Here is a 56,301-nt window from a genome sequence, read left to right on the forward strand (position 1 = left end):
CGGTGTCGAGTCGCGAAGTACTCGTAGTAGTCCGCCCGCCCGATGACCTCCATCCCGTCGCCGAGCTCCGTCACGACGTCGGAGTGAAGGACGGGCACGCTCGGTTCGACGCCGTCGAACAGCGGCTCGTCGGCGTCGAGTTCGGCGTCGCGAAGCTGGAGGCGGGACGTCCCGCTGTCTACGACCTCGCCGCCGAGGGCGGCGTTCAGAATCTGATGGCCGAAACAGATGCCGAGCGTCGGGACGCCCTCCGCGACGAGCCGACGCGCGAACCGCTTCTGGGCCGCGATCCACGGCTGGTCGGGCTCGTCGTACACGCCGACCTCGCTGCCGCCGGTGACGACGCCGTCCACGTCGTCGAGGCTCGGGTCGCCGTCCTCGTGCGGGTAGCGGTACGCGCGGGCGTCGGGGAGGAAGTGGACGATCTCGTCGGCCATGTAGCCGCCGTCGACCGCGTTATCAAGTACCAATATCATCTGGGAGTTATTTAAGATGAACTGAACTCTTGGCAGGTACATGAGTTTCGATGCCGAAGCGGTACGTTCGGACTTCCCCGTGCTCGACCGACGCGTGAACGGGCACCCGCTCACCTACCTCGACAACGCCGCGACCACGCACACGCCCCGCCAAGTGTACGACGTCTTCGAGGAGTTCTACGCGGGGTACAACGCGAACGTTCACCGGGGGATCCACGAGCTCAGCCACGAGGCCTCGCTCGCCTACGAGGAGGCACACGACCGCGTCGCCGACTTCCTCGGCGCGGACGGCCGCGAGGAGGTCGTCTTCACCAAGAACACCACCGAGAGCATCAACCTCGTCGCGTACGGTCTCTCCCGGAACCTCGGCGAGGCCGACGAGATCGTCGCGACGGAGATGGACCACCACGCCTCGCTGGTCACCTGGCAGCAGATCGCCAAGCGCACGGGCGCGACCGTCCGGCACATCCCCGTCACGGCCGACGGCCACCTCGACATGGACGCCGCCTGCGACCTCGTCACCGACGACACCGCGGTCGTCTCTGTGCCCCACGTCTCGAACGTGCTCGGGACGGTCAACCCCGTCGCGGACCTCGCGGCCCTCGCGCACGACCACGACGCGTACGCAGTCGTCGACGGCGCCCAGTCCGCTCCGACGCGGCCCGTCGACGTGGGGGAGATTGACGCGGACTTCTTCGCGTTCAGCGGCCACAAGCTCGCCGGACCCACCGGGATCGGGGGGCTGTACGGGAAACGCGAGATCTTAGCGGAGCTCGACCCGTTCCTGTTCGGCGGAGAGATGATCCGGAACGTCACGCTCACCGATTCGACCTGGAACGAACTTCCCTGGAAGTTCGAGGCCGGCACGCCGCCGATCGCGGAGGGAATCGCGCTCGGCGCGGCCGTCGACTATCTCGAGGAACTGGGAATGGACGCCGTCCGCGACCACGAGAACGAGCTCGCGCAGTACCTCCTCCGAGAACTCGCCGACCGAGAGTTCGTCCGGACGTACGGTCCCGGCGTCGGCGAGGAGCGCACCGGCCTCGTCTCGTTCAACGTCGAGGGCGTCCACGGCCACGACCTCTCCAGCCTCCTCAACGATCGAGGCATCGCCATCCGGGCCGGCGACCACTGTACGCAGCCGCTCCACGATCGGCTCGACATCCCCGGCTCCGCGCGGGCGTCCTTTTACGTCTACAACACCCGCGCGGACGTCGACCGCCTCCTCGACGTCGTCGACTCCGCGCGCGACGATCTGGACGCGTACCTCGCCTCCGACCGCTACCACGATCTCGTCAGCGAGCACTACCACCACCCCCGTAACCCGGGTGCCCTCACCGATCCGACGTTCGTGAAGTCATCCGAGGAGACGACCTGCGGCGACGACGGCGAGTTCCACGTCGCGATCGCCGACGGCCGCATCGAGGAGATCGCCTTCGAGAGCCGGAGCTGTGCGGTCAGCCGCGCCGTCGCCAGCCTCCTTTCAGAGCATCTCGAAGGCATGTCGGTCGAGGCGGTCGCCGACCTCGACGGGTACGTCGCCCGCGAGCTCGACGGGCAGTACCCCGACCTCCGACGCGAGTGCGTCGAAGGCCCGGAGGACGTCATCCGAGAGGCGGCCCGGGAGTACGTCCAGAAAAACAGCGCGTAGGACCGCTACCGCATCGTCTTTCGCGGCTCGGTCACTTCTCGTCGGCGTGCCGCACCTCGACCGCGACCCCCCGCGTCGACTCCGCCATCTCCGGGCCGGACATCGCGGCGCGGCCGACCGCGAACGCCTTCGGCCCCTCGACCACGACCTCGTCGCCCACCCGAATCTCGTCGGCGGCGTCGACGACGCCGGGCGCCAGCACCGAGCCGTGCGGGACGAACGCGTCGATCTCGACCCGCTTCGTCGGCGCGTCGCTCTCGACCCAGCGGCGCGCGCCGGCGAGGGTGAAGGATAGGGTGCCGTACTGGGGAACCATCGTCGCTAACTGCTCTCCCGGTTCTCCCTCGCGGCCCGCGTCGGGGTCGTCGGCCCACACCTGGAGCTTGGGGTAGCGCCCGGTGGTACGGACGTCGGCCTCGCCACCGTATCGGTCCGCTTCGTCGCCGTCGCCGGCCTCCTCGCCGTCCGCGCCGCGCCCGCCGAAGAGGTCGTCGCCCGCGCCGTCGCCGAGGAGGTAGTCGGCGATGGCGCGGACGGTGTTGTGCTCGCGCTCGCGCTTGCTGTAGGCGGGCTCGCCCTGGAGTGCGGCGTTCAGCTCGCCGAGCGACTCGTCCGTCGTCGGGTGGTCGACGCAGGTGTACTCGAAGTCGACGTCGACCGCGGGGTCGCCCTCGACGCGCTCGCAGATCTCGCGGTAGCCGTCCTCGGGGACGTGCGCGATCACGCGCGAGTAGTCGTTACGGTCGAGGTAGCGCCGCAGCACCTCCGCGACGAACCCGATCTCGTCTTCGCTCCAGTCGCCGGTGACGACCGAGTCGTAGTGTTGCGCGGGGTAGGTCGTCTCCAGCTCCTGGGGCACCACGCCGATCGGCGAGGTCATCGAGACAGTGTGGCCGCGCCACTGGATCGCGTCGTGGAACTGGCGGTGGCTCTGGGAGTCGCTGTACGGCTTGGTGGCCGAACAGGGGACGAGGACGAGCGGCTGGTCGGTGAACCGGTTCCGGTACCGGCTCGTCACGCGGTCGGCGAACCGCCGGATCTCGACGCGGTCGAGCGTCTCGGCGCTCGCCGCCGTCACCTCGGCGTCGCGCATCAGGGGCGTCCGCTGTTCGAGGTACCCCCACTGATCGTCGAACTCGCGGAACGCGGCCGTGAGCCACCCCTCGTGGCGCGCCTGTCCCTCGATATAATCACGCAGGCGACCCGACCGAATGCGCTCGCGCACGCGGCGGAGTTCGGCGCGCAGCGCGTTCACGTTGTGGTCGGCGCAGTCGGCGCGCGTGAACTCGCTCCGGGGCTTCGCGCAGGCCGGACAGGCGCAGGGGAGCTCGTCGAGGTCCTCGAGGAAGTGTTCCGCGTCGGCGGTGAGGTACATCCCCTGTGTCCCCTTCGTCCGCGCGAGCGTCTCGTCGACGAGGTCGACGCCGGCGTACGCGAGGAGGGCGACGTTCCGCGGCGTGGCGACGCCGGAGAGACCGAGCGCGGCGTCCGGCGGCAGGGCCTCCTTCGCCCGAACGATCGCGTCCCGGAACCCCTCGCCGTGGCCGACGAACCCCTGCGCGTCCGAGAGGAGGTACGCGTCGGCGCCCACGTCGCGGGCGCTCCGGCTGTCGACGACCGCCGCGGAGGGGAACTCTGCGTCCGGATGCTCGACCGCGAACGACTCGCGCACCTCGTCGCGCGTGCCGGCCGGGAACGACCGGTGCGGGAGCACCGTCAGCGCGCTCTCGTCGCCGTTGGGCACCTCGCGGTGGCCGGCCCAGAGGCTCCCGGCGTCGTCGAGGAACGGGTCCGCGAGCGCCGGCGTCGTCACGGGGTCGGCGAGGCGGACCGCCCCGAGGCGGGCGGCGCCGTCGCGCTCGTGGACCTCGAAGTAGTCGGTCATACCACCACTCGCGCGGGGACGGTCAATTCTCTTGTGTTCCGCGGACGCGCCGCGGACCGGGAGACGGGAGACGCGCCTCGGCGCAACTGTTAGGCGGGACGCGGCCGATGGATCGGCATGGACCCGACCGGCCCGTGGGACCGCGACCGCGTCGACGAGTTCCTCGCCGACGCGTGCGTCCCGGTCCGCCTCGGCTGCCGCACGCCGAGCGACCGCCCGTGGATCGTCTCGCTGTGGTTCGCGTGGGACCCGGACGCGGGGACCGGGCCCGACGCCGAAACCGGTTCCGGCGACTCCGTCGGCGCGATCCGCTGCGCGACGAGCGCGAGCGCGGACCTCGTCGAGTTCGTCGAACACGACGACGAGGTCTCCTTCGACGTGTCGACGAACGACCCGCCGTACAAGGGGGTCCGCGGCCGTGGCCGCGCGACGGTCCGCCCGGACGACGACAAGCGCCTCCTCCGGTCGCTCCTGACCAAGTACCTCGGCGGGACCGACAACGCGACCGCGGACCGGCTCCTGCGGCCCGAACGCGACGAGGTGGAGATCCGGATCGATCCCGAGCGGCTCCACGCGTGGGACTACTCGGAGCGGATGGGGCCGGCAGAGGAGTGAGGCGAGCGCGGGCGGCCGGTCTCGGACCGGTTCGCGTCGCTCTCCGCGAGGCGATCGTTTAAGCTGTCGCCGAGCCACCCACGGGTATGAGCGCTCTCGAAAGCGACGAGTACCGCGCGTTCCGCCGCGACCTCCACCGCCACCCGGAGCCCGCGTGGCGCGAGTTCTACACCACCGCCCGCATCGTCGAGGAGCTACGCGAGCGGGACCTGACGGCGCTTCACCTCGGGCCCGACGCGCTGGCGACCGACGAGCGCCTGAACGTCCCCGACGACGAGGAGTTGGCGGAGTGGGAAGCGCAGGCCCGCGAGGCGGGCGCCGACCCCGAAATTCTCGACCAGCTCTCGGGCGGCTACACCGGCTGCGTCGCGGTCGTCGAGCGCGGCGACGGCCCCGTGGTCGGCCTGCGCGTCGACATCGACGGCCTCCCGATCACGGAGTCGGAGTCCGGCGACCACGTCCCGGTCGGGGAGGGGTTCCGCTCCGAACACGAGGGGTTCATGCACGCCTGCGGCCACGACGCCCACGCGACGATGGGGCTCGGCGCGCTCGACGCCGTCCTCGACTCCGACTTCTCCGGGACGCTGAAGGTGTTCTTCCAGCCGGGCGAAGAGCAGATCGTCGGCGGCAAGCCGATGGCCGAGTCGGGCCACCTCGACGACGTCGACTACCTCTACGCGGTCCACGTCGGCCTCGACCACCCCTCCGGCGAGGTCGTCTGCGGCATCGAGGGGTTCCTCGCGGTGCGGCACTTCCTCGCGGAGTTCTCCGGCGAGCCCGCGCACGCCGGCGCGCGCCCCGAGCAGGGCCGGAACACGGTCCAGGCGATGGCAGCCGCGATCCAGAACCTCTACGCGATCCCGAGACACGCCGACGGCCCCACGCGGGTGAACGCCGGGCTCGTCGGTGGCGGCACCGCGACGAACATCATCCCCGAGGAGTCGTACATCGAGGGCGAGGTGCGCGGGCAGACGACCGAGCTCGCGGAGTACATGTCCGACCACGCCGACCGGGTCCTCGACTCCGCAGCGGAGATGCACGACTGCGAGGTCGACGTGTCGACGCTCGGGGAGGCGCCCAGCGCGACGAGTGACGACGCGCTCGCCGAACTCGTCGGTGAGTCCGCGAGCGACGTGGCGGGCGTCACGAACATCGTCGACAGCGACGAGCTCGGCGGCTCCGAGGACGCCACCTACCTGATGAACTACGTCCAAGAGCAGGGCGGGCTCGCCTGCTACCTCGGCGTCGGCACCGACCACCCCGGCGGTCACCACACGACCAACTTCGACGTTGTGGAGGACGACATCGCGATCGGCATTGACGTGATCGCCGGCGCGATCCGGCGCGTCGCCGAGACGCGGCCGTAGGGATCTGCGCCTTTTCTAACCAATATTAAAACCGGCTGCGACAGGGTTTATAAATGACTGCGGTGGCGCGTGCCTGCGAGCGGCCGCCACCGGCGGCCGCGAGGAGCCCGCGCGAGGGAGTCAGTCGCCCGGAGCGAAGCGACGGGCGACTGATGAGGCTGGGGAGGTGTGAGGTGCGGTGTGGAGTGGGGCGGGACTCGAAGGGGCAGCCGCGAGGCGGGCGCAGGCGACGCAAGCACCGCAACGAGGGAGCGGTAGCGACCGAGTGAGGAGCGCAGCGAGCGTGCGCCCGCCTCGCGGCTGGGGCTTCGGTGGTGTCGGTGTCGATCAACGGCTTATAAACAAAAGCGTACGGCCGAGCGACTGGGGCTTCGGTGGTGTCGGTGTCGATCGGTCATTTATAAACGGCCGCGTACAGCCGAGCGGTTGAGACTTTGGCAGTGTCGGTCGGCTATTTATAAGTAAAACCGTACAGCCGAGCGGCTGGGGCTTTGATGAACGTCACCCCCACAGTCGCCTATTTAAAAAAAAGCCGACCACGAGTCCGCCTCTCGGACCCTCGCAGCTCAGAACGTCAGGTGCGAACTCGAAGCCGGCCCCTGGTCGTCGCCGTCGTCGTCCGGGAGCCCCTCGTAGAGGTACGTGAGGTCGTCATCGATCAGAAACACCGCGCCGTCGCGCACCTCGACGTCGATCGAGCGGAGCGTCGTGCCCGCGGCCTCGCCGTTGTCACAGGAGCCCTCGCACGTATCGAACGCCGAGCCGTGCTTCGGGCAGACGACGGAGCCGCCGCGCGTCACGGCGCCCACACCCTCGCGGTGGAGGCGCTGGTCCTCGTGGGTACACCGGTTGATCCACGCGCGGACCGGCTGGTCCTCGCCGGTCCCCGCACCCCCATCCGGCTCGTCGGCGCACGGCACGAGGAACACCTCACGGTCTTCGTCGCCCTCGCGGGCCGTGAACGCCCACGACCCCTCCTCGCGCACCGTCTCGACGGCCGTCAGTCGGTACCCGCTCACGCCTCAGTACTTCGCGTCGGCGCCGGTCGTCTCGTACACGCGGTCCATGATGTCGTCGCGCTCGCGGGTCCAGTTCGCCATCGCGGCGGGGCTCGTCGGGTACTCGTCGTAGTGGCCGATCAGCTCGTCCGCCAGCGACTTCGTCTGGTAGAAGTTCCGGATCGTCCCCCAGTAGCCGAACGACTTGACCGCGGCCTTCAGCTTCAGCCCGAATGACATCGAGGTCGACCCCTCGTACAGCGCCTCCGCGAGCTTCTCGCCCGGCAGCGACGCCAGCAGGCCCATCAGGTCGTCGACGTCGACCGCGGTCGAGAGGACGTTGTACACGTCGAGGCCGGCGTAGCGCCCGCCGAAGTGGTCCATCACGCGGGCGTTGTACCGCCAGAGGTTCTCCTCGCTGACGTCGCCGTCGGAGATCGCCTTCACCGCCTGCTCGCCGGCGTACTTGCCCGCGTACGCCGCGCCGGCGATGCCGCCGCCGGTGGTCGGGTTCACGTGGCCGGCGGCGTCGCCGACCGCCATGTATCCCGGCGCGACCGCGGAGTCGTACGGGCGGCGCGTCGGCAGCGCGGCGCCGAGCTTGTCGCGCACCTCCGCGCCCTCGAACTCGGGGCGGTCCCGGAGGTCCTGCTTCAGCGACTCGACGAGCTGCATCGGCTCCTCGGTCATCTGGAAGCCGAGCCCGGCATTGATCTCCGTCGCCGTCCGCGGGAAGTACCAGAGGTACCCCGCCGCGCGGTCGGTCGCCTTGAACACGAGGGCGTCGTCCCACTCGACCGGCTCCGGCACGTCGACGATCTCGCGGTACGCCGAGCAGAACTGCGAGTACCGGACGTTCGTGTCGAAGGTGGTCCCCTCGAAGTCGGCCTTGTCCTGGAGCAGCGAGAGCGACCCGGCGCCGTCGATCACGACGTCCGCCGCGTACGTCCGCGGCTCGCCCTTCCGCACCGCGTGGAGCCCCGTGACGCGGCCGGTCTCGTCCTGTAACACGTCGTTGATGACGGTGTCGTAGTGGAAGTCGACGCCAGCGTCCTCGGCGCCGGCGATAATCTGACGGCCGTACTCCCAGCGGTCGATGACGGCGAGCTCGCCGGGCACGGGGATCTCCAAGACCGTGTCCTCCTGCGGGATCTCGAAGCGGCCGTGGTCGACGCCGGTGTTCGTGAACGCCGGCTCCAGCCGGTCTTTGGGGATCGCCTCGGGGAAGGCGTCGGCCCCCTTCAGAGCGTCGCCGCAGGCGATGTGGCCGGCCTCCTCAGCGTCCTTCCGCTCGACGATGACGACGTCGAGCCCCTCGTTCGCGATCGTCGCGGCGGCGTAGCAGCCGGCGGTGCCGGCGCCCGCCACGACGACGTCGTACTCGTCGATATCCATTACCGGACCGTGTCGTGCGCCCGGCAAAACTCTTTGCTCCCGTTTCGGTCGGACGCGCGGGGACGGATTCCGTCGACGACCGGCTGCGCGGCCGGTCGGTGTTCGGTGCCTAACTGTTCAGGCTCACCGTTTAACGGGCCGGCGGCGAACGCATCGGACATGGGGCAACTCGATCAGATCGACGCGGACCGCCTCCGGGCGTGGCTCCCGGAGGTCCGCTCGTCCGAGGCGACCGCGGCGCTGATGGTCGCCGTCGCGTACGACCGTGGCATCGGGACCGGAGAGCTCGCCTCGTGGTACGACCGCTCCGAGGAGTGGGTCGAGGAGACGATCGCGGCGCTCGACTCGCCCGGATTCGTCTCGACCGTCGCCCGGTTCGAAGGAGTCGACATCGAGGCGGTCGCCGACGAGTCGAACCTCGCGCCGACGACGGTGCGCGACTGGTTCGACGACCTCGCCGACGAGCCGGTCTCCGAGGCCGCCGACGTGGTCCGGCGATACGCGGAGGGATCCGTCGAACCGGTCCGCACCGGTTCGCCGTCGACCGTCTACCACCTCGACCGGAGCGTCATCGCCGAGCGGGGCTGGTCGATCGACGACGAGGACCTCTTCGAGAAGGCGGCCGACGCCGACCTCGACCTCCCGGAGTACGGGCGCTTCCTCGTCGAGCCCGGCGAGTCGATCCTCGAAGCCGCGGAGCGCGGCGGTCGCTCGTGGCCGTACGCCTGCCGCGGCGGCGCCTGCTCGAACTGCGCGGTCGTCGTCGTCGAGGGCGACGTGGCGATGCCCGGGCAGTCGATCCTCTCCGACGAGCAGATCCGCGAGGCGAACGCCCGGCTCTCCTGCGTCGGCGTCCCGATAACCGACGAGGTCGAGATTGTCACCGGTGTCGGCGACGCCGACGACTTCGCCGACCTGCGGCTGCCGTCGCCGGCCGACGAGGCCGGCGCGTCGGACTGACCGCGAGGCGGTGCGGGCGGCGCGGGCGGCGGTGGCCCTCGCCGGGCTCACTCCTCGGTCTCGTAGTGCTCGCCCGCGGCCTCGGGGATCTGCGTCCGGCCGACTAAGGCGAGGACGACGATCACGACGACGTACGGGATGGTCTGGACCAGCGTGTCGGGGACCGCGTAGCCGAGCTGCTGGAGCCGGATCTGCATCGCGTCGAGGCCGGCGAACAGCACGCCCGCGCCGAGCGTCCCGAGCGGGTTGTAGTTGCCGAACAGGTACGCCACGATGGCGATGAACCCCTTCCCCTGGACCATCGTCTCGCCGGAGCCGACGAACTGGCCGATCGACAGCGCCAGCGCCGAGCCGCCGACGCCGGAGAGGACGCCCGAGAGCAGGACGCCGGCGTAGCGCACCTTCGAGACGGAGACGCCGACGGTGTCGAGCGCCTTCGGGTTCTCGCCGGCCGCCCGGAGGTGTTTGCCGAACGCGGTCCGGTTCAGCAGCCACCACGAGCCGAGGGTCGCGAGGACCACCATGGTCGCGGAGTACTTCCACCCGACGCTCACGCCGAGGTTCGGCGTGTTGACGCCGCCGAAGAACACGGTCGACATGAACGGCGCGAGCCCGAGGGCGATGAGCCAGACGGCCAGTCCGGCGATGATCTGGTCGGCCTTGAACTCGATACAGACGACCGCGAACACCGCCGCCAGGAACGTCGACGCCGCGATCCCGGCGAGGAACGCGATCCCGAGCGCCGGGACGCCGAGGACGGCGTTGCCGACGCCCACGACCGACGCGGCGTACACCGACACGAACGCCGAGATGATCAACAGTCCCTCCAGCCCGATGTTGATGACGCCCGACTTCTCCGCGAAGATGCCGCCGAGGCCGGCGAGCACGATGGGCGCCGCGAGCCGCGCCGTCGACTTCGCCGTGCTGGTCGAGAAGACGATGCCGGCGAGGTCGCCCGCGACCGAGGCGGGGAACGCGAGCCCAAGCACGCCGAGGACCGCGAGCACGCCGACGGTGCCGACGACCAGCGAACGCACGTAGCTCGACTCGCTCGCGTCCTCGAGGAGCGCGGCCGGCGAGAGGGGGTTACGCATCGGCCTCACCCCCGTCGCCGCCGGCGGACTCGTCGGGGTCCGCCGACCCCGAGCCGCCCGCGTCGCTCGCACCGCCCGCGCCGCCGACACCCGCGTACCGCCCGATCATCCGGAAGAACTCCGGCATCGCCACGAACAGGATTATGAGTCCGCGCAGCACGGCGACGAGCTCCGTGGGAACGTCGGTTCGGAACCCGATCTCCAAGGCGCCGCCCTTCAGGATCCCGAAGAGGAACGCCGCCGGCAGCACGCCGAGCGGGTTGTTCCCGGCGAGGATCGAGACGGTGATCCCGTCGAAGCCGAGGTCCGGGACCGAGGCCATCCACCGGCCCTCGGACATCAGCACCCACACCGAGCCGCCGATGCCGCCGAGCGCGCCGGAGAGCGTCATCGCCCGCACGGTGGTAAGCTTCGCGTTCACGCCGCCGTACTCGGCCGCGGCGGCCTGGACGCCGCTCGTCCTGAGGTCGTACCCGAGCGAGGTGTGTTCGACGAAGTAGTAGAGCGCACCGATGAAGGCGACCCCGACGAGCAGCGCGATCAGCGCAAAGTCGGTCGACGGCGGGAACAGCACCGACGGGAACTGCGCGTACTCCGGGACGTACCGGGTGGCGACCACGGAGGAGCCCTCGGCACGGAACACCTCCAACACGAGCACGTACGCGACGTTCGCGGCGACGAAGTTGAGCATGATCGTCGTGATCACCTCGTTGGCGTCGGCGTACGCCTTGAGGGCGCCGGGTATCGCGCCCCAGACGCCGCCGCCGACGGCGCCGGCCGCGGTCCCGACGACGATCAGCACGAGGCCGGCGACGGGGCCGGCCGGGAGGAGGGGCGCGAGCGCTAAGACGGTGAGCGCGGTCGCGAGCGCGCCGACGACGAGCTGGCCCTGCGTCCCGATGTTGAACAGGCCGGCGCGGAAGGCGACGGCGACGGAGAGCCCGGTGAAGATCAAAAGCGTCGTCTCCGAGAGCGTCAGGCCGAACGAGAGGTTGAACGGCGTCCATCCCGGGTTGAACAGGCCGGGATCGCCGACCGCGAACGGGTAGCCGAGCGCGCCGTTGAACAGCACCACGTACACCTCGAACGGATTATAACAGAACCCCAGCCCGGTGATCGGCATCGTCCAGGCCGCGGTCGAACACTCGGCTATCCGGCCGGAGACGAGCACGAGCGCGAAGCCGACGAGTATCGAGAGGAAGATGGCGGCGACGCTGATGACGAGCCGCTCCGCGACGCTCCGGTCGACGAACGGCGCGACCACGCGGGCGAAGACGGAGGGATCCCCGTCCGCGTCGGGGTCCGAGTCGCTCACGCGTCCACCCCCTCGTCGCCGCCGGTCGCTCCGTCGATCCCGTTACCCGACGCGTCGTCCGCGCCGTTGCTCCCGTCGCGCGACGTGTCGTCCGTCCCATCGCCCGCGGCATCGTGGATCGCGGCCCCCTCGACGGAGTCGTCGTCGAGCGACTCGCCGGCCATCAGCAGCCCGATCTCCTCTTCGGTCACGGTCGCGGGGTCGACGATCCCGGTGAACTCGCCCTCGTGCATCACCGCGAGTCGGTCGGAGAGTCCCTGTACCTCGTCGAGCTTCGAGGAGACGAGGAGGATCGCCTTCCCCTCGGCGCGCAGTTCGAGCAGCCGGTCGTGGAGGAACTCCGTCGACCCGATGTCGACGCCGCGGGTCGGGTGGGTGGCGACGACCAGCTCCGGGTCGCGCTCGAACTCGCGGCCGACGATGAACTTCTGCTGGTTGCCGCCCGACAGCGACTCGGCCTCCGCCTCGGCGTCCGGCGGGCGAACGTCGTACTGCTCGATGACCGACTCGGCGTGGTCGCGGGCGGCGGGCCAGTCGAGCCGGCCGCCGTTCGCGAACGGCGGGTCGTGCTGGCTCCCCAAGATCCCGTTCTCGACGAGGTCGTACGACATCACGAGGCCGCGCTCCTGTCGGTCCTCGGGGATGAACGCCATCCCGCGGTCGATCCGGTCGCGGCGCGTCTTCCCGACCATCGACTCGCCCCGGTAGCGGACGTCGCCGGACGCCGCCTCGCGCAGGCCCGTGATCGCCTCGACGAGCTGCGACTGGCCGTTGCCGTCGACGCCCGCGACCCCCAAGATCTCGCCGCCCCGGAGCTCGAAGGAGAGGTCCGAGACCGCCTCGACGCCCCGGTCGTCCTCGACGTCGAGGTCCGTCACCTCCAGCACGCGGTCGCCCGCCTCCTGCGGCGACGTCGCGGGCTCCATCAGCACCTCTCGGCCGACCATCATCTCCGCGAGCTCCTCGCGCGTCACGTCGGCCGCGGCGACGGTGCCGACGTTGACCCCGTCGCGGAGGACGGTGATGTCGTCGGCCGCCGACAGCGCCTCGCCCAGCTTGTGCGAAATGAAGATGATCGTCTTCCCCTGCTCGGTGAGCTCCTCGAAGACGCCGTACAGCTCGTCGACCTCCTGCGGCGTCAACACCGCGGTCGGCTCGTCCATGATGAGCACGTCGGCGCCGCGGTACAGCGCCTTCAGGATCTCGACGCGCTGCTGTTCGCCGACGGAGGTGTCCGCGATGGTCGCGTCCGGGTCCACGTCGAACCCGTAGCGCTCGCTCAGTTCGACGACGGCCTCGCGGGCCGCCTCCCTGTCGACGCGCAGTCCGCCCCATGTCTTCGGCTCGTTGCCCAAGACGACGTTCTCCCACACCGTCATCGGGTCGACCAGCATGAAGTGCTGGTGGATCATGCCGACGCCGGCGTCGATCGCGTCCCGCGGCGAGTCGAACGACTGCGGCTCGCCGTCGAGGCGGACGGTCCCCTCGGTCGGCTGGTAGAGGCCGTACAGCACGTTCATCAACGTGGTCTTGCCGGCCCCGTTCTCGCCGAGCAGGGCGTGGACGCTCCCGCGCTCGACCGCGAGATCAACGTCGTCGTTCGCGACGACCCCGGGGAATCGCTTCGTGATGCCGTCCAAGTGGACCGCCGGGTTCATTCACCCGTAACTCCGCGTCGGAGCCTAAAAACGCGCGGATTCCGAGCCGTTACGCGCGGTACTGTCTATCGGCCGACCGGATCCGCAGAAAAGCCGCGTTCCCGGTGTCGGTCCGGAGCGCCCGGCAGGCGTCGGGTTCGGGGCGCGCGTCCGGGCCTCGTAGCCGTCTTGCCTCAGTTGCTCGTCGTCTCCGGGACCTCGATGTTCCCGGCGATGATCTCGTCGCGCGCGTCCGCCACGGCCGTCGTGATATCGTCCGGGACCTCGTCGCCGATCTGGTCGCCGTAGACGCACTCGACGCCGTTGGATTCGAGCCCGAGCGCCGTCGTCGAGCCGCCCTGGTGCTCGTCGTCGATGACGTTCGAGATCGACTCGTACACCGCGGTGTCGACGCGTTTCACCATCGACGCCAGGATGACGTCGGCGAACGACTCGTTGGAGACCGACTGGTCCTGGTCGACGCCGAAGGCGAACCGGCCCTCCTCCTGTGCGGCCTGGAACACGCCGACGCCCGTCGCGCCCGAGGCGTGGTAGATGATGTCGGCGCCGCCCTGGTACATCGACAGCGCCGCCTCCTGCCCGCCCGTCGGGTCGGCGTAGCTGCCGACGTAGCTCGACGTGACGCTGACGTCCTCGGAGACGTGTTCTACGCCGGCCTCGAAGCCGGCCTGGAACCGGCGGATCACCGGGCTGTCGACGCCGCCGACGAATCCGACCTCCGTCGAGTCGGTGTCGGTGGCCCCCTCGCCCGCGGAGAAGTCGATCTGGGTCAGCCGCGCGGCGAGGACGCCCATCAGGAACGAACCCTCGTGCTCGCGGAAGAGGTAGCTCGCGACGTTCGGCTCGTCGACGACGGTGTCGACGATCATGAAGTCCTGGTCGGGGTAGTCGGGCGCGGTCTGGCTCAGCGCGTCGCCCTGATTGAACCCGATGGTGGCGACCAAGTCGTACGCGGGGTCCGTCGACCCGGCGTACTGCTGCTGGAACTGCTCGAACTCGCCGGCGCCGTCCGGCTCCGACTCGTCGTAGGCGATGCCGAACTCCTCTTCGGCCTGGAAGATGCCCTGCTGGGCCGCGTCGTTGAACGAGTTGTCGCCGAGGCCGCCGTCGGAGTAGACGATACCGACCCGCGCCGGCACCTCGCCGTCGCCCCCGTCTCCCCCGTCGCCGCTCGGGCCGCCGCTACACCCGGCGAGGCCGACGAGGCCCGCTGCGCTTGCCGCCTTGATGAACCGCCGCCGATCGAAGTCGGATGCCATCTCACTCATAACCCCGTCGGAACGCGGCATAAATTCGTCGTTCCCGCCGCACCGAGGTGACACGTTCGTGAAAACAGCCGGCCGAATTACGGGGTAATCGCCGCTCGACCCCGGCTTCCGATCCACGTATCCGGATTTCTCACGATTGTAAACGTGACCAAACTCCCGAACGCCTGCGCCGACCGAACGCACCCGGCCTACGCCGCCGCGACCGCGTCCTCGACGACGTCCTCGACCTCGGCGACGAGGGCGTCGACGTCGTCGCTCTCGGCGTACACGCGGACGTACGGCTCCGTGCCGGAGGGCCGGACGAGCGTCCACGAGGCGTCCTCGAACTCCAGCCGGACGCCGTGGTCGGTGTCGACCGCGGCCTCGGGGAACGCGTCCGGCAGCGCCGTCTCCAAGCGGTCCATTACCGTCTCTTTCGCGTCGTCGGGGCAGGAGACGCTCACCTTGCGGTAGGGTCGCTCCGTGATCGGCGCCCGCAGCGCGTCGAGCCCTTCGTCGGCGACGAGGCGCGCGATCACCGCCGCGGAGGCCACGCCGTCGATCCACCCGCCGAAGGCGACGTGGATGTGCTTCCACGGCTCGGCGGCGAAGACGACGCGGGTGTCGTCGCCCACCTCGCCGGCGGCACCCGCCTCACCGACCACACCGGCCTCGCCGAGGGCGCCGGCCTCCGCAGCGTCCTCCCGCACCGCCGCGATCCCCTCGTGGAGCGCGCCGAGCCGCACGCGCTCGACGCGCCCGCCGGCCGCCCGGACGCGCTCGTCGATCCGACCGGAGGCGTTCGGCGTCGTTACCACGACGGGGTCCGCGGCGTCGCTCTCGCGGGTGTATCGCTCCGCGAGCACCGCAAGGACCGTGTCCTCGTGGACGACCTCGCCGTCCGCGTCGACGATCACGATCCGGTCCGCGTCGCCGTCGTGGCCGATGCCGAAGGCGAACCCCTCGGCGTCGCCGTCGCCGGCCCCCTCGACGTCCGGTCGCTGGCGGCCCGGATCGTCCACCCCCTCGTTGGCGTCCGCGACGAACGCGCGGAGGTCGGCGAGCGTCTCCGGCGTCGGCTTGCTCCCCCGGCCGGGGAAGTGGCCGTCGACGTTGCCGTTGAGCGTGACGACGTCGGCGCCGAGCTCGCGGAGGACGGTCGGCGTCGCGGGCGCGCTCATCCCGTTGCCGCAGTCGACCGCGACCCGGAGGCCGTCGAGGGGCGCGCCGAACCCCGCGGCGTACTCGCGCACGTCGGCGAGGTAGCCGTCAAGCGGGTCGGTCCGGGTCGCCTCGGTCCACTCGTCCCACGGGGCGACGCCCTCCTCGTCGGCCACCCGCTCCTCCACGGCGCGCTCCGCGTCGCGGTCGAACTCGGTGCCGTCGCGGAAGAGCTTGATCCCGTTGTCGGTCGGGGGGTTGTGCGAGGCGGTGAGCATCACGCCGTAGCGTCCCCGCGAGGCGTGTGCGAGCGCCGGCGTCGGAAGCCGACCGGCGCGGCGGACGTCGACGCCGCCCGCCGACAGCCCCGCCTCCATCGCGGCGGCGAGCGCCGGGCCGGTCACCCGGCCGTCGCGGGCGAGGACGACTTCGGGGTCGGGGGTCGACTCCGGGCTCGACCCCGGCGTCGGCTCCGCCGGCGACTCGTCGGCTCGCTCTCGGATCTCGGCGCCCACGGCCCGCCCGACTGCGAGCGCGAGCGCCGGCGTGACGCGGTCCTCGACGCCGCCGCGGATCCCGGCGGTTCCGAACAGGTCCATGTCGCCCACCTCGGCGCCCGGGAGTTAGTAGGCGTCGGTTGCGGGCGCGCGGCGGGTCGACTGAAGTCGGTCGCGGTCGGGTCGTTTAAGCGGGCCGCGGTCCCAACGTCGGCCGATGACCGACCGCGTTCGCGCGCACGTCTTCGTCTCGGGCCGCGTTCAGGGCGTCTTCTACCGAGCGAGCACCCGCGACGCCGCCCGCGAGGCGGGCGTCGACGGCTGGGTGCGGAACCTCGACGACGGCCGGGTCGAGGCCGTCTTCGAGGGGCCCGAGGGGGACGTCCGCGACATGGTGGCGTGGTGCGAGACGGGAAGCGAGGCCGCAGAAGTCGAGAGCGTCGACGCCGAGTACGGTGAGCCGGAGGGCGCCGAGGGGTTCGAGATCAGGCGGTGACGCGGCCGGATCAGTCGTCGTCCGCGGCCGCCGACTCCCCGGCCCCGGCGGCGCCCTCGGCGCCGCGGCCGGGGCCGTCCCGCACCCCGAGCTCCTCTAACGCGCGCAACACGACGATCGCCTCCACCACGTCGCGCTCCTCGGTGTAGGGGTCGTCGACCGCGTCGAGGGTCGCCTCGGCCTCGCGAGCCAGCCGCGCCTCCAGTTCCGTCTGGTCCGTCTCGGCCTTCGTCGCGGACAGCAGCGCCTCGTGGTCCTCGCGGAGGTCCAAGGAGACGTGCGCCGCGTTACACCGCGAGAGGGGATGCGTGTCCATCTCGATCGCGAGGTCGCTGACGAGGTCCCAGTCGTCGGCGCAGAACCGGAGCGTCACGGTGCCGACCACGTCGCGCCACGAGATCGGGTCGCCGTTCTCCATCAGCCGGAGCGCGCGCGGCGGCACCGCGATCCGCGTGTGGGTGTCGTCGCGGCCGCACAGACAGCAGGGAGTGTTCTTCAGTCCGGCGTACACGTAGATCGCTACGCGCCGGAGAAGGGTGTGCGTTTCGGCGGCGGTACGCGTTCGCGGCGCTCGTTTATAAACAACCGATGCGGCGGCGCGTGCCCGCGAACGGCCGCCAGTGGCGGGCGTGAGCGGCACCGCGCGAGGGAGTCAGTCGCCCGGAGCGAAGCGACGGGCGACTGACGAGGTTGGGGAGGCGTGAGGCTGCGGATGCCGTGCTGGGCGGGACTCAAAGGGGCAGCCGCGAGGACGAAGGCGCGCGACGTAAGCACCGCAGGAGCGAGTGAAACGAGCGACGAGGAGCGCAGCGAGCGCACCGAGTCCTCGCGGCTGGGGCTTTGGAAGTGTTCGCAGCGGTAGGAACGACGTAGTGCCGAGCGGCTGGGGCTTTGGAGGCGTTCGCGGTCGATCTGTCGGCGACGGCATATAAATAGGCCGCCACGGGGTCCAGTCTTATTTATAAATAGCCAACAGAAGCGTTTCCCAGATCCTACGCCTCACATTCGGCCAGCCACTCGTGGGCCCAGTCGTCGATCTCCTCGAAGACGGGGGCGAGCGACTCGCCTTTATCAGTTAAACTGTAGTACGTCGCCACCGGCGAGTCCTCCTCCAACCGCCGGTCGACGAACCCGGTCTCCTGGAGGTCGTCGAGCACGCGCGAGAGCGTCCTCGCGTTGGCGTCCGTCTCCCGCTTCAGTTCGTTGAACCGCGCCTCGCCGTTCAACAGCTCGTGGAGGACGACGAGCCGCCACTGCGATCCGATCTGCTCGATGGAGTCGATGACGGGGCAGGGGGTCTCGGGCGTCGTCGCCTCTGCCGCGGCGTCAGCGCCCGAATCAGCCGTCGCGTCAGCGCCCGAATCCGCCGTCTCCGCCGACTCTGCCGCCGAAAGGTCCTGTGATGACATCGGTGTTACCTACTAACCGTATTGTCCGGGAAGCGATAAATAGGTTACGTCCGTATAGCAGGTTACACGATGTTAGCTGAACTCGCGACGTTACCGCTCCAGTTCGACACCCCCCTCGCGGGCGAACTCTTCCTGCTCGGCCGGATCCTGTTCGGCGCGACGCTCGCGTTCATGGGGCTCAACCACTTCATGGACCTCGAGACGATGGCCGGCTACGCCGAGTTCAAGGGTCTCCCGGCGCCGCAGTTCTCGGTGATCGCCTCCGGCGCCGTCCTCGTCCTCGGCGGCCTCGGCGTCGCCGCGGGCGCGTTCCCCGTCCTCTCCGCCGGCGCGCTCGCCTTCTTCCTCCTCGCCTCCGCCGTGACGATGCACGACTTCTGGTCGATGGACGACCCCGAGGAGAAGCAGAACGAGATGACGAGCTTCCTGAAGAACGTCTACGGTGCCGGCGCCGCGCTGGCGTTCCTCGCCGTCGGCGGCAGCGCGTGGCCGTACGCGGTCGGCCTTGGCCTGTTCTGAGCCGTATACGCGAACTTTCCCGACCGACGCGCACGCGACGCTCCCTTTTCCAACCGCCTGACGACCGCGTCGAGCCCCCAGTACGACTAACTACCTCCCCGACGAGCGTTCACACAGATCATGACCGACGCGCCGCCGACGACCGGGCTCCACCACGTCACGAACATCTGTACCGACATCGAGGAGACCACCGCGTTCTACGAGGACATCCTCGGCTGGCACACGGTCAAGCGGACCCAGAACTACGACGACCCGGGGACGCCGCACTACTACTTCTCGCCGACGCCCGAAGGGAAGCCGGGGACCAACGTCACCTACTTCGAGTACCCGGACTCGCAGGGGACGCCCGGCCCGGGCGCGAGCCACCACTTCGCGTTCGGCGTCGAAGACGAGACGACCCTGAAGGAGTGGCAGGCGCACCTCGAATCCCACGACGTCGAGGTCTCCGAGGTGAAGGACAGAACCTACTTCAAGAGCATCTACTTCACCGACCCCGACGGGCTCGTCTTCGAACTGGCGACGCAGGGGCCGGGCTTCACCCGCGACGAGGACGACCCCGGCAGCGAGGTCATCGACCCGTTCGAGAAAGGTTACGAGAACTGAGACGCCCGACCGCCTCAGCGCCCGAGCGCCTCCCGGGTCACTCCCCCTCAACCAGCGCCGCGAACCGGTCGAGCGCGCGCCGGCAGACCGGGACGTACGGGGGCGCGATAAGCGGGACCTCGATCACCGCTCGACACCGGTCCGGCTCTCCCGCGTACCGGTCGACGCGGTGCCCTGTCGCTGGGACCCGCGCGACCTCCCAGTCCCACCGGAGCCGCGTCGCCGCTGTCACCCGAAAGGGCACCCACGCGCCCGCGACGCGGACCCTCCCGGTCGTCCCGGTCTCGACGTACCGGTCCGCGCTCTCAACGTCGCGGACCGACAGGCTCCAGTCGGGCCACCGCTGGGTGTCGCGGAGCGCCCTCGCTGTCCGCTCCGGCGGCGCGTCGACATCGCGACCGACCGCGAGCGTCGCGCCCTCTCGGTCCACCGACGCCCGCCCGTCGCGGTCGACGTTTCCGGTCGCGTCGCGGGTTCCGAACACGCGGACTACTCCGGCGGCCGCACGCCTCATCGCTGCGGTCCTCCGCTCGCACCCGGACGTTTGTCCGGTTTCCGTCCCGCCTACAGCCACCAATTCGCAATACGTCCACTGATCGGAGCGTCCCCGTGCCGCCCGATATTAATACCTTATATGGTATCAGGACTCATTATCTCTTTCCACGAAGGGTTAATACGGGGGTCCGAGCTATCCGGAGTCAATATGGCAAGCGATCGCGACACCATGAAAGACGTTTCGCACACCGCACCGAACGACACCTCGGCCGACGCCGTCTGGGAACGAGGCCGAGGACCGGTCGAGGAAGAGGAAGAAGAAGAGTAGTACGGCGTTCCGATTTCTGCGATTTCTGCGTCCCGGCGAAGCCGCCGTCCGACACCGCAGCGCGTCTCGGACCAACACCGCAGCGCGTCTCGGACCGGGAGTGGTACGCCTCCCCGCTTGTTGCTGGCGTCCGGCCGACACCCTCTTTGGGGTCGTTTTTAAATACGACGTATGGTCGGAGTCACACTCGCCGTGGCGGGGATCGGGGCGGTAACCGCGCTTTTGGCGCTCAGTGCGTTCTTCTCGAGCTCGGAGACTGCCATCTTCTCGCTGCCGAGCGAGTGGTTCGAACGGCAGGCCGGCACTGACGACCCGCGGGGGACGTGCTGAAGGAACTCCACGACGATCCGCACCGCCTCCTCGTCACGCTGCTCGTCGGGAACAACGTCGTCAACATCGCCATCTCGAGCATCGTGACTGTCCTGATCGCGAGTTATCTCCCGCCGGGGGCGGCGATCGTGGCGACGACGCTGTGTACGAGCTTCCTCGTCCTCGTGTTCGGCGAGATCGTCCCCAAGGCCTTCGGGCTCGGAAACGCCGAGACGTGGTCGCTGCGGGTCGCGTCGCCGGTCCGGCTCGTCGAGCGCGTCCTCTCGCCGCTCATCACGCTGTTCGACGGGATTACCCGCCGGATGAACGCGTACATCAGCGGCGACGCGAGCATCGAGAAGCCGTACACGGACTAACGCGGACGAGCCCCCTCTCGCCGCCCGGACCGAGTGCGGCGTCCGCCCGCGTTCTCGCGGCCGATAACCGCGTGCGTGGATTTAACCCGGCCGCCGGCGGACCCGAGCGCATGATCGAGGCCTCGGGGCTACGGAAGACCTACGGCGACTTCGCGGCCGTGGTCGACAGCGACTTCGCCGTCGACGAGGGCGAGGTGTTCGGGATCGTCGGCCCGAACGGGGCCGGGAAGACGACGACGCTCAAGATACTCGCCGGCCTCGTCGAGCCGACCGAGGGCGAGGTGACCGTCGCCGGGTTCGACGCCTCGGACCCCGAAATGCGGCGCCACCTCGGGTTCCTGCCGGAGGAGTCGCCGTTGTACGAGGAGATGACCGCGCTGTCGTACCTCCGCTTCTTCGCCGACCTCTACGACGTGCCCCGGGAGGTCGCCGACGAGCGGATCGAGGCCGCGCTCGACCGCCTGGAACTGGACCACCGCGAGCGCCGCCTCGGCGACGTCTCGAAGGGGATGAAACGGAAGGTCGCCATCGCGCGCTCGCTCGTCAACGACCCGGACGTGCTGGTGTACGACGAGCCCGCCTCCGGGCTCGACCCCGTGACGACGAACTCAGTGCTGGCGTTCACCCGCGAGCTCCGCGAGACCGGGAAGACGGTCGTCTTCTCCGCGCACAACCTCTACCACGTCGAGTCCGTCTGCGACCGCGTCGTGGTGATGAACGAGGGGCGGATCGTCGCCCGCGGGAGCGTCGACGGGATCCGCGAGCGACACGGCGAGACGACCTACCGCGTGTTCACGGACGTCGAGCCGACCGCGACGCCGGCGCTCGCGGACCTCGACGCGACGACCGAGGAGGTCGGCGACCGCTTCCGGACGGCGGTCCCGAGCATGGACGCGGTCGCCGCGGTCCGGGAGGCCGTCGGCGACGCCGGCGGCGAGGTCGTCGACATCCGGAGCCGCGAGCCGAGCCTCGAAGACGTGTTCCTCGACATCGTCGGCCGGCCGATGCCCGGGCGGTACACCGGCGACCTCGGCGGTGACGGAACCGAAGCTGCGAGCGACGCCGACGGCGATGGCGACGGCGAGGCCGACGGCGACGAACCGGAAACCGAAACGACGGAGGCGGCGACCACGGAGGCGACCGAGTGATCGACAGGTTCCGCCGCGTCGGCCGACGGCTCGCGGTCGGCGTCCGCCGCGTCCTCCGGGTCGCCAGGTGGGAAACCGCCCGCGCGTCCGGGGGTGTCGACCGCCGCACGCTCGCGGCGGGCGTCGCCCTCCTCCTCGTCGCCGGCGGCGTCGTCGGCGTCGGCGTGGCGACGGGCGTCGCCGGCCTCGACGTCGACCAAGACGTGTACCGGGTCGGCGTCGACGCCGAGTCGCCGTACGCGGACGCGATCGAGGACGCGCCGTCGCTGCGCCCGGTCCCGGCCGGGTCGGCGTCGCTCGGTGACCCCGCCGATGCGGTCGTGGTGACCGTGGTGGAACCCGGCTCCGGCGACGACGGAGTGATCGACGCCGCCGACGTCGAGGAGGTCGTCGTCCGCGCGAGCGACACGCGGAAGGGCGAGGCGGCGGCCGCGTCGGTCCGCGAGGCCGTCGCGTCGCACAACGAGCGGCTGATGCGCGCCGAGCCGAATCAGACTGCCGCCTTTCCGGTCGTCGTTTCGCTCCGGTACGTCGGCCGAACGTCCGGCGTCGATGACGGCGCCACGCTCGGCGGGAACGACGGCGGCTCGACGAGCGGTTCGGGCGGAGGGAGCGACGGCGGGAGCGACGCGACCGACTCCGACGGAGATGGCAGCGGTACCGACGCGGACGATACCGGATCTACTGAGTCCTCCGCGCCCGACTCCAATGGGGATGCCGACGCCGATGGCCCGTCCGGAGACGAGAGGACGAGCGGCGGGTCCGACGAGACCGACGGCGACGGCGACGGAAGCGCGACGGACGCCCCCGACACTACCGATGACGGCGCGGAGTCGGACGACGGCGGCTTCGCGGTGCCGTCCATCGGTGGCGCGGCCTTCGGCGCGAACACCGTCGGCTCGCCCGGGTCGATCACGCCGCCGTTCCCGTTCACATCGCTGCTGTTGGCGTTCGCCTTCCTCGTGCCGATGAACTTCCTCATCCAGGCGTACGGCTCCTCGATCCTCGACGAGCGGACGAACCGACGCGGGGAGCCGCTGCTCGTCACGCCGCTGTCGCCGGCGGAGATCGTCGCCGGCAAGACGCTCCCGTACGCGGCGGCCGCCGCGGTCGTCACGAGCCTCATCGCGCTCCTCGTCGGCGGTGGGGCGCTCTCGGTGGTCGCGGTGGCGCCGGTCGCGGCGACGTTCCTCGGGGCCACCTTCGTCGGCGCGATGTTCGCGCGCTCGTTCAAGGAGCTCACCTTCGTGACGGTCGGCGTGAGCGTCCTGCTGACCACCTACGCGTTCGTGCCGGCCATCTTCACGAACGTGACGCCCGTCGCGCTCGTCTCGCCGCTGACGCTCGTCGTCTTCGACCTCCAGGGCGAGGCCGTCTCGGCCGGCGAGGTCCTCTTCTCGACCACGCCGATGGCGGTCGGCGCCGCGCTGCTGTTCGGCCTTGGCCTCGGCGTCTACCGCGAGGAGGACATGTTCTCGCAGAAGCCCGTGACGCGGAAGTTCCTCGACGCGCTCGCGGTGCGGCTCTCCGCTGTCCCGGTCGGCGGGGCGGTCGGCGGCGGGCTCCTCGACCGCGACCGACTCCGCGCGCTCGGCTCGGTCGCCTTCCTCACCGCCTGTACGATCCCCTTCGTGTTCGTCGCGGAACTGCTTGCCGTCGCGGTGCTGTTCGCGCTGCCGGTCACCGTGTCGATCCCGGTGCTGCTCGTGACCATCGCGTTCATCGAAGAGGTCGCCAAAAGTATCGGCCTCTACGCCGGCTTCGAGCGCGGCGTCTTCGAGCGGACCGATCGGGTCGCCCTCGCGGTCGGTCTCGCCTCCGGGACCGGGTTCTTCCTCGCGGAGAAGGCGACCGCGGTCGTTCAGGCGGTGGGGCTCACGGAGCTCTTCCTCGGGCGCGCCGCCTTCGCCGACGTGTCCGGGTTCTCCGGGCTGCCGCCGCTCGCCCTGGCGGCGCTGTTCTTCGCCCCGCTCATCCTCCACGTCGCCGCGACGAGCGTCGCCGCCCTCGGGGCGCGGCGCGGCCGGACCGCCTACGCGCTGGCGCTTACGCTGGCGACGCTGGGCCACGCCGCGTACAACGTCGGGGTGGTGAGCCTTGGATAGCCGCCTGACGATCGCCGGGCGCGAGCTCGCCGGGCTGCGCGCGGAGAAGACGATCCTGCTCGCGATCGGGATCCAGCTGTTCATCGCGACCTTCTCGTCGTTCCTCGTCGTCGGGCTCGTCTCCATGTACGACCCGGGCGCGCTCGACGGCGCGGAGATCGAGGTCGCGGCCGCGGGCGACGCGGTCGACGACTTAGAGCGCGCCGCGAGCGAGGTCCCGGGCGCCTCGGTCACGCCGTACGACGACGCGGACGCCGCGCGGAGCGCCTTCGACCGGAACGCGGCCGATGCGGTGGTGGTCACGACCCGCACGGAGAGCGGGCGGGTGTCGACCGCCGTCACCGCCCCGGACTCAACCGTGGAGACGACGGTGATCGTGGTGCAGCTGCGCGAGCTGCTGCGGACCTACGAGCTGAACGAGCGCGACGCCCGCGCCTCGTACCTGGAGGAGTCCCCGCTCCCCCTGCCCGACCGGAGCGACACCAGCCCGTACTTCACGTTCACGTACACCGTGTTGATCCCCCTGCTCGTCTTCCTCCCGGTGTTCATCTCGGGGTCGCTGATCGTCGACTCGATCACGGAGGAGTTGGATCAAGGAACCATGGAGCTGCTCCGGGTCGCGCCCGTCACGCTCGCCGAGATCGTCGACGGGAAGGCCGCCGCGGCGATCGGGATCGCTCCGGGCCAGGCCCTGCTGTGGCTACTCCTCCTCGAGGCGAACGGCACCTCGGTCGCGAACGTCGGCCCGATCTTGGCGCTGATGACCGCGCTGACGACGCTCGTCGTCGCGGTCGCGGTCGGCATCGCGGCCGTCGCGCCCGACCGGCAGGCGGCCCAGCTGCTCTACTCGGTGGCAGTCCTCGTGCTGTTCGGCGGCGCGACGGCGATGGCCGGCGGCCCCGCGAACGCGGTGGCGCGGCTCGCCATCGACAGCGCGGACGCGACGACCGGCGTCCTCGTGGTCGCGTACGCCGGCATCGCCGCGGCCGCGTACCTCGGCGTGCGGCGCGTCGTCGCGGTCGAGGGGTTCGGTCGCTGAGTGGGTCGGGCGCCTGGCGGTCGGGTCGCCGAGGGCTCGTCTCGCTCCTATCGACCGAACTCGTCGCCGAACCGCTTCGCGGTCGGGAGGCCCCAGCCGCGAGCGACGGCGACGAGCCGGAGGCCGACCGTCACCGCCGCACACGCCGCGGCCGCGACCCCCGAGGGGCCGCCGAGCGCGCCGACCAGCCAGTACGCGACGCCGCCCAGCACGGCGCAGCTCGCGTAGAAGTCCTCGAAGAGGATGAACGGCGCGCGGTCGAGGAGGATGTCGGCGAGCGCGCCGCCGCCGACGGCGTTGATCGTCGCGACCGCGACGACGCCGAACGCGGACACCCCCGCATCGGTCGCGACGATGGCGCCTGTCGTGGCGAAGGCGGCGAGGCCGACGGCGTCGGCGACGAGGGTCACCGGGTGTTCGTCGGGGGAGGCGAGCCACGCGCTCAGCCCGACCGCGAGGGCGACGCCGACGAGCCCCAAGATGATCTCGACCGGCGAGCGCAGCGCGAGCGGGACGCGCGCGACGAGGAGGTCGCGGGTGACGCCGCCGGCGAACGCCATCGCCAGCCCGACGACAGCGACGCCGAAGAGGTCGAACTCCTCGCGGACCGCCTTGCTCGCGCCGACGAGCGCGAACGCGACGAGCCCGACCGTGTTCATCGCGGCGAACGGGTCGCCGAACAAAAGCGAGAGGACGCCCCCGGTCATCCGCCGAACGCCCCGAGGCTCGACTGGAGCTCCCGCTCCGGCACCGCGTCGGTCAGCTCGTAGCCGACGAGGTCGCGCGCGTCGACGGCGTACGTCGAGCCGCCGCGGTCGAGAACGATCACTCGGCCCTTCCAGCCGCGGACGGTCCCCGCGGCCATCGTCTCCGCGACGGGTCGCTCGTCGAGGTCGAGCCCGTAGTCGAACTCGTACCGCTCGATCGGGTCGAACCGGTCGAGCAGCGCCTCCCACGCGGCCTCGTCGACCGCGCGCCCGAACCCGTCGAGCTTCGTCGGAACGCGGACGCGGTCGACGAGGTGGTCGCCGGCCGCCAGCTCGGCCTCCACCTCGCGGGCGATACGCCCGTTCGGGAAGGTCCGGATATGGGCCGCGCGGTCGGCGCCCTGCTCGCGGAGGCGAGTACCCAGTCGCCACTCCTTGGTGACGCCGACTTTCAGCACGTCGGGCGCGAACGCGGCGAGGTACATCGCGTGCGTCTCGTGGCAGTCCATCTCGTCTTTCAGGCACGTCCCGGTGCACCGCGCGCACACCCAGACGTGCGAATGGTCGTCACAGTACGGCGCGTCCGCGGCGTCGCAGGCGATATGATCGCCTTCGTGGACCGTCCCCGCACAGCGTCGCTCGCCGAGACCGAAGGCGAGCTCGGTGCCCGGGCCCGCGTCCACGAAGTCGACGGTCCCGCCGCTCGCGACGTAGAGCCCGCCCCCGATCGGTCCGTCCGCCTCGGGGATCGGATCCCGTTCCGAGTCGCCGTCCGCGTCCGGCGAGCCGCTCGCGACGTCCGTCTCGTAGCCGACGACCTGCACGCCGCGATGTAGGGGAAGGCGGGGCTTATAGGCGTCGTCGACCGTTTCTCTCGCTGCCTTCCGAGGGGTGAGCGCGCCCGCCGAGGAGTTTTCCCCGCGGGCACCGCAGACGCGACCATGCTCGACGCGGCGCTCGCGACGGCGACGACGGACGACGGGGTGGCGCTATCGTTACGGATCGAGAACGCGGGCGCGGATCCGGTGACGCTCCAGTTCCGGACCGGCCAGCGCGCGGAGTTCACCGCGTACCCGGCGGACGAGGACGCAGAGGGCTCAGCCGAGGGCCGGGCCGATCCGGTCTGGCGTTACGGCGCGAGTCAGATGTTCACGCAGGCGCTCGGGAGCGAGACGATCGGCCCGGGCGAGGCGGTCGGTTACGAGGGGACGTGGCGGGACCCGCCCGCGGGGACCTACCGAGTCGTGGGCGAGGCGACGGCGACGGACCGCGACGTGCGCGCAGCGGCGGTCGTCGACGTGGAGTGAGCCGGAATCAGGCCTTCCAGCGACCCCTCTCGACCGAGATTTATAATCACGACCGAGATTTATAAGTAATACCCGCGCGGGCTGACGGGTATGCGCACGGCAGCCCTCCCCCCGATCGTCGCCGCGGTCGTCGCGCTCGCGGTCAGCGGAATCAGACGGCTCTCGCCGATCCTCCTCGAATCGCCCGTCTCGCTCCCGTCCGCCGAGACGCTCTCGACGTACCTCGTAAGCGCCCAGTTCACGGCGTTCCTGTTGGTGTACGGCCTGCTGTTCGGCGCCGCGCTCCTCGCCGGCCTACGGGACACCGACGTCTCCGCCACGTCGACCGCGCTGGCGACGGGCGCGAGCGCGACCGGCTCGTTCCTGCTCGGTTCGGCCGCCGTCCTCTGGTACCTCAGTCCGGACCGCGGCCCCGTCGTCACCGCCGTCTTCGCGCTCGGCGCGAGCCTCGGCGTCGGGATCCAGTTCGCGGTGGTCGCGTACGCCGGAGTCTCGCTCGGCGGGCGCCGCGGTGAGGGACCGAGCCCGACCGTGCCCTGACCCCGGCGAGTCGGACCCCCGCGCGACTACGACGAGCCCGCCCCTTCGCCCCGCGCCGCGCTCCCGCCGTGGACCGCGCGCTCGACCGCGGCCGCGAGTTGCTCCCGCGTGCGGTGGCTGACCTCGGCGTCCGTGTCGACCTCGATCAGGTGCGACCCCGCCTCCTCGTGGGCCCGAGACACGACGGCGGCGACGTCGTCCGCGACCGCTTGCGCGCGTTCGGCCGGGCTCTCGCCGCGGTCGGCGAGTGCGTCGGATCGCGCGTCGATCCGCTCGTAGTCGAGGCCGTGAAGCTCCGCGAGCGGCTCGAAGTCGAGCCCGTGTGGCGTTTTGAACGACTCGGTGAACGGCGGCTCGAACGACTCGATCGGGAGCTTGTGGAAGATGCCGCCGCCGTCGTTGTTGACCGCGACGACCGTGACGTCGACGTCGCAGCGGTCGACCGCGAGCAGCCCGTTCGAGTCGTGGTACAGGGCGATGTCGCCGACGACGAGCGTGAGGTCGTCGGTCGTCCCGCTGCCCGCCCCGAGCGCGCTGGAGACGATGCCGTCGATCCCGGAGACGCCGCGGTTACCGAGCGCGGTGATGTTCGCGGTCGTGGACCCGACGAACCGGTCGAGGTCGCGGACGGGCATCGAGTTGGAGACGAACAGCGTCGCCGGGTCGGGGAGCGCGTCCGCGACCGCGCGGAGCGCGTCGCCCTCGTGGAAACCGGAGCGGAGCGAGTCCGACTCGCCGGCAGCGACCGCCTCGTCCAGCTCCTCCGCCTCGCGGCCGTGAACCGCCTCGGCGACGCGGTCCGCCTCCTCCCACTGTGAGCGCCAGTCCGGATCGCCGCTCCCGCCCCCGACGAGCCGAGAGAGACGAGCGCAGAGCCGGCTCGGCTCGGCGACGACGAGGTCGGTCGCGGCGAACTCGGCCTCGCGCCAGCGCCCGGCGGGGTCGACCTGGTACTGGTCGGCGCCGGTCCCGGCGAGGTACTTGCGGAGGCGCTTCGAGGTGGGCGAGGCGCCCAGCCGGAGGACGAGGTCCGGGTCGGCCCACTCGCGCGCCGCCTCCGCCGCGTCGGCGTCCCCGTCCTCACCGTCCGCGAGGTCGGCCGAGAGGTACGCGTCGTAGTTCCCGATAACGGGCGCGACGCGGGTGTGCCCGCCGTACCGGAGCCCGGAGAGCGGGTCGGCCAGCACCGGGAACCCGGTCGCGTGCGCGAGCGCCGTAACCGACTCGGGGTCGATGCCCGGCGGGTCGGCCGGGCCGGCGACGATCAGCCCGCGGTCCGCGTCGCCCAGCTCGGTCGCGAGCGCGCGCAGCTCCTCGTCGCCCGGCTCGGGGGCGCCGGCCGTCACGTCGACGTACGGGCCGTCGCGGCCACGCTCTGCCGCCTCGGGGAGGTCGTCCGGCACGTCGCCCGGGACCGGCGTCGGCTCCAGCGGCTTTTTAAATGGGACGTTGAGGTGGACCGGCCCCTGATCGGCGCCCTCGGCGGTCGCAACGGCGCGGGCGACGGTGGTGCGAAGCGAGCGGAGCGCCCGGTCGTTCGCGGCCGGCTCCGGGAGGTCCTTATAAAAGCGCACGGCGTCGCCGTACAGCTTCTCTTGGTCCGCGGTCTGGTTCGCGCCGGAGTCACGGAGTTCGGGCGGCCGGTCGGCCGTGAGCGCGAGCAGCGGGACGCGGGCCTCGCTCGCCTCCATCACGGCGGGGTGGTAGTTGGCGGCGGCGGTGCCCGAGGTGCAGATCAGCGGCGTCACGCGGCCGGTCCTGCGGGCCCGGCCAAGCGCGAAGTACGCGGCGGAGCGCTCGTCCAACTGGGAGAACACGGTGAGCTCCTCGTGGCCCGCGGCGGCGACAGTCAGCGGCGTCGAGCGGCTGCCCGGCGAGGCGACGACGGCGTCGACGCCCGCGGCGACGAGCTCGTCGACGAGCGCGTTCGCCCACAGGACGTTCCGGTTCGGCGCGGTCATTACCGTCGCTTCGGGCGCCGAGGTAAATACTCCGGCGGGTTCGACCGAGCAGCGAGTGCGTGCGGGGTCGACAGCGGGGTCACTCCGACTCCGCTTCCGACTCTCGCCCGGTCACCTTCCGGATACACGAGGAGCCGAACGGGCCGAGTTCGCCCGCGTCCAACTGGATGAAATGGCCCGTCGAGATCGACGCGCCGCACCGCCGGCATTCGAAGTCGCCCTCGCGGGCGACGACCTGACTGTCGTACTCGACGTAGGTCCCGTTCCGTCGGACCCGCAAACGGGCGCCCTCGCGGTCGATGATCCCGCGCTTCTCGGCCGCGTCGAGGATGTCGCGGGTGAGCGCCGGGCTCGTCGTGATCGTCTCGATCCGGTCGACCGCGGCGGCGAGGTCGAGCTCCTCGCGTTCGAGGTGCGCCAGCAGCTCGACGCCGAGCTCCAGCTTCTCCTCGCGGGTCGACGGCTCTGTCACGCCCGGCGAGACGGTGCGATCCCTCTTAAGTCGGCTGGAAGGCGGCGGGGCCTCCAGAAGCGATACGGGTTTCGGCGGCTCCGCGGACCGGCAGATTCACGTCGGCCGGCCGACACCCCGGACCGTGGTCAGATCCCGCGACCGGTCCCGTCGACGCCCCGCCTACCGCCGCCGCCCCAACGAGTTCTACTGGCTGTGGATCGCGGCGACCGCGACGTACGGCGTCGGCGACGTCGTCTCCACGGTCGCCTTCCTCCGGTACGTCCCGACGATCGAGGAAGCGAACCCGGTCGTGCGGTTCGCGCTGGAGTCGTTCGGGCTCTCCGGGCTCGTCGCCCTGAAGATCGCCGTCTACCTCGTCATGCTCTGGATCAGCGTCGAGGGCGCGCGCGAGGGCGACGGCCTGCTGTACTACTTCCCGCCGGTGTTGCTCACGGCGACCGGGACGTACCTCACCGCGAGCAACGTGCGGCTGCTGTGGCTCTCCTGAGGGCTGGAGCGCGCCGTCCCGCCGACGCGGGCCGCTGGCGATCGCCCCCACCGACACCGACTTTCCCGCGCGGCACCCACCTCCCCGCATGCTCTCTGACACCCCCGGGCTCCACCACGTCACGGGGATCGTCGGCGACGCGGGCGCCCACGCCGACTTCTACGGCGGGGCGCTCGGGCTCCGCCTGCTCCGCCGGACCGTGAACTACGAGGACCGCCTCCAGTACCACCTCTACTTCGGCGATGCGACCGGCTCGCCGGGGTCGGTGTTCACCGTCTTCCCCGACCCGAACGCCGACCCCGGGCGGACTGGGAAGCCCGGCTACGAGGCCGTCGCCTTCGCGGTGCCGCCGAACTCGCTCGGCTACTGGCGCGACCGGCTCGCGGACCGGGGCGTCGAGGCGGGGCCGCTCGACCCGGACGCGCGCTTCGGCGACCGCGGGCTGACGCTCGCGGACCCCTCGGGGACGCGGGTCGAACTGGTCGTGACGGAGACTGCCGATCCGGATCCGTGGACGGACGGTCCCGTGCCCGCCGAACGCGCGATCCGCGGGCTCCGCGGCGTGACCGCGCTCCCCGCGGACCCGTACGGGACCGCGAGCATGCTGGAGACGCTCGGCTTCGAGTACGAGGCCGAGTCGGGCGACCGCGTGCGCTACCGCGCGCCCGGAGACCGCGCGACGGCCGTCGACCTGCTCGACCGCGACGCGGCGTATCTCCGGGAGGGGCCGGGAACCCTCCACCACGCCGCGGTTCGCGTCGCGGACCGCGAGACGCTCTTGGACTGGCACGCGCTGTTCCGCGAGCGCGGGTACGACGTCTCGCGCGTGAAGGACCGGCACTTCTTCCACTCGCTGTACGTCCGCGGCCCCGGCGGGCTCCTCGTCGAACTCGCGACCGAGGCCCCGACTCCCGACGGGCCTCTGGGCCCGGGGCTCGCGGACCCCGAGTCGACCGGGCACGCGACGGACCTCTACCTTCCGCCGCGGTTCGAGGCCGATCGCGAGCTGATCGAGTCGCAGTTGCCCGCGTTCGACGGTCCCGCGTCGGAGCCGGAGTGCCCTCGATGAGCCGTCGGATATCCGGCGTCTCCGGCCCGCACGCGGAGGCGACGCTCGTCACCGCAGGCGCCCCGGTCGCGGCCGCCGAGGTCGCGGTCGTGCTGGTCCACGGCCGCGGGGGGACAGCGGAGGGGCTCGTCCGCCTCGCCGACGAGTTCTACCGGTCGGGCGCGACGCTCCTCGCGCCCGGCGCGGTCCGGTCGACGTGGTTCCCGGCCCCGCACGAGGCGCCGCTGTCGGCGAACGAGCCGGCGCTGTCCTCCGCCGTGGACTGCGTCGCCAGCGCGGTCGACGTCGCGCGCGACGCCGGGATCCCACCCGGGCGTGTCGTCCTCATCGGGGTCTCGCAGGGCGGCGCGGTCGTCGCCGAGTTCCTGCGACGCCGACCCGGCCGATTCGGCGGTGCGTTCGTCGTCTCGGCGGCGCTGCCGGGCGAGGACCTCGCGGAAGTTGAGGTCGAAGCGGTCGAGGGAGTGGAGATTGAGGAGGACGGGCCACTCGCCGGGACGCCGGTTTCGCTCGACAGCAGCGAGGAGGACCTGTACATGCCCCCGGAGCGCGTCCGGAAGACCGCGCGCGTCTTCGAGCGCGCCGGCGCCGCGGTCGATCTCCGGATCGACCCGGGCGACGGACACGGTCTCTCGGACGCGACGATGGACCGGATCGGCGAGCGGGTCGACGCGCTGCTCGTCCGTCGCCGTCGGCCCTAAAGAGGAGCGTTCCGTCGCGCGGGGCGACGGTTCGAACGTTCGCCGCCCGACCGCTACTGGATCCGCTCGATCCCGTCGTCTTCGGGCGATTCGAACTCCACCGGACGGCGCGGGAGGTCGTCGACGAACTCCCGGACGATGGTGCGCTCGACGCGCTGGAGCACCTCGCTACAGGTCGACTTCGCGATCCCGACGTGCTCGGCCACCTCGGTGAGCGTGGTCTCCCGGGGCACGTCGTAGTAGCCGCGGTCGACCGCCTCGAAGAGGACCTCGCGCTGGCGCTCGGTGAGCGACCCGCCCGGGTTCACGCGCTGCTGGACGTACTCGACTTCGAACTCCGCGCCCACGTCGCGGAGCGCGTCACCGAACTTCGCGACGCGCTCGTGGTCGCCGGTCACGTCGACGCGGGCGACGCCGTCGCGGATCTCGACCGGCATCTCGATGGGGACGCCCGCCCGGCGGGCGACGGTCTGGAGGAGCGGGACGAGTGCCTCGACCTGAACGGTGACCATTCCGTCGTCCTCGGCCATCACCGACGAGTGGGTGATCGTCTCGTGGTCGTCGATCGCGTCGAGGACCGGGTCCGTGTCGTCCGCGGTGACCCGAACCAGCGCGAACCCCGCGCCGTCTTCGGGCGTCGCGGTCAACACCTGGAACCGCGCGTCCGGGTGTTCTCGCGAGACGTCGCCGACCCACGGGCCGTCCGGAATCGTCACGCGGAGGCGTGCCTGTGCCATACCCGTGAATTCGGCGTCACGGTGGAAGTAGCTTCGGCTCCGCGGCCGCCGGAACATGTTCGTCACAAACGACCCGGAGATCGGCTTCGTATCGTCGAAGATGAGCTCCGAACCCGGCGATCAGGCGGCGGTCGAACGGGCGGTGGCCGAGCGGACGGACGCGCCGACCGACGGGGAGACAGTCTCCCTCGACGTCCGGGCCCTCGGGCCGCCGAAGCCGCTGCGCGAGACGCTCGAACGCGTCGAGACCCTCGGTGACGGCGACGTCTTGGTCCAGTACAACGACCGGACCCCGAAGTTCCTCTTCCCGCGCTTAGAGGACCGCGGGTTCGCGTACGCGGCAGTCGAGACCGACGCGACCGACGCGGTCGTCACGGCGATCTGGCCGGCGGACGGCGAAACGGCGAGTTCGGGCGAGGGGGCCGGCGAGGGTGACCGGGCAAGCGAGGGCGACGCGACCGCGACCTAACGATCGAGCGATTTCGGGAGTGGGTATCTCAGATCGGCTGCCGCGATATTTTATTTAAATAACTACGAGTGACGGCGACGAGAGCTTATAACTGTCAGGCGGTGGCGCGCCCCGGTGAGCGGCCCGGAGGGCCGCGAACCGACGGCGCGAGGGAGTCGCTGGCGGCGACCGCCGCCAGCGACGAGGCTGGGGAGGTGTGAGGTGCTGTGCGGTTGCGGTGCGGGGTGGGACTCAAAGGGGCAGTCGCGAGGGCGAAGCACGCCGCAGCAAGCACCGAAAGGAGCGAGTGAAACGAGCGACTGAGGAGCACAGCAAGGCGCGCGAGCCGTCGCGACTGGGGCTTTGAAGGCGTTCACCACAGCAGCGTCGATCATTTATAAACAGCCGACAGCAACACCGCGATTCGGTATATAAACACCCACGCCATCATACTGAGCGACGTACGACACGTACTCCCGCACTCGATCAAGAAGCGGCTCCGATCGACTTGCTGTTTCAGGTGAAAGTCTATCTGAAGAACAGGATTTCAACAGAGCCGTGAACCCGTACCGCGCGCCGCTACGTTCCACGCAGCGCCCGCCACTTCGCGGCGACGAACCCCGCCAGAATGAACGCGAACCCGACGACGGCCGCGGGCGTCACTTCCTGCCCGAGGACGAACCAGCCCGCCAGCGCCGCGAACACGGGGATCACGTACTCGATGAAGCTCATCTCGATGGGGCCGAGGTCGTCGAGGAGCGTGAAGTACAGCAGGAACCCACCGACGCCGGCGACCGCGGAGAGGTAGGCGACGGCGCCGAGCGCGGACGGAGTCCACGTGGCGGCCGCGAACGACTGACCGGGGAGCGCGAGCACGGCGGCGTGGAGGACTCCCGCGCCGACCGCCATCATCCACGCCTGCGTGGAGAGGAACGACATCGACGGCGACCGGCTGTGGGTGACGACCGCGGCGACGGCGAACGCGAGCGCTGACGCGAGCACGAGCGCGACGCCGAGGACGCTGTCCGCGAGGTTCGCGGGGTCGGGGTCGGCGATGACGACGACGCCGACGAACCCGAGCGCGACGCCGAGCGCGGTGGCGGCGGTGAACTCCTCGTCGGTCGTGACGAGCCGCGTGAGCGCCGGGGTCACCACGGGGACCAGCCCCAACAGCACGGCGGCGACGGCGCCCGTGACGTACCGCTGGCCGGCGAAGAGGAACGCGTGATGGGCGCCGATGATGAGGGCACCGCCGACCAGCACGTAGACGTAGTCGTCCCGAGTCCGGGGGCGGACATCCGCACCGGTGGCGAGGACGGCGCCGAACAGCAGCGCGGCGGCGACGTCGAAGCGCACGGCCGCGAACGGCACCGCGGGGAGGTCCGCGAGGCCGACGTCCGTCGCCATGAACGCCGTTCCCCAGACCGCACACAGCAGCACGAAGCGGCCGGCCGTCCGGTAGCGACTCATTCACGAGGAGGTCGCCGTCGACAGCGAAGTACCCGTCGAACCAGTCCGGGTATCGCCCGCTGCGACCGCTGGGGAACACGTTCGGGGACGGCCCCAAACGGGTCGGGATCGTAGCGGAACGTAAGCGATGTTCGACGACCTCGACACGGACCGGCGGCCGCTGGTCCTCGTCTGGGAGGTGACGCAGGCCTGCGGGCTCGCGTGTCGGCACTGCCGGGCCGACGCACGGCCGCAGCGGCACCCGGACGAGCTGACGACCGCAGAGGGGAAGCGACTGCTGGCGGACGCCGCCGCGTTCGGCGACGGGCAGTTAGCCGTCCTCTCGGGGGGCGACCCGCTCGCGCGCGACGACCTCACCGAGCTGGTCGCGCACGGCGACGACCTGGGCCTCCGGATGACGATCACGCCGAGCGGAACCCGGTCTCTCACGCCGGAGCGCGTCCGCGACCTCGGGGACGCGGGGATCGCGCGGATGGCGCTCAGCCTCGACGGCTCGACCCGGGAGCGCCACGACGCGTTCCGCGGCGAGGAGAGCTTCGCGGACACGGTCGCGGCCGCCCGCGCCGCCCGCGACGCCGGGATCCCGCTCCAGGTCAACACCACCGTCTGCGCGGACACGGTCGACGACCTCCCCGCGATCCGCGACCGCGTCCGCGACATCGGCGCCGTCCTCTGGAGCGTCTTCTTCCTCGTCCCGGTCGGTCGCGGCCGCGTCCTCGACCCCGTCTCGCCCGAGCGCGCCGAGGAGGCGATGGCGTGGCTCCACGAGGTCTCGGAGGAGGAGCACTTCGGCGTCAAGACGACCGAGGCGCCCTTTTACCGCCGCGTGGGTATCCAGCGGGCCGAGGCGGGGGCGCCCGACGGGGCCGCCCAGCGACGGGGCGGGGTCACGGCCGGGCGCGGGTTCGCGTTCGTCAGCCACACGGGCGAGGTGTACCCATCGGGGTTCCTCCCCGAATCGGCCGGGAACGTGCGCGATCGGTCGGTCGTTGACGTCTACCGCAATTCTGACCTCTTTGAATCCCTCCGCGACCCCGACGGCTTCTCGGGGAAGTGCGGCGCCTGTGAGTTCCGCCACGTCTGCGGCGGGAGCCGGTCGCGCGCCTACGCCGTCACCGGCGATCCGACCGGCAGCGACCCGCTGTGCCCGTACGTCCCCGAGGGGTACGACGGGCCGCTTCCGGAACGGCAGCGCGGCGCGGGCGAAGATGGCGACCGACCGGAGCCGGCGGACTGAGTCGCGCCGCCGGCGACCGAGCGCTCGGCGTCCGGGCTCGGCCTCAGGCGTATGCCTCGAACTCCTCGCCGAACGCGAGGAAGTAGCCGGTCCCGACGACGCCGATGACGGCCGCGACGGTGAACGCGATTTCGGGGCTGACGAAGTCCCACAGATACCCGCCGAGCGCGGCGCTCGGGATCACGATCGTGTTCCGGATCAGGTAGTACGTCCCGGTGACGCGGCCGCCGGTTCCCCGTTCCGCCGGCCCGACGATCAGCGCCTTGTGCGACGGGAGCCCGGCGAACCGCAGACCGGAGAACGCGAAGACGGCGATCATGACGGCCCAGAGCGGCAGCGCCGACCCCGCCAGCGTCGGCGCGTAGATCAACACGACGGGGAAGACGGCGTACACCGCGAAGCCGACCGCGACCACCGGCTTCAGTCCGACGCGCTCCGCGAGCTTCGAGGCGGGGACCATGATAAGCAGCGCGACGAGCATCTCGACGCCGAGGAGGTAGCCGAAGAACGCCTGCGGAGAGAGGTCGACGGCGTAGGAGAAGCCGGCGAGCGCGACGGTGGCGTCCAGCCCGACCTCGAAGAACTGCGTGACGACGAGGACGAAGAACACGTACACCATCCCGTTCGCGAACCGGACGAGCGTGTCGCCGACGAGCAGCGGCCGGAGGGGTTCCGGCATCTCGCGGAGGTCCCGCCGAATCTGGTCGAGCCCCGCGAACGAGTCGCCGAGGGAGTCGCCGCTCGCGTCGTAGAGGACGTGCTGGACCGCGGTTCCGAGGACGCCGAAAACGACCGCGACCGCGAGGACGTACTGGAAGCTCACGGTGAAGTCGGCGCGAAGCCCGATGAGGACGGCCGCCAGCACCGGCCCGACGAGGAACGCCGTCCGCCGGAACGTCTCCGTGCTGGCGAACCCCGCGGCCAGCCGCGAGGGGTCCGTCGCCTGCTTGACCACGGCGAACGTCGCGCCGAGGCCGAACGACTTCCACGCCTGCGCGAGGACGAGGCCGACGAAGATCCAGACCCACGGCTCGAGGGAGACTCCGGCGACGGTGATCGCGCCGATCCCCGGAGCGACCAGCCAGACGAGGAAGCCGAGCGTCGAGAGGAGCCCGAACAGCGTCAGCGCGTAGCGCGACCCGATCCGGTCCGAGACCGCGCCGCCGGGGTACGGGTACAGCGCCGAGATGACGTTGCCGAACGTGCCGAACAGGCCGACGACGAACCCGGACGCGCCGAGCGCCACCATGTACTCCGGGAGGTACCGATTCGTCATCTGGAATCCCAGACTGAACGCGAACATCGCGACCGATAAGACGAGGACATCTCGCTCTAAGGCAAAGAACCGCCTGAACGCGTCGAGCGCGCCGGACCCCTCCGCCTCGGTACCCGTCGGGTCGTCGCTCACGCGTCGTCCCCCGATGTCGCGAGACGGTCGCGGTCGTCGGCTCCGATCCGAGCCGGCGGTGCGAGGGCAGCGGTCATACCCGACCTCCGGTGCGAGCCGACAAAAATCCGACTCCGTAATTCGGGGTCCGGTTCTGTCTCTCGGTATCCGCCTCCGTCAGTCGGACTCCGCCTCGGCCGACCGGACGAGCGCGCGCAGCTCCTCGATAGAGTGCGGCTCGATCGGTTCGCGCGTCCCGTCGCTCGTGTAGAACAGGCTCGTCTCGACCGCCTTCTCGGGGAACCACTCGTCGAGGACGTGGTAGTAGACGCTGAGCTGCTTTTTGTACTCCGACTGGGCGCGCCGCGTCGCGTCCGTCTTGTAGTCGATCACCTCGACCCGGTCGGCAGTCACGTGGACGAGGTCGACGATTCCCGAGACGGTGACCCGGCGGCCGTCGACGTCGATCGGGAGCGTCACCGGCTCCTCGACGTGTTTCTCGCCCGACAGCCCGTCGAGCAGTTCGACGATCCGCCGCTCGTGGTCGTTCGACGGCGTCTCGTCGTCGCCGAGGGCGTAGGCTTCCGCGAAGTCGTGGACGCGCGAGCCGAAGTCCATTCCCCGCGTCTCGGGTTCGGATTCGTGATCCGGGCCGGCCTCCCGACGCTCTCCGGCCTCCTCGAACACCGACTCGTCCATCAGCGAGTGCGGTGAGTGACCGATCGGCCCGTCCGGCGCCGTCACCGCGAACGGCAGCTCCGCGTCGCCCGGCTCGCCGCGGTCGAGCGGCTCGACGTCCGGTTCGATCTCCTCGACCGCGACCGGGAGCTCCTCGAGGAACGTGTTCGGGTCCTCCCCGGCAGCGAACACGACGTGGCTCTCCGCACGCGTGACCGCGACGTACAGCAGCCGCCGCTCCTCGTCGTACTCGCGCGGCAGACAGCGCCTGATGACGTCGTGCCGCCAGTTGTCGTACACGTGCGGGTGAGCGCCCTCCTCCGAGTAGATCTTCCGCTGTCGGAGGCCGACCGGGTCGCGGTACCCTATCACGCTCGATCCGCCGCTCCGCGGCGGGAAGCGCCCCTCGTTCATGTTCGCCATGACGACGATCGGGTACTCCAGCCCCTTCGCCGTGTGAATCGTCTGAACGGTCACCGCGTCGTCGCCCGCGGTCGCGCGGACGTCGACGGTGCTGCCGGTCTCGACGCCGCGCTCGATGTGCCGGATCAGCTCCCCGCGGGTCGCCGTCGTCGAGTCGTGGACGGACTGGAGCGTGTGGAGGAGGACGTCAGCGACGTCGCCCGCGTACCCGTAGCGGTCGAGGACGCGGCGCGCCACCGCGCCGACCGACTCCAGTTCGCGGAGCTCGTCGCGGAACTCCGTCGGCTCGGTCGGGTACGTCCCCGTCTCAAGGGCGTGATCGATCTCGTCGAACGCATACCCGGCCCGTTCGAGTACCACGGCCCAGCCGCGGTCGGCGTCCGACTCTAAGATTCGGAGCCACGCGAGCAGCAGCTTCGCCGGGTCGGTCCGAAACAGCTCGACCCCGCCGTCGTAGGCCACCGGGAAGTCGTACTCGGCGGCGACGTCGAGGAGCTCGCGGCCGTAGTCCCGCGTTCGCGTGAACACCGCGATATCCCCGTACTCCGGCGGACGCGGCTCGCCGTCCTCGCCCTCGACGGCGTAGTCGTCGTTACCGACTATCTCCTGGACCTTCGAGAGGACGGCCTCGTGTTCGTCCTCGTGGCGGATCCCCTCGACGACCGTGTTGTCGAAGGCGGCGTTCGAGGAGAGGGCGACGACGTCGTCGAGGCCGGTCCCGACTGTGTCGCCGCTCGACGCCGGCGTCACGATCGCTCGCTCGGAGAGGTCGATGACGGACTCGGTGGACCGGTAGTTCTCCCGCAGTTCGATCCGGGTCGGGTCGGGGGAGTCGAAGGGGACCCGATCCGCGTCGGCGTTGAGGTCGGCGGCGAACCGCTCCAGCCGCGCTTCGAACTCGAGGATGTTGTCCACGTCCGCGTACTGGAACGAGTAGATGCTCTGCTTCCAGTCGCCGACGACGCAGAAGTTTTCAGTTCCGGAGAGCAGCAACGCGAGCTTGAACTGGACCTCGCTCGTGTCCTGGAACTCGTCGACTATCACGTACTCGAACGTCGCCGCCTCCCGGGCGCGCTCGTCCTCGCACAGGAGGACGAACGCGAACAGCTGGAGGAAGCTGAAGGATAGGTAGTTGCGACGCAGCGCGAACCTGAGGTACTCGACGTACACGTCGTGAACGAACGCCTTGAGCCCGTCGCGCTCCTCGTAGAAGACCTGCCGCGCCACGTCGTCGTCGAGCCGCTTCGTCCCGCGGCCGCCGCGGAGCGTCGACTTCGACGGCGCGTCCGCCCGGTACGCCTTGTCCCGGCCGAAGCCGCTCAGGTCCTCGCGCAGCTCCGACTGCTTTCGACCGTCGTTCCGAGGCTGGTTCGCGGCGTCGAACCGCTCCTGGAACGCCTCGAAGTCCCCGTCGAGGTGAGACTCCCCGTCCCGGTACCAGCCGTCGGTCGTCGGGAAGATTCCCTTCGACGCGAGCTCCTCGATCAGGTCGAGCACCTCGCCGGGCGCGGAGAGCGCCCGATAGAAGTCGGCGTGTTCCGGGTGGTCGTCGCGGAAGCCGCCGAAGAACTCGCGGAACCGCTCGGCCTCGATCAGCTCGTCTTCGAGGATCCGCGTCGAGCCCGTGATCCGCTCGTCGAGGCCGAGGTGCGTCGGCGCGGCGTACCCGTGTTCCTGGAGGATCTCGTGGCAGTGCGAGTGGAACGTCCGGATCGGGGCGTCGGCCAGCTCCCGCAGCCCGTACCCGCTGTGGTCGACGATCCGCTCTTTCATCTCCGTCGCGGCACTCCGCGTGAACGTCGCTAAGAGCACGTCCTCCGGTTCCACGTCGGGTCGGTCGACGATCCGCCCGTAGCGACGGGTGACGGCGAACGTCTTCCCCGTCCCGGGACCGGCGTCGACGAGGTACGGGCCCTCCGTGCTCTCGATGAGCTCCCGCTGGACGTCGTTCGGCGTCGGCTCGCTCATCGCTCGTCCCCCAACAGCAGGTCGCGGTTGTCCACGCGCCGGTAGTTCGGCTCGCCGGCAAGCCCGTCGACCGGGAACCGCTCCTCGCCGGCCCGCCGGGCGTTGAGCTCCTCTATGCGCTCGTCGACGAACGCCTCGAAGGCGTCTAAGTCCTCGCGGAAGAACGCCCGCTTGCGGATACCGTTGAACTCTCGGATCGCTTGGTCCACGCCCTTCTCGGCGTCGACGTCCGCGGACGTCGCCGCGTCGACGGCGGCGGTGAACCGCTCGGCGAACTCGGAGTCGCGCAGCTCGTCTCGCTCCGTCGTCTCGGGAAACGTCAGGGGCGCCACGATCTCCTCGTATGCGGCGTAGCCGAGGTCCTCGAACGTCTCTCGGCAGTCGTTGTAGCCGTCCAGCAGCCGCTCGAAGGCCTCCCGGGACCCGATGTACTCGTCGAACGAGATCGGGTGGTAGGTGACCGTCGTGAGCGCGTCGTCGAGGTCGGCGTCGCCCGCGACGGCGTCGGCCATCGGTTCGAGGAAGTGGAAGAACGTGAACTCTATGCGCTCGTCCGGGCGGACCGTCCGGTAGTAGGTCAGGTACAGCGCGGCCTGGAAGTTCGGCGCGTCCGCCGGCGGGTCGAGCGCCGCGCCCTTGACGACCTGCGTGAGCCGCTTCTTGCGGCCGCTCTTGTAGTCGAGAAGCTGCGTCGGCGACCGCACGAGGTCGATCTTCCCCTTCACGCCGAGGGCGTCGTCCTCGAACCAGCGCTCGGTGAGCGGGGAGTCGACCGGCTCGTCGAAGTGCTCGGCGAAGAAGTTCGTTCCCCACCCCGACGCCGGCGTGAGGAACTCGTCCGACTCTGGTCCCTCCTCGTCGAGGTACTCCGTTATCAGGTCCAGGCCGACGCGATACGTCCGGCGGCGGAGCGGCTCGTCGGCGGCCGAGAAGAACGCCTCCGTCTCCGCGAGCATGGCGTCGACGAGGTCGTCGAGGTCGGCCGCCGCGACGACGTCGGGGTGGTTCACGTAGAACTCCGCGAAGTCGTGGAAGAGGTTCCCCTCGACGAACCGCTCCTGGTCGGGGGTGTCGAGGAGCCGCCCGAAGAGGTAGTCCCGCGGGCTGTTGACGTAGCTGTTGAGCGTCGACTGGCTGACCGTCTCGACCGACTGGGGGTCGACCCCGGTCGACTCGCGCTCGAAGCCCGCGCCCGTCGCCCGCGGCCGCCGCCGGTGTTCGACCGAGTCGAGGTCGCTGAACCGCTCGAACTCCTCGTCGAGCAGGTCGCCGAGGTACAGACAGGGGGTGATCGGCTCCCCGCCGGCCGCGTCCTGAACGAGGTAGTACTGCCGGTCGCCGCTCTGGAGCAGGCGCTGGAAGCTCCCGACGTAGCGGTCGAACTGCGCCTCGGTGTCCACCCACGGCCGCTGGGGCGCCGAGTGCGTCCACTCCTCGCCCATGCCGAGGTGGAAGACGACGGGGCGATCGACGTACGCGGAGGACTTCGCGTCGGCGAGGAGGACGCCCTCGTTGTCCCTGTCGACCGGGACCTCGTACGTCTGGAGGTAGTAGGCGAGCCGGTCGACGGCGCCGTCCGTCACGAGTTCGTCGGCGAGGCCGAGGCTCTCCAGCTCCTCGTCGAGCCGGCTCAGTTCCACGCCTGCCTCGGACGCGTACGCGTCGAGCGCCTCCGCGAACGTCCGGTCCTCGAGACGGTCGCGGAACGTTCGCAGCCACTCCACACCCGGTCGGTCGACCGCCGCCAGTCGCCGCTCGCGGTCGGCGATGGGCGCGTCGATCCCCAGCTGCGTGAGGACCGGAGCGGCGTCGCCGACGGTCGTCTCGGATCCCCGGAAGCAGAGCCGGAGGAGCCGGACGAACGCCCTGTGGTGCGGGTCGTCGGCGAACCCCGGACCGCCGTAGAAGGGGACGTCCGCCGCCTCGAACGCGGACTCGACGAGCGAGGAGTACTTCCCGCCGCCGTCGAGGACGACGGCGACGTGCTCGGCGTTGCGCGCCGAGACCGTGTCGAGGAGCGCGGCGACGACGTCCGTCGCCGACTCGAAGACGTGGAAGGGCGGGTGGTCGAACGCCTCGTCGGCGAACAGCTCGACGCGGTCGAACTCCTCCGGGAGGACGCTCCGTTCCAGCTCGGTCAGCTGATCGTGGCCGACGACCGCGACGGACTGATCCCCATTGACCGACCGATCCCCGTCAACGGACCGACCCCCGGCGACCGACCGATCCCCGTCAACGGACCGATCCCCGTTGACCGACAGGTCCTCGTCGACCGTGTACTCGCTGAGTCGCTTCGACGTCGTGCGGAGGGTCCGCATGACGTCGACGACCTCGCGGGTCGCGTCGTCGACGTAGGCGTCGTACTCCAAGATCGCGTCGAGGCGGCCTGTGTGTTCCCAACACTGGAGGACGTTCCCGACGGCGTACGCGACCGCCTTCCAGTCGTGGTCCGTCTCGGTGACCAGCTCGAGGAACGCGCGGCGGTCCTCCGCCTGCTCGCGCCGGCCGGCAGCGAGGCGACGCGGCGTGGTCGCGAACGTCCCGAAGTGCGGGCGGTCGAGGCGGCGGTTGATCGCGCTCGCCAGCGCGGCGTCGGGAGTCACGACGAGGTCGTAGTCGGCGACCTCCGCGTAGAGTGTCTCCGCGGGTTTCGCTCTCCGAATAGGCACGACTACCGCGACCCGGACGAGTCACAAAAAGATAGCGGGGACGCCGCCCTCGATCGTCTCACTCGTACAGCGAACGGTTGCTCCTCATCAGGTGATCTCTTCGATCAGCTCGAATCCATTCTTGAACTGAACGCGGTCGTCGAACCCGTTTCGCGAGAGTACAGAGACGATTCCCTCACCAGCGTCGATGTCGGCTGTCACGATACACGCGAACGCTACGTCGCCCGTGTCGAGACGTTCCGCCGCAACCGCCGCGAGCGCGGTGTCCGCCTTCTCAATCTGATCCTCCCGTCGATTCGACGACCGTGCGATGAACGTCCGCACGTCGTCCATCACCTGCGACACGGTACCGTTCGTGTAGTCCGGTTCGTCAGCGACCGCCACCCACCCCGCATCGATCGCGCTGTTGATCGGGGTCTGGCCCGGTGTACTCCGATCCGGTGCGCCACCGAGTTCGTCGTACACACGCTGTGGAATCACCAACGTGATGTCGTTCCGCCCGGCGAACCGCTCCAGCGCGGTGTACTTGTTGTTCCGCTGGCGGCCCCAGGCGACAAACAGCCCCGTATCCGCGACCCAGAGGACATCCGCCTGTATCGGATCGAATGCCCCACTCATCGCTGCTGCCGTCAGTCCGCTGTCTCCGGCGGTCGCTCGCTGGCACTCCGGATGTCCTCGAAGTACGGGTCGACCGACTCCATGTCGAGGACGACCTCTCGGAGGGCCTGTAAGACGGCGATAGCGAACGCGGGCTGCAGATCGAGTTCACGGGCAGCGACCCGCTCCGACATCTCGCCTTCGGCGTAGGGGATCGCGTACGTTAGTGCGGCCGCGAGCTTTCCCAGACCGTGCTTTTCGAGCAGGAGATCGAGATCCCGATCGCGGGGTGCGCGTCCGATCGCTTCGATGAGGATCGGAGTGACCGTGTATTCGTCCCCGTCGAGGTCGACGGTGAGCGTGATCGGGACCGCCGAATAGACGTGCGTCTTCTGTTCTTCGTCTCGCGTCAATACCCCGAGCTCAACGAGCGTGCCCGTATCGGAGTACGCGGTCGTCCGCGGCATCTCCAACGCGTCAACGACGCCGTCGATCGTGACGCCCCCCTCACGGAGGACGAACGTGTACAGCCGCGCCAGCCGTGGCTCCTCCAACAGCTGGGCCACCGACAGGAGGCCGTTAACGGCGCGCTCAGGCCCCTCGGCGGTTTTTGACATACAATACATAATTCATGTGTTGTGTAATAACGCTTTGGGGCACGTCTCGGAACCGAGACTGAATCGTGTTACACCGACTCGCGTAACGCCCAAACGTCGCTCGCCGGGTCCAGATTCGACGGTTCCGCGCCCCGTGAAGTCAGGATTCCGGCGTGATACAGCACCGCCTTCAGCTGGAACACGGTGGGCGAGTGGTAGACCTCCCCGTCGGTGAGGGGCTCGCGCTGTAACTCCCCGTCGGCGTTCAGGACGCGGCTCCGGACGTCGTCGTCCCCGCGGACGAACAGTTCGACCGTGAACGACGGGTGTAACTCGTGGAGGTACGCGACGACGTCCGGGAGGCTCGGCTCACTGATCCCGTCCTCGTGCATGTGCTGGAGCTCCTCGACGAGCAGCTGCGTCGCCGGATAGTCGTAGACGACGCGCCTCGTGAGCATGCCCCACTTCGGCGCAAGGTCACAGAAGCGCTCCCGCGAGCGCTTCCAGTCGTCGAACGTCGCTATCGCGGCCTCGACCGACCCGTACTCCCGCAGCGCGAACCTGACGACCTCCCGGCCGAGGGGTGTCAGCCGGGGAGAGGCGGGTTGGTCGTCGATGAGGTTCAGGAAGGCCGCCCCCGTCCGGGCGTCGTCGGTGGCGCGCACGACGTGCTCCGCGAGGACCCGTTCCGTGTCGCGCTCGTGGGAGACCGCGAGGGGGTACGCGAGGTAGTTCTTCGGGTGGTTGAGGCCGAACGACTTGCCGGCGACGCCCTGCGCGCCGGCCTGGAACCGGATGGCCGTCGTCTCGGTCGTCGTTCGGTTCCCGACGACGCGCGGCGTTTCGACCGGATCGACGGTGCCGTCGGGGGCCACGCCGAGGACGCCGACGTTGAGTTCGCGAGCGAGGGTTCTGGCGGACTGGGAGACGGTGTCCGCCGGGACCGCGACGTACGCGGCGTTCGCCTCGTGGAGCCGGTCGTACGCCTGAACGATGCCGCGCTCGACGTCGGCGTCGCGCCGGTTCGTGTGGCCCTTCGCTTCGACGACCACCAGCGGCGGGTCGTCGCCGAGGCGGTCCACGGCCAGTAGCTCGTCGCTCAACAGTCGCACGCCGACGAGGTCGGGGTAGCCGGAGCCGACGCGGACGTGGTTGAACGGCGCCAGTTCGTCCGTGATCGCCGGATCGATGGACTCGTTCGCGAGCCACCGGTCGGACGAGAACTGCGTGTCGACGACCGCGTACCCGTCGTCCGCGTCGGCGGGGAACAGACGGCGCTTCGCGTGCGCCAACACGCGCGGTTCCGAGAGCGGCGACGCCGCGCTTGCCATGACGGTCAGATGTTATCACCGGCTCATGAAGATGGGGGTAACGGTGAGCCCGGGAGGAGGATATGGGTCATTATCGCGGTAATCATTACTTCGAGTATGACCTTTTACGACCGGCCGGAGGAACTCGACGCCCTCGACGCGGACGAACCCGAAGGGTAGCGGACTGACCCGGCGGCGCTACTCGACGCCGAGTTCGCGGGCTGCGGCCGCGGAGATGGTGAGTCCGGCGTCGGCCGTAGTCACGCGTTCGTCGATCACGTCGTCGAGCACCTCGCGCAGTTCCGCGATGAACGAACTCGGCCGTTCGACCTGAACGCGCGTCGTCGACTTGTCGGCGTAGTCCAGCCCGCGGTGTCGGACGTAGGTCCGCGCGAACGACCGCCGGACCGGCCGAGGGACGTCCCACACGACCGCGGGCAGGTGGTCGAGCGACGTCTTCGCGCCGGTCGGCGCGCCCATCGCGACGAGACACCGACCGAGGACCGTGCCGTCACACGTGGGGACGACCTCGGTCGCGCGGCCGGGCGTGTCGGCGTTGCGGGTGCGCGTCTCGACGCCGACGCGCTCGAAGGCCGCTCGAATCTCCGCGGCGCTCACGCGTTCTCCCGGTGTCACAGCGGGAACGTAGTTGTCGGCGGGGATGCTCCCGCCGGCGAGGACGTGCGCGAGCAGATCGACGAGCGCGGCGGCCATCTCGCCGTCGGGATCCGGATCGAGCCAGCTGCGGTCGATCGCCGTGTTGATCCCTCGAACCGGATCGGGAACGACGTCCTCGAGCCAGCCGCGGACGCGCTCGGCGGGGAGGTCGAGCGCACGGCCGACGCGCACTCGCCCGGCGGTCGGGTGTTCGGCGGCGTACTCGCGGACGCGGCGGTAATCGAGGACCTTCTCCCACGGGTCCGGATACACGCGATCGCCGTAAGTCCGGGAGAGGGCTTTCGCCGTGGGTTCCATGATCACGGTAATCACGTCAGCGAATTTGACTCTATGTGTCCAATTTTCTCCGCTGATATTCGTGGCATTAAGTACATAAGGCAGTCCGACTTCTTGACGAGTAACCAGCAACCGTTCTGAACGAGCGGAGGGTTGTCTTGCGCGTCAATGACCGCGCCTGACTCCTCGAAACCTCGTTCGTCGGTGGCCGCTGGGTTCAAACAATGAAACCAAGCACTCAATCCAACGCGGACGACAGGGCAGTGAGTCCCGTCATCGGCGTCATCCTCATGGTCGCGATTACCGTCATCCTGGCGGCCGTTATCGGGACGTTCGTCCTCGGACTCGGCGATCAGTTAGGTGACACCGCGCCGCAGGCGAGCTTCTCAGTTGAGAGCGTCAACGATACCGACATCACGATCGCGAAGACAGGTGGACAATCGATCGACAAGGGAGACCTCGTCCTTTCGGTTAATGGAGAGCGGATAGACGAAACATGGAGTGGCGATGATGCGTGGGAATCCGGAGAGTCAAAATCGATAGCACATAACAGTTCTGACAATGATGGAGCTACCGTTAGGATCATCCATGATCCCAGTGGTAGCGCGATCTACGAAGACACCGTTGACATCCCGGCGTAATCAGTTACTGCTACCCCGGTAACACGCGTCAGTTTTTGAATAATTTCAGCACTACGTACTCCTTCCCCTCGTTCTCTGGCGCAACCCAAGCCCACTGTCGAACTACTGGTGTATCCCTTGATCCAATTCATTGTTAGCCAGCCGATATTCGCTTCCGACTGAATAGGATCCGTACAGGACACCGTCCTGCGGTTCGAGAGCAAGAGAACGGTCCTGTACGAAGTACCGACGGTAGATCGCAACCCACTCACACTCGACTATCCGGTCGTGGACGGACTCAAGTTCGACGTGAGCGACGAGGACGGCCGCCCGTAGGACGTGAAGGGGTCAATGGTCAACGGTGTCCGGCCGACGTTCAAGTTCTGGGAGGACCAGCACGAGACGCTTGCGGACGCTGACGGCGGCTACGCGCTCGTGTGGTACCGAGCGGAAGGGAGAGAGATAACCGTCGTGTCGTCGCGCACGGTTCGCGCTCGGGGTTTAGAGATCACGAACTGGACGAATCCCGGTGAGACGCACTATCGGAGTCACTCGCGAGAGGCACAAATTCCGACGAGTCAGCTACATCTATGATATCTCGCGATGATGCTGTTAGTCCACTTATATTTGTGGTGAAGTGAGTGATGATATTACGTACAGACGCTAGGATAACTTCACTCCGCTTGAACAGCATGACGCAGTATAGAGGCAATCAGGTTCGAATCAAATTCTCTAATATCTGGATATTCTGAATCGATTCTATCGAATGTTTTCTCTGGATTGTCTGAGGATTGTACTACTTGATTAATTATTATTAAATTGAGTATCTGAGCATACCATCCAGCGTTGAGGTTTAGACGCTCAAAATCATCTTCCATCTCCCGCTGGTAATTATCAGAATGAATCCCTAATAAAGCAAATCCCCTAGAACTTGTTCGCAACCCGCCAGTTGCCGGGTTTTTCAGGGTCCGTGGACCTGCTACGATCGGGCTACCACTCATCCCGGGATACATCATTGCGTCAGTTATGAACTTTGGATCATCTTGGAAAGGTAATCCGTAGGGTGTAGAAATTCGTGCGTTCCGGAGTAGTGGTATATACGATTGGCTATCAAGTAGTCCGTCTGGATAACCGATCACCAATACTGTATCACCGCCGGAAACCACATCATCCCCGTCCATCAACATATGTGGCGAAAAAGCCGTACTACCTGTTACTATATTTGATTCATCCCCGTTATTATTGATGTAGTCTGAAAAGTCAGACAATTTCTGATTAATTGGTATTACTGCCACGTCAATATCATTGTCCGATCCATCATTCCCACCCATTTCATACCAGTCAATTTGTGATCCCTCTTCGACCGATTTTGTGATCCAGTTTACATCTCCCAAATTATTATAACTTCTAATAAAGAATCGCACCTCGTCAGCAGGCACATTATCATCTGGTTCTAGAACATGTTTATTAGTCACTAAGTAGGTATCATCCAAAAAATTATAAAAAAATCCAGTTGCGAAATCGTCTCGATTACCGACTTTGATCATCGTAACGGTAGAGTATACCGGATTTATTGAGGCCATAGCTATCTAATATATCTGACAGCAAATAATTATTTTGGAGCCTATAATTCATACCTGCTGTATTTGACATTCCTCAAAATGATTTCTCTCGCGAAAACGGGGGTGGTACCTTAGCTGTGTGGCCTTAGCCACACCTCTAACCGCCAACCGACCCCCCGGTGTCGGTTCGGCGTCGACGAGCAGCTCGTCGAGTCCGGATCCGCGCTTGTGTTGCGGTCGAGATCGTCGCGAACCCGCCGATCGGGAGGGTCGATCATGGCGAAAACAGCCGCAAAAAGAGCCTCTGGATAGTGTTGCCACTCACGAGGGGCCGCGCTACCGGAGCGTCTGGCCCTTCCCCCACGCGCTCCGCACCGGCCGGATCTTCGGACCCGACGCGTCCCGGTAGTGCGACACCGCCTCTTTCAGCCGCTCAGGATCGCGACCCGCACCGACCCAGTACCGCTTGAGCCGCGTCACCAGCTCCGACCAGGACTCGTCGGCGAGGTTCCCCATCCGAACTCGAAGGTGTGCCTCGCGCTCGTCGATGTGGATCTCATTCGCCTAGCAGAACGCGATCAGTTCGAGCGATTCTGTGGCGTAGAGGGTCGCTACGGTAGAGTCGGCAGTAGCCGTGAAACGCTCGGTAAGTAAGTGGGCGCTACAGGATTTGAACCCGTGGCAACTTGGTCCGAAGCCAAGCACTCTGTCCAAACTGAGCTAAGCGCCCTCATCATCGTGTACTTCCGAGAGCGTGTTAAGTCCCGCGATCCCAAATCGCCGCCGCGCAGTCCGACGGTTCCGCGCCGACTCCGGCGGTCGATCGATTCGGCGACGTGACAGGTTCCCGCGATCCGGGGGTGCGGGCCCCATGGGTCGCGCCCGAATTCGGCGGCTGATCGGGTCCACGACCGCGTCGAGACGCGTCGTCGTCTCGCAAGGGGCGATCAAAAAGAATATTATTCGGAGCGGGCATGTTCAGGTAGTAGATGTGTCTTGGTCGCCCGGCCTCGCGGCCGAACGAGTGGCTCGCGCCGACGACGTCGCCCCCGAGGTGCGTCCATGTATGAGCTGACGCCGCACTTCGACGCCGAGGTCGACCCCGGGACCAACATCATGTTGACCGGCCCGCCGCTCAGCGGGAAGCGGTCCATCATGATGGACGTCCTCGCCGCGGGGACCGACCGCGACGAGGGCGCCATCGTCGTCACCACGAAGGACGGCGCCGACCGGGTGCTCCGCGACTACGAGAAGCGGACGCCCTACGAGGGGAAGCCCGTCGCGGTCGTCGACTGCGTCACCCGCCAGCAGGGCGGCGACACCCGCGAGTCCGACCGGATCAAGTACGCCTCCTCGCCGGTGGACATGACGGGGATCGGGATCAAGCTCTCCGAGTTCCTCCAGGCGTTCGGCGACCGCGGCATCGAGCGGAACCGCGTGATGGTCCACTCGCTGTCGACGCTACTGATGTACTCGGACCTCCAGACGGTGTTCCGGTTCCTCCACGTGTTCACCGGCCGCGTCCAGAGCGTCGACGGCCTCGGGCTGTACAGCATCGACTCGACGGCCCACGACGACCAGGCGATGAACACGCTCAAACAGCTGTTCGACGGGATCGTCACGGTGCCGGAGGACGGCGAGCCCGAGATCCGGCTCCCCTGAGCGGCCAGTCGACGACGGCCAGCGCCAGTTCCCGGACTGCGACGACGTGGGGTCCGCTTAATCGTGTCGAGCCCGTACGAGGAGCCATGCCCATCACCGACGACGCGGGCCTCGACCGCCTGCTCGACGCAGAGACGATAGCGGTCGTCGGCTGCTCGACGACGCCCGGAAAGGCCGCCCACGACGTGCCCGCGTACCTCCAGGAGCAGGGGTACCGGATCGTCCCCGTGAACCCGTTCGCCGACGAGGTCCTCGGCGAGCCGGCGAACGACGCGGTCGGCGACGTGGAGGAGGAGATCGACCTCGTCGACGTGTTCCGGCCTAGCGAGGAGGTGCCGGGGGTCGTCGACGACGTCCGCGAGCGCCACGCCGAACGGGGCGACGCCGGCGCGGTGTGGCTCCAGCTCGGAATCAGCCACGACGAGGCGGCCGCGGCCGCCGAGGCCGACGGGATCGACGTGGTTCAGGACCGCTGTCTCAAGGTCGAGCACGGTCGGCTGCGCGGGTAAATGTCAGCGACTTCGGTGAATCCGCGGTGATGCTGTCGACTATTTATAAATGATTAACAGCGGAGCGGCGCCGACACCTCCAAAGCCCCAGCCGGGAGGCCGGCGCACGCTCGCTGCGCTCCTCGGTCGGTCGCTCGTTTCACTCGCTCTCTCCCTGCGGTGCTTACGTCGCCTGCGCCGGCCTCCCGGCTGCCCCTTTGAGTCCCGCCCCGCACAGCACCGTAACCTCACGCCTCCCCAGCCTCGTCGGGCGCGTCCTTCGGGCTCCCTTCGGTCGCCCTCGGAGCGCCCGACTCCCTCGCGCGTGCTGCTCGGCCGCACAGCGGCCTCGCAGGCACGCGCCACCGTCCATTTATAAGTGACAGTCGCCACTCAGATCCTATTTAAATATCGCACCGCTCGCGATCACGGCGCCGCTCCCGCACCGAGATTACCCCTCCCACTCCTCGAAGCTCCGGTAGACGCCCTTCGAGAGGTAGCGCTCGGAGGAGTCGGGGAAGACGGTGACGACCGCGTCGTGCGGGGCATCGATCTCGCCGTCGCGGACGTCGCGGGCGACGCGCTTCGCCGCGATCGCGTTGGCGGCCGACGAGGAGGCGACGAGGTGGCCCTCCTCGCTCGCGAGCCGGCCCATCTCCTCGTGGACGTCGCGGTCGTCGATGGCTTGGATCTCGTCGACGAGGTCGGGGTCGAACAGCTCGTTCCGCTCGGTGTCGTGGGTGCCGATCCCCTCGGTCTTGTACTCCTCGTGGTCGACGTCCTCGCCGAGGAACTCGCGGTACGCCGAGCCGGCGGGCTCGACCGCGACGACGTGGGTGTCCGGGTCGCGCTCGCGGAAATAGCGGGCGATCCCCATCAGCGTCCCGCCGGTGCCGCAGCCGGCGACGACCGCGCCCACCTCGCCGTCGAGCGCCTCGTCGATCTCCGGCGCGGTCGTCTCGTAGTGCGCCTCCGCGTTGAGCGGGTTCGAGAACTGCTGGGGGACGACCGCGTCGTCCAGCTCCTCCGCGATCCCGTGCGCGCGGTCGATCGCGAGCCCCATCCCCTCGTCGCTCGGCGTGTTCACGACCTCGGCGCCGAGCGCGCGCATGAGCTGCTGTTTCTCCACCGAGAAGCGCTCGGGGACGACGAAGATCGCCTCCAACCCCAGCTGCTTGGCCGCGACGGCGAGCCCGATCCCGGTGTTGCCGGCGGTCGGCTCGACCACGGTGCCGCCCTCACCGACGTCGCCGCGCTCCAGCATGCGTTCGAGCATGTACTTGCCGATGCGGTCCTTGATGCTCGCACCGGGGTTGAACGACTCCAGCTTGGCGTACACCGGCACCGCGTCCGGCGCGTCGCGGACCTCGACGAGCGGCGTCTCCCCGATCGTCTCCAACACCGACGACAGGGGCTCCCGATGATCGGTCATGGCGCGGCAAACGTTGCCTCGGGATTTGTGTGTTGCCATCGCTCCCGCCGGATCCGGGGCTCCGGAGCGGCGGCAGCCCTTGCCGGAGACGGGGGTCATTGCCGGAGTTCGGGGCGGCGAGTCCGGCCGCGCGTGCGAGCCCACGCCACGGATCGAACACACTTATGGCGGTCGTCCGGCTCCGATGCTGTATGAGCGAGACCGATGCGGAGGCCGAGGTGACGGTCGTCCTGCCGGACGGATCAGAGCTGACCGTGCCGGCAGGGTCGACAGTCGAGGACGTCGCCTTCGAGATCGGCCCCGGGCTCGGTCGCGACACCGTCGCGGGGAAGATCGACGGCGAACTCGTCGAGAAGTACGCCGAGGTCGACGACGGCGATCGGATCGAGATCGTCACCGACCAGTCGGACGAGTACCTCACGGTGTTGCGCCACTCTGCGGCCCACGTGTTCGCGCAGGCGCTCCAGCGGCTCCACCCGGAGGCGACGCTGACGATCGGGCCGCCGACCGACGACGGCTTCTACTACGACGTCACCGACGTCGACGTCGACGAGGACGACCTGGCCGCCATCGAAGACGAGATGGACGAGATCATCGCGGCGGACTACGACATCGAGCGCGAGGTCCGGTCGCGCGAAGAGGCGACGGAGGTCTACGCCGACAACGAGTACAAGCGGCAGATCCTCGACGAGGAGGCCGACGGCGAGGAGGTCACCTTCTACGTCCAAGACGGCTGGGAGGACCTCTGTCAGGGCCCCCACGTCGAGTCGACCGGCGAGATCGGCGCCGCGACGCTGCTGGAGGTGTCCGCCGCCTACTGGCGCGGCGACGAGGAGAACGACTCGCTGACGCGCGTGTACGGCACCGCCTTCGCGAGCGAGTCGGACCTCGAGGAGTACCTCGAACTGCGCGAGCAGGCCCAGGAGCGCGACCACCGGAAGATCGGCCAGGAGATGAACCTCTTCTCGATCCCGACGGTGACCGGGCCGGGGCTCCCGCTGTACCACCCGCCGGGGAAGACCGTGCTGCGCGAGCTGTCCGACTTCGCGAACGAGCTCAACCGCGACCACGGCTACGAGGAGGTCGAGACGCCGCACGTGTTCCGGACGGAGCTGTGGAAGCAGTCCGGCCACTACGAGAACTACAAGGACGACATGTTCCTCCTCGACGTCAACGACGAGGAGTACGGCCTCAAGCCGATGAACTGCCCGGGCCACGCGACCATCTTCGACCAGCAGAACTGGTCGTACCGCGACCTCCCGCAGCGCTACTTCGAGAACGGGAAGGTGTACCGGAAAGAGCAGCGCGGCGAGCTGTCGGGCCTGTCGCGCGTCTGGTCGTTCACCATCGACGACGGCCACCTGTTCGTCCGGCCGGACCAGATCCGCCAAGAGATCGAGTCCGTCATCGAGATGATCTTCGAGGTCGTCGAGACGCTCGACTTAGAGGTCGAGGTCGCGCTCGCGACTCGTCCCGATAAGTCGGTCGGCGGCGACGAGATCTGGGAGTCCGCGGAGGAGCAGCTCCGCGACGTGCTCGAATCCGGCGGCTACGACTACGACGTCGAGCCGGGCGACGGCGCCTTCTACGGGCCGAAGATCGACTTCGGCTTCGAGGACGCCTTGGGCCGCGTCTGGGACGGCCCGACCGTCCAGCTGGACTTCAACATGCCCGACCGGTTCGATCTGACCTACACGGGCGAGGACAACGAGGACCACCAGCCCGTGATGATCCACCGCGCGCTGTACGGGAGCTACGAGCGCTTCTTCATGGTCCTCATCGAGCACTTCGACGGCAACTTCCCGCTGTGGCTCGCGCCCGAGCAGGTCCGCATCCTCCCCGTCTCCGACGAGACGCTCGGCTACGCCCACCGCGTGAAAAACGAACTGGAGGACGCCGGGTTCCGCGTCGAGGTCGAGGACCGCGACTGGACCGTCGGCCGCAAGATCCGCGCGGGCCACGACGACCGCCTCCCGTACATGGTGATCGTCGGCGACGACGAGCAGGAGGCGGGGACGGTCTCGGTCCGCGACCGCTTCGAGAACCAGCGCGGCGACGTCGACCTCGACGCGTTCGTCGACCACCTCGTCGACGAGCGCGACGAGAAGCGGACGGAGCCGGACTTCGTCGACGCGGAGTAGTCGGCGTTCAGGCCGGCTCGACGCCGCTGACCTCGAACCGCGCGCCCCTGTCCTCGGACTCGACCGCCCGGACCGCCCAGCCGTGCGCGTCGGCGATCTCCGCGACGATGTTCAGGCCGAATCCGGTCCCCTCGGGGTCCGTCGTGTACCCAGTCTCGAACACCTGCTCGCGCTCGGCTTCGGGGATTCCCGTCCCGTCGTCGGCGACGTAGAACCCGTCGCCGTCCGCGAGCGGCCCGACGGTGACGGTCACGTCGTCGCCGCCGTGTTCTACGGCATCGTCGGGCTCCGCCCGACTGCTCGTGGAGTTGTGCTCCACGGCGTTTCGGAACAAGTTCTCTAAAAGCTGTCTGAGCCGCGCCTCGTCGGCCGAGATTTCGAGTTCGTCGACCGCGGCGCGGAACGCTCCGCTCCCGCTGTCCGTCGTCTTCCAGGCGTCCCTCGCGAGCGCGACGAGGTCGACGGGCTCCGGGTCGTCGACGTCGTCCCCCTCCCGCGCCAGCGTGAGCAGGTCCTCGATGAGCCTTTCCATCCGCGAGAGCGACCGCTCGATCGCCTCGACGTGCTCGCTGTCGGACTCGTCGGCGAGGAGGTCGACCCGTCCCCTCGCGGCCGTGAGCGGGTTCCGGAGGTCGTGGCTCACGACGCTCGCGAACTCCTCAAGCCGGTCGCGCTCGCGTTCGAGCCGCTCGGCCGCGCGCTGCCGCTCTAACTCGTAGCTCACCCACCGCGTCAGCAGTTCCACGAACGTCCGCTGCGTGTCCGTGAACGGCTCGCCGCGCGGCGTCGTGGCGGCGAAACACAGCGTCCCGTACTGCTCCCCGTCGACCTCGACCTTCCCGCCGATGTACGTCTCGAGCCCGAAGTTCTCGTGTGCGGGGTCGCCGGCCCACCCCTCATCGGTCGCGTCGACGACCGTCAACAGCGTGTCGCGCTCGATGGTCCGCTTGCAGTACGCCTCGTCGAGCGGGCAGGTCTCGCCCGGCTGCAAGAGGGGGTGGTCGGCGTGGGAGGCCTCGACGTGTTGGGTCCCGTCCTCGATGCGGGTGACGAACCCGTTGGGCACGTCGAGGTACTCGCAGCCGAGCGCCAAGATCGCCTCGACCTTCTCCTCGAACGTGCGGTCGTGGTCCGAGGAGACCGCGTACAGCCGCTGGATTGCGCGGAGGCTCTCCCGCTGTCGCCGCTCTAAGTCGCGCCGCTCGGTGACATCCCGGAGGTAGACCGAGAGCCCCTCGTCGGACGGGAACGCGCGGGCCTCGAACCAGGTGTCTAACGGCTCGTAGTAGGAGTCGAACGAGACCGGCTCTTGGGTCGCCATGGCCCGGTGGTACTCGTCGTAGAACTCCGTCTCGGCCGACCCCGGGATCGACTCCCAGAGGTTCACGCCCTCGACCGACTCGTCCGGGCCGAGCGCGTCGTCGCTCATCGCCGACCGGAGGATCCGGCGCCCCTCCTCGTTGGCGTAGGTGACCGCCCAGTCCGCGTCGAGGGCGAAGAAGCCGTCCGCCATCCGATCGAGCACGGT

At 69.2% G+C, this 56,301-nt stretch carries 52 protein-coding genes, 1 tRNA gene and 1 pseudogene (2 of these 54 cut by a window edge); 24 read left to right on the top strand and 30 right to left on the bottom strand.

The annotated features are described in order from the left end of the window. Window positions 1-476: the 5' portion of a type 1 glutamine amidotransferase gene (locus tag J7656_RS09155; RefSeq protein ID WP_211554564.1), read on the bottom strand. The gene continues 166 nt to the left of window position 1, outside the view; the window shows 476 of its 642 coding nt (coding positions 1-476); the start codon lies at window positions 474-476; its stop codon lies beyond the left edge, outside the window. A gap of 40 nt (window positions 477-516) precedes the next feature. Here J7656_RS09155 and J7656_RS09160 point away from each other — a divergent pair, with 40 nt between their 5' ends. Next, window positions 517-2,127: a SufS family cysteine desulfurase gene (locus J7656_RS09160; RefSeq protein WP_211553104.1), complete on the top strand. Its 1,611-nt coding sequence runs from the start codon at window positions 517-519 to the stop codon at window positions 2,125-2,127. 31 nt (window positions 2,128-2,158) lie between these two features. Here J7656_RS09160 and arcS read toward each other — a convergent pair whose 3' ends face one another. Continuing rightward, entirely contained in the window at window positions 2,159-4,012 is a 1,854-nt protein-coding gene (gene arcS / locus J7656_RS09165; protein ID WP_211553105.1) for an archaeosine synthase subunit alpha, read from the bottom strand. 117 nt (window positions 4,013-4,129) lie between these two features. On the opposite strand from arcS, the gene J7656_RS09170 reads away from it, so the two are divergent. Then, window positions 4,130-4,627 carry a pyridoxamine 5'-phosphate oxidase family protein gene (locus J7656_RS09170; RefSeq protein WP_211553106.1) on the top strand — a complete coding sequence of 166 codons (498 nt, stop codon included), beginning with the start codon at window positions 4,130-4,132 and terminating at the stop codon, window positions 4,625-4,627. An 86-nt stretch (window positions 4,628-4,713) separates the two neighbouring features. Further along, window positions 4,714-5,994, top strand: a complete 1,281-nt coding sequence (locus J7656_RS09175; RefSeq protein ID WP_211553107.1) for an amidohydrolase — start codon at window positions 4,714-4,716, stop codon at window positions 5,992-5,994. 566 nt (window positions 5,995-6,560) lie between these two features. Here the strand turns inward: J7656_RS09175 and J7656_RS09180 are convergent. Beyond that, window positions 6,561-7,013 (bottom strand): Rieske (2Fe-2S) protein, encoded by a 453-nt coding sequence (locus J7656_RS09180; protein WP_017343177.1) that lies wholly within the window; start codon window positions 7,011-7,013, stop codon window positions 6,561-6,563. Window positions 7,014-7,016: 3 nt separating this feature from the next. After that, complete coding sequence (locus J7656_RS09185) at window positions 7,017-8,387, bottom strand: geranylgeranyl reductase family protein (protein ID WP_017343176.1); 1,371 nt, start codon at window positions 8,385-8,387, stop codon at window positions 7,017-7,019. A gap of 159 nt (window positions 8,388-8,546) precedes the next feature. Between J7656_RS09185 and fer the strand changes: the two genes are divergently transcribed. Further along, window positions 8,547-9,347: a ferredoxin Fer gene (fer, locus tag J7656_RS15080; protein ID WP_017343175.1), complete on the top strand. Its 801-nt coding sequence runs from the start codon at window positions 8,547-8,549 to the stop codon at window positions 9,345-9,347. Window positions 9,348-9,394: 47 nt separating this feature from the next. Here fer and J7656_RS09195 read toward each other — a convergent pair whose 3' ends face one another. From J7656_RS09195 to J7656_RS09215, 5 genes are all read right to left on the bottom strand, one after another. Further along, the gene (locus tag J7656_RS09195; RefSeq protein ID WP_017343174.1) at window positions 9,395-10,441 is read right to left on the bottom strand and encodes an ABC transporter permease; all 1,047 of its coding nucleotides are present in this window, start codon (window positions 10,439-10,441) and stop codon (window positions 9,395-9,397) included. Beyond that, entirely contained in the window at window positions 10,434-11,756 is a 1,323-nt protein-coding gene (locus J7656_RS09200) for an ABC transporter permease (protein ID WP_211553108.1), read from the bottom strand. The genes J7656_RS09195 and J7656_RS09200 overlap by 8 nt, the downstream gene beginning before the upstream one ends. Beyond that, on the bottom strand, window positions 11,753-13,414 hold the full coding sequence (locus J7656_RS09205; RefSeq protein WP_211553109.1) for an ABC transporter ATP-binding protein: 1,662 nt from the start codon (window positions 13,412-13,414) through the stop codon (window positions 11,753-11,755). Before J7656_RS09205 ends, J7656_RS09200 begins: the two co-directional genes overlap by 4 nt. A gap of 173 nt (window positions 13,415-13,587) precedes the next feature. Then, window positions 13,588-14,673: a BMP family lipoprotein gene (locus J7656_RS09210; protein ID WP_211553111.1), complete on the bottom strand. Its 1,086-nt coding sequence runs from the start codon at window positions 14,671-14,673 to the stop codon at window positions 13,588-13,590. Window positions 14,674-14,870: 197 nt separating this feature from the next. Next, complete coding sequence (locus tag J7656_RS09215) at window positions 14,871-16,421, bottom strand: phosphohexomutase domain-containing protein (protein WP_211553113.1); 1,551 nt, start codon at window positions 16,419-16,421, stop codon at window positions 14,871-14,873. 115 nt (window positions 16,422-16,536) lie between these two features. On the opposite strand from J7656_RS09215, the gene J7656_RS09220 reads away from it, so the two are divergent. Then, the gene (locus tag J7656_RS09220; protein ID WP_017343169.1) at window positions 16,537-16,815 is read left to right on the top strand and encodes an acylphosphatase; all 279 of its coding nucleotides are present in this window, start codon (window positions 16,537-16,539) and stop codon (window positions 16,813-16,815) included. 10 nt (window positions 16,816-16,825) lie between these two features. Here the strand turns inward: J7656_RS09220 and J7656_RS09225 are convergent, their stop codons facing one another. Together J7656_RS09225 and J7656_RS09230 are read right to left on the bottom strand one after the other, a co-directional pair. Further along, window positions 16,826-17,326, bottom strand: a complete 501-nt coding sequence (locus J7656_RS09225; RefSeq protein WP_211553115.1) for a DUF7960 family protein — start codon at window positions 17,324-17,326, stop codon at window positions 16,826-16,828. 481 nt (window positions 17,327-17,807) lie between these two features. Further along, window positions 17,808-18,224: a winged helix-turn-helix transcriptional regulator gene (locus tag J7656_RS09230; protein WP_017343167.1), complete on the bottom strand. Its 417-nt coding sequence runs from the start codon at window positions 18,222-18,224 to the stop codon at window positions 17,808-17,810. Between the two features lie 69 nt (window positions 18,225-18,293). Here J7656_RS09230 and J7656_RS09235 point away from each other — a divergent pair, with 69 nt between their 5' ends. Together J7656_RS09235 and J7656_RS09240 are read left to right on the top strand one after the other, a co-directional pair. Further along, window positions 18,294-18,743, top strand: a complete 450-nt coding sequence (locus J7656_RS09235) for a DoxX family protein (RefSeq protein ID WP_017343166.1) — start codon at window positions 18,294-18,296, stop codon at window positions 18,741-18,743. Between the two features lie 120 nt (window positions 18,744-18,863). Continuing rightward, window positions 18,864-19,346, top strand: coding sequence for a VOC family protein (locus tag J7656_RS09240; RefSeq protein WP_211553117.1), 483 nt, complete (start codon window positions 18,864-18,866; stop codon window positions 19,344-19,346). A 37-nt stretch (window positions 19,347-19,383) separates the two neighbouring features. Here the strand turns inward: J7656_RS09240 and J7656_RS09245 are convergent, their stop codons facing one another. Then, on the bottom strand, window positions 19,384-19,830 hold the full coding sequence (locus J7656_RS09245; RefSeq protein WP_017343164.1) for an SRPBCC family protein: 447 nt from the start codon (window positions 19,828-19,830) through the stop codon (window positions 19,384-19,386). A gap of 219 nt (window positions 19,831-20,049) precedes the next feature. On the opposite strand from J7656_RS09245, the gene J7656_RS15310 reads away from it, so the two are divergent. From J7656_RS15310 to J7656_RS09265, 5 genes and pseudogenes are all read left to right on the top strand, one after another. Further along, a complete protein-coding gene (locus J7656_RS15310) occupies window positions 20,050-20,169 on the top strand; it encodes a DUF7989 family protein (RefSeq protein ID WP_484494409.1) in 120 nt (39 codons plus the stop codon). Window positions 20,170-20,340: 171 nt separating this feature from the next. Beyond that, window positions 20,341-20,855 (top strand): annotated as a pseudogene (locus J7656_RS09250) (CNNM domain-containing protein). Window positions 20,856-20,965: 110 nt separating this feature from the next. After that, window positions 20,966-22,003, top strand: coding sequence for an ABC transporter ATP-binding protein (locus J7656_RS09255; RefSeq protein ID WP_017343161.1), 1,038 nt, complete (start codon window positions 20,966-20,968; stop codon window positions 22,001-22,003). Next, a complete protein-coding gene (locus tag J7656_RS09260; RefSeq protein WP_017343160.1) occupies window positions 22,000-24,108 on the top strand; it encodes an ABC transporter permease family protein in 2,109 nt (702 codons plus the stop codon). The genes J7656_RS09255 and J7656_RS09260 overlap by 4 nt, the downstream gene beginning before the upstream one ends. After that, a complete protein-coding gene (locus J7656_RS09265) occupies window positions 24,101-25,147 on the top strand; it encodes an ABC transporter permease (protein WP_017343159.1) in 1,047 nt (348 codons plus the stop codon). Before J7656_RS09260 ends, J7656_RS09265 begins: the two co-directional genes overlap by 8 nt. Window positions 25,148-25,194: 47 nt before the next feature. Here J7656_RS09265 and J7656_RS09270 read toward each other — a convergent pair whose 3' ends face one another. Continuing rightward, a complete protein-coding gene (locus tag J7656_RS09270) occupies window positions 25,195-25,854 on the bottom strand; it encodes a trimeric intracellular cation channel family protein (protein ID WP_017343158.1) in 660 nt (219 codons plus the stop codon). Continuing rightward, a complete protein-coding gene (locus J7656_RS09275) occupies window positions 25,851-26,678 on the bottom strand; it encodes a DUF2797 domain-containing protein (RefSeq protein ID WP_017343157.1) in 828 nt (275 codons plus the stop codon). The genes J7656_RS09270 and J7656_RS09275 overlap by 4 nt, the downstream gene beginning before the upstream one ends. A 117-nt stretch (window positions 26,679-26,795) precedes the next feature. On the opposite strand from J7656_RS09275, the gene J7656_RS09280 reads away from it, so the two are divergent. Both J7656_RS09280 and J7656_RS09285 read left to right on the top strand, forming a co-directional pair. After that, window positions 26,796-27,161: a BsuPI-related putative proteinase inhibitor gene (locus J7656_RS09280; RefSeq protein WP_211553118.1), complete on the top strand. Its 366-nt coding sequence runs from the start codon at window positions 26,796-26,798 to the stop codon at window positions 27,159-27,161. A gap of 90 nt (window positions 27,162-27,251) precedes the next feature. Next, window positions 27,252-27,701: a hypothetical protein gene (locus J7656_RS09285; protein WP_211553119.1), complete on the top strand. Its 450-nt coding sequence runs from the start codon at window positions 27,252-27,254 to the stop codon at window positions 27,699-27,701. Window positions 27,702-27,727: 26 nt separating this feature from the next. Here J7656_RS09285 and menD read toward each other — a convergent pair whose 3' ends face one another. Continuing rightward, window positions 27,728-29,662, bottom strand: a complete 1,935-nt coding sequence (menD, locus tag J7656_RS09290; RefSeq protein WP_211553120.1) for a 2-succinyl-5-enolpyruvyl-6-hydroxy-3-cyclohexene-1-carboxylic-acid synthase — start codon at window positions 29,660-29,662, stop codon at window positions 27,728-27,730. A gap of 79 nt (window positions 29,663-29,741) precedes the next feature. Next, on the bottom strand, window positions 29,742-30,134 hold the full coding sequence (locus J7656_RS09295; RefSeq protein WP_017343153.1) for a DUF5830 family protein: 393 nt from the start codon (window positions 30,132-30,134) through the stop codon (window positions 29,742-29,744). 124 nt (window positions 30,135-30,258) lie between these two features. Between J7656_RS09295 and J7656_RS09300 the strand changes: the two genes are divergently transcribed. From J7656_RS09300 to J7656_RS09310, 3 genes are all read left to right on the top strand, one after another. Then, window positions 30,259-30,624: a DUF5658 family protein gene (locus tag J7656_RS09300; protein WP_017343152.1), complete on the top strand. Its 366-nt coding sequence runs from the start codon at window positions 30,259-30,261 to the stop codon at window positions 30,622-30,624. A gap of 88 nt (window positions 30,625-30,712) precedes the next feature. Further along, complete coding sequence (locus tag J7656_RS09305) at window positions 30,713-31,693, top strand: VOC family protein (protein ID WP_017343151.1); 981 nt, start codon at window positions 30,713-30,715, stop codon at window positions 31,691-31,693. Then, window positions 31,690-32,394 (top strand): alpha/beta hydrolase, encoded by a 705-nt coding sequence (locus J7656_RS09310; protein WP_017343150.1) that lies wholly within the window; start codon window positions 31,690-31,692, stop codon window positions 32,392-32,394. Before J7656_RS09305 ends, J7656_RS09310 begins: the two co-directional genes overlap by 4 nt. A gap of 53 nt (window positions 32,395-32,447) precedes the next feature. Here J7656_RS09310 and J7656_RS09315 read toward each other — a convergent pair whose 3' ends face one another. Then, on the bottom strand, window positions 32,448-33,188 hold the full coding sequence (locus J7656_RS09315; RefSeq protein WP_026046213.1) for a helix-turn-helix domain-containing protein: 741 nt from the start codon (window positions 33,186-33,188) through the stop codon (window positions 32,448-32,450). On the opposite strand from J7656_RS09315, the gene J7656_RS09320 reads away from it, so the two are divergent. Next, window positions 33,187-33,600, top strand: coding sequence for a DUF2249 domain-containing protein (locus J7656_RS09320; protein WP_017343148.1), 414 nt, complete (start codon window positions 33,187-33,189; stop codon window positions 33,598-33,600). The two genes, J7656_RS09315 and J7656_RS09320, sit on opposite strands and share 2 nt — an antisense overlap. Before the next feature lie 558 nt (window positions 33,601-34,158). Here J7656_RS09320 and J7656_RS09325 read toward each other — a convergent pair. Continuing rightward, window positions 34,159-35,049 carry a DMT family transporter gene (locus tag J7656_RS09325; protein ID WP_017343147.1) on the bottom strand — a complete coding sequence of 297 codons (891 nt, stop codon included), beginning with the start codon at window positions 35,047-35,049 and terminating at the stop codon, window positions 34,159-34,161. Window positions 35,050-35,176: 127 nt separating this feature from the next. Here J7656_RS09325 and J7656_RS09330 point away from each other — a divergent pair, with 127 nt between their 5' ends. After that, window positions 35,177-36,286, top strand: coding sequence for a radical SAM protein (locus J7656_RS09330; RefSeq protein WP_017343146.1), 1,110 nt, complete (start codon window positions 35,177-35,179; stop codon window positions 36,284-36,286). Window positions 36,287-36,329: 43 nt separating this feature from the next. Here the strand turns inward: J7656_RS09330 and J7656_RS09335 are convergent, their stop codons facing one another. The 7 genes from J7656_RS09335 to J7656_RS09365 all read right to left on the bottom strand — a co-directional run bounded on the left by J7656_RS09335 (window position 36,330) and on the right by J7656_RS09365 (window position 46,889). Further along, window positions 36,330-37,694: an MFS transporter gene (locus tag J7656_RS09335; protein ID WP_017343145.1), complete on the bottom strand. Its 1,365-nt coding sequence runs from the start codon at window positions 37,692-37,694 to the stop codon at window positions 36,330-36,332. Window positions 37,695-37,850: 156 nt separating this feature from the next. Continuing rightward, window positions 37,851-40,742 carry a UvrD-helicase domain-containing protein gene (locus tag J7656_RS09340; protein WP_211553121.1) on the bottom strand — a complete coding sequence of 964 codons (2,892 nt, stop codon included), beginning with the start codon at window positions 40,740-40,742 and terminating at the stop codon, window positions 37,851-37,853. Beyond that, a complete protein-coding gene (locus tag J7656_RS09345) occupies window positions 40,739-43,411 on the bottom strand; it encodes a PD-(D/E)XK nuclease family protein (RefSeq protein ID WP_211553122.1) in 2,673 nt (890 codons plus the stop codon). The genes J7656_RS09340 and J7656_RS09345 overlap by 4 nt, the downstream gene beginning before the upstream one ends. 87 nt (window positions 43,412-43,498) lie before the next feature. Then, complete coding sequence (locus tag J7656_RS09350) at window positions 43,499-44,029, bottom strand: PIN domain-containing protein (RefSeq protein WP_026046212.1); 531 nt, start codon at window positions 44,027-44,029, stop codon at window positions 43,499-43,501. Between the two features lie 11 nt (window positions 44,030-44,040). Then, complete coding sequence (locus J7656_RS09355; RefSeq protein ID WP_017343141.1) at window positions 44,041-44,625, bottom strand: DUF7437 domain-containing protein; 585 nt, start codon at window positions 44,623-44,625, stop codon at window positions 44,041-44,043. A 68-nt stretch (window positions 44,626-44,693) separates the two neighbouring features. Next, window positions 44,694-45,935 (bottom strand): hypothetical protein, encoded by a 1,242-nt coding sequence (locus J7656_RS09360; RefSeq protein ID WP_017343140.1) that lies wholly within the window; start codon window positions 45,933-45,935, stop codon window positions 44,694-44,696. Between the two features lie 177 nt (window positions 45,936-46,112). Then, window positions 46,113-46,889, bottom strand: coding sequence for a hypothetical protein (locus J7656_RS09365; protein WP_211553124.1), 777 nt, complete (start codon window positions 46,887-46,889; stop codon window positions 46,113-46,115). Window positions 46,890-47,092: 203 nt separating this feature from the next. Between J7656_RS09365 and J7656_RS09370 the strand changes: the two genes are divergently transcribed. After that, window positions 47,093-47,509, top strand: coding sequence for a type IV pilin domain-containing protein (locus J7656_RS09370; protein ID WP_211553126.1), 417 nt, complete (start codon window positions 47,093-47,095; stop codon window positions 47,507-47,509). A gap of 318 nt (window positions 47,510-47,827) precedes the next feature. Beyond that, window positions 47,828-48,082 (top strand): PD-(D/E)XK family putative nuclease, encoded by a 255-nt coding sequence (locus J7656_RS15315; RefSeq protein ID WP_484494410.1) that lies wholly within the window; start codon window positions 47,828-47,830, stop codon window positions 48,080-48,082. Window positions 48,083-48,162: 80 nt separating this feature from the next. On the opposite strand, the gene J7656_RS09375 is transcribed toward J7656_RS15315, so the two are convergent. From J7656_RS09375 to J7656_RS09385, 3 genes are all read right to left on the bottom strand, one after another. Beyond that, window positions 48,163-49,071 (bottom strand): S1 family peptidase, encoded by a 909-nt coding sequence (locus J7656_RS09375; RefSeq protein WP_211553128.1) that lies wholly within the window; start codon window positions 49,069-49,071, stop codon window positions 48,163-48,165. Window positions 49,072-49,386: 315 nt separating this feature from the next. Beyond that, complete coding sequence (locus J7656_RS09380) at window positions 49,387-49,566, bottom strand: hypothetical protein (protein ID WP_004596006.1); 180 nt, start codon at window positions 49,564-49,566, stop codon at window positions 49,387-49,389. A gap of 139 nt (window positions 49,567-49,705) precedes the next feature. Continuing rightward, window positions 49,706-49,780: transfer RNA gene (locus J7656_RS09385), tRNA-Arg, on the bottom strand. Between the two features lie 332 nt (window positions 49,781-50,112). On the opposite strand from J7656_RS09385, the gene J7656_RS09390 reads away from it, so the two are divergent. Both J7656_RS09390 and J7656_RS09395 read left to right on the top strand, forming a co-directional pair. Further along, complete coding sequence (locus J7656_RS09390; protein ID WP_017343136.1) at window positions 50,113-50,712, top strand: RAD55 family ATPase; 600 nt, start codon at window positions 50,113-50,115, stop codon at window positions 50,710-50,712. Between the two features lie 86 nt (window positions 50,713-50,798). Next, window positions 50,799-51,221, top strand: coding sequence for a CoA-binding protein (locus J7656_RS09395; protein WP_211553130.1), 423 nt, complete (start codon window positions 50,799-50,801; stop codon window positions 51,219-51,221). A gap of 430 nt (window positions 51,222-51,651) precedes the next feature. Here J7656_RS09395 and J7656_RS09400 read toward each other — a convergent pair whose 3' ends face one another. Further along, window positions 51,652-52,632 (bottom strand): PLP-dependent cysteine synthase family protein, encoded by a 981-nt coding sequence (locus J7656_RS09400; protein ID WP_211553132.1) that lies wholly within the window; start codon window positions 52,630-52,632, stop codon window positions 51,652-51,654. Between the two features lie 164 nt (window positions 52,633-52,796). Between J7656_RS09400 and thrS the strand changes: the two genes are divergently transcribed. After that, window positions 52,797-54,773 carry a threonine--tRNA ligase gene (gene thrS, locus J7656_RS09405; RefSeq protein ID WP_026046210.1) on the top strand — a complete coding sequence of 659 codons (1,977 nt, stop codon included), beginning with the start codon at window positions 52,797-52,799 and terminating at the stop codon, window positions 54,771-54,773. Window positions 54,774-54,780: 7 nt separating this feature from the next. Here the strand turns inward: thrS and J7656_RS09410 are convergent, their stop codons facing one another. Continuing rightward, window positions 54,781-56,301, bottom strand: the 3' portion of a protein-coding gene (locus J7656_RS09410) for an ATP-binding protein (RefSeq protein WP_211553134.1). It continues 45 nt past the right edge of the window; only the last 1,521 of its 1,566 coding nucleotides appear in the window; its start codon lies beyond the right edge, outside the window; the stop codon is at window positions 54,781-54,783.

The sequence above is a fragment of the Halorubrum ruber genome, from assembly GCF_018228765.1.
GTDB classification, from domain to species: domain Archaea; phylum Halobacteriota; class Halobacteria; order Halobacteriales; family Haloferacaceae; genus Halorubrum; species Halorubrum ruber.

Bases quoted from the DNA above. Each gene is read 5' to 3' on its own strand.
- J7656_RS09160 (WP_211553104.1), top strand. From the start codon at position 517: ATGAGTTTCGATGCCGAAGCGGTACGTTCGGACTTCCCCGTGCTCGAC.
- arcS (WP_211553105.1), bottom strand. From the start codon at position 4,012: ATGACCGACTACTTCGAGGTCCACGAGCGCGACGGCGCCGCCCGCCTC.
- J7656_RS09170 (WP_211553106.1), top strand. From the start codon at position 4,130: ATGGACCCGACCGGCCCGTGGGACCGCGACCGCGTCGACGAGTTCCTC.
- J7656_RS09175 (WP_211553107.1), top strand. From the start codon at position 4,714: ATGAGCGCTCTCGAAAGCGACGAGTACCGCGCGTTCCGCCGCGACCTC.
- J7656_RS09185 (WP_017343176.1), bottom strand. From the start codon at position 8,387: ATGGATATCGACGAGTACGACGTCGTCGTGGCGGGCGCCGGCACCGCC.
- fer (WP_017343175.1), top strand. From the start codon at position 8,547: ATGGGGCAACTCGATCAGATCGACGCGGACCGCCTCCGGGCGTGGCTC.
- J7656_RS09195 (WP_017343174.1), bottom strand. From the start codon at position 10,441: ATGCGTAACCCCCTCTCGCCGGCCGCGCTCCTCGAGGACGCGAGCGAG.
- J7656_RS09205 (WP_211553109.1), bottom strand. From the start codon at position 13,414: ATGAACCCGGCGGTCCACTTGGACGGCATCACGAAGCGATTCCCCGGG.
- J7656_RS09210 (WP_211553111.1), bottom strand. From the start codon at position 14,673: ATGGCATCCGACTTCGATCGGCGGCGGTTCATCAAGGCGGCAAGCGCA.
- J7656_RS09215 (WP_211553113.1), bottom strand. From the start codon at position 16,421: ATGGACCTGTTCGGAACCGCCGGGATCCGCGGCGGCGTCGAGGACCGC.
- J7656_RS09220 (WP_017343169.1), top strand. From the start codon at position 16,537: ATGACCGACCGCGTTCGCGCGCACGTCTTCGTCTCGGGCCGCGTTCAG.
- J7656_RS09230 (WP_017343167.1), bottom strand. From the start codon at position 18,224: ATGTCATCACAGGACCTTTCGGCGGCAGAGTCGGCGGAGACGGCGGAT.
- J7656_RS09235 (WP_017343166.1), top strand. From the start codon at position 18,294: ATGTTAGCTGAACTCGCGACGTTACCGCTCCAGTTCGACACCCCCCTC.
- J7656_RS09240 (WP_211553117.1), top strand. From the start codon at position 18,864: ATGACCGACGCGCCGCCGACGACCGGGCTCCACCACGTCACGAACATC.
- J7656_RS15310 (WP_484494409.1), top strand. From the start codon at position 20,050: ATGGCAAGCGATCGCGACACCATGAAAGACGTTTCGCACACCGCACCG.
- J7656_RS09255 (WP_017343161.1), top strand. From the start codon at position 20,966: ATGATCGAGGCCTCGGGGCTACGGAAGACCTACGGCGACTTCGCGGCC.
- J7656_RS09270 (WP_017343158.1), bottom strand. From the start codon at position 25,854: ATGACCGGGGGCGTCCTCTCGCTTTTGTTCGGCGACCCGTTCGCCGCG.
- J7656_RS09280 (WP_211553118.1), top strand. From the start codon at position 26,796: ATGCTCGACGCGGCGCTCGCGACGGCGACGACGGACGACGGGGTGGCG.
- J7656_RS09285 (WP_211553119.1), top strand. From the start codon at position 27,252: ATGCGCACGGCAGCCCTCCCCCCGATCGTCGCCGCGGTCGTCGCGCTC.
- menD (WP_211553120.1), bottom strand. From the start codon at position 29,662: ATGACCGCGCCGAACCGGAACGTCCTGTGGGCGAACGCGCTCGTCGAC.
- J7656_RS09305 (WP_017343151.1), top strand. From the start codon at position 30,713: ATGCTCTCTGACACCCCCGGGCTCCACCACGTCACGGGGATCGTCGGC.
- J7656_RS09310 (WP_017343150.1), top strand. From the start codon at position 31,690: ATGAGCCGTCGGATATCCGGCGTCTCCGGCCCGCACGCGGAGGCGACG.
- J7656_RS09320 (WP_017343148.1), top strand. From the start codon at position 33,187: ATGTTCGTCACAAACGACCCGGAGATCGGCTTCGTATCGTCGAAGATG.
- J7656_RS09315 (WP_026046213.1), bottom strand. From the start codon at position 33,188: ATGTTCCGGCGGCCGCGGAGCCGAAGCTACTTCCACCGTGACGCCGAA.
- J7656_RS09325 (WP_017343147.1), bottom strand. From the start codon at position 35,049: ATGAGTCGCTACCGGACGGCCGGCCGCTTCGTGCTGCTGTGTGCGGTC.
- J7656_RS09330 (WP_017343146.1), top strand. From the start codon at position 35,177: ATGTTCGACGACCTCGACACGGACCGGCGGCCGCTGGTCCTCGTCTGG.
- J7656_RS09340 (WP_211553121.1), bottom strand. From the start codon at position 40,742: ATGAGCGAGCCGACGCCGAACGACGTCCAGCGGGAGCTCATCGAGAGC.
- J7656_RS09350 (WP_026046212.1), bottom strand. From the start codon at position 44,029: ATGAGTGGGGCATTCGATCCGATACAGGCGGATGTCCTCTGGGTCGCG.
- J7656_RS09355 (WP_017343141.1), bottom strand. From the start codon at position 44,625: ATGTCAAAAACCGCCGAGGGGCCTGAGCGCGCCGTTAACGGCCTCCTG.
- J7656_RS09360 (WP_017343140.1), bottom strand. From the start codon at position 45,935: ATGGCAAGCGCGGCGTCGCCGCTCTCGGAACCGCGCGTGTTGGCGCAC.
- J7656_RS09365 (WP_211553124.1), bottom strand. From the start codon at position 46,889: ATGGAACCCACGGCGAAAGCCCTCTCCCGGACTTACGGCGATCGCGTG.
- J7656_RS09370 (WP_211553126.1), top strand. From the start codon at position 47,093: ATGAAACCAAGCACTCAATCCAACGCGGACGACAGGGCAGTGAGTCCC.
- J7656_RS09375 (WP_211553128.1), bottom strand. From the start codon at position 49,071: ATGGCCTCAATAAATCCGGTATACTCTACCGTTACGATGATCAAAGTC.
- J7656_RS09380 (WP_004596006.1), bottom strand. From the start codon at position 49,566: ATGGGGAACCTCGCCGACGAGTCCTGGTCGGAGCTGGTGACGCGGCTC.
- J7656_RS09390 (WP_017343136.1), top strand. From the start codon at position 50,113: ATGTATGAGCTGACGCCGCACTTCGACGCCGAGGTCGACCCCGGGACC.
- J7656_RS09395 (WP_211553130.1), top strand. From the start codon at position 50,799: ATGCCCATCACCGACGACGCGGGCCTCGACCGCCTGCTCGACGCAGAG.
- J7656_RS09400 (WP_211553132.1), bottom strand. From the start codon at position 52,632: ATGACCGATCATCGGGAGCCCCTGTCGTCGGTGTTGGAGACGATCGGG.
- thrS (WP_026046210.1), top strand. From the start codon at position 52,797: ATGGCGGTCGTCCGGCTCCGATGCTGTATGAGCGAGACCGATGCGGAG.